This window comes from Pantoea dispersa, assembly GCF_019890955.1.
In the GTDB taxonomy this organism is placed as follows: domain Bacteria; phylum Pseudomonadota; class Gammaproteobacteria; order Enterobacterales; family Enterobacteriaceae; genus Pantoea; species Pantoea dispersa.
The window spans coordinates 3,884,111-3,940,828 of the sequence record NZ_CP082346.1; the positions used below are offsets into that span (position 1 = coordinate 3,884,111).

Sequence of the window (56,718 nt, forward strand, 5' to 3'; positions counted from 1 at the left end):
ACCGGTGAAGGTATATTGATGATCGATTCCGATCTCAATTTATTAAAAACGCCGGATATTGCGATGCGTGAGCATCATCTGTACAGCAGCTTCCGTCAGGGCAAGATGATCGCCAAACTGGCCAGCGCACCAGAAGAACATATTCCGGCCTATTACCACCACACCGTTCGCCCTTATTTGCAGGATCACGTGAATGGCGCCTATCTGGCGGCCTCCCGTCGCACATGGCAGCGTATTTGTCCGCTGTGGCTGACGTTATTTAATGATACCTGGGAATTGATGAACGACGACCAGCCGCCAACCGATCAGCTACCGCTCGCGGCCCTGCTCGACCTGCTGGATGTCCGCACGGTCAATCTGGGCGAATGGGCTAACTGGCCGGTGTCGAAACGCATTGGTGGTCAGTCGGCCGTGATTCCACCGCAGGTGATTGGCGCGCATGGCGGTTTTCCCTTAAGTGAATGGCAAAAATATTTGCAGGATCCGCACCAGCCGCTGAGCTTTAAAGGTCAGGACTACACGCGAAAGGTGCGTTACCTGACCGATGCGGAAAAACAGCAATCCTGAGCGTCACCGGCCCGCAGGCCGGTGTGTCGTTTAATCCCAGCTCAGCACCACTTTGCCTGAACGACCGGAGCGCATCTCGTCGAAGCCCTGCTGGAAGTCATCAATGTGATAGCGATGCGTGATGATCGGCGTCAGATCGAGGCCGGACTGAATCAGCGCGGCCATTTTGTACCAGGTTTCAAACATCTCACGGCCGTAAATCCCCTTGATAAACAGCCCCTTGAAGATAACCTGATTCCAGTCAATCGACATCTCACCCGGCGGAATGCCCAGCAGCGCAATGCGTCCGCCGTGATTCATGGTCTCCAGCAGGGTACGAAACGCCGGCGGCGCGCCGGACATCTCCAGTCCGACATCAAAGCCTTCGGTCATGCCCAGTTCCGTCATCACCTCGCGCAGATTCTGCTGCGCCACGTTGACCGCACGCGTCACGCCCATTTCACGCGCCAGCCCGAGGCGGTACTCATTGATGTCAGTGATCACCACGTTTCGTGCGCCGACGTGCTTACACACCGCTGCCGCCATAATGCCAATCGGTCCGGCACCGGAGATCAGCACGTCTTCACCTACCAAATCAAACGAGAGCGCGGTATGCACCGCGTTACCGAACGGATCGAAAATCGCCGCCAGCTCGTCGGAAATATTGTCGGGAATTTTGAACGCGTTAAACGCCGGGATCACCAGATATTCAGCGAAGCAGCCCTGACGATTAACCCCGACACCCACGGTATTACGGCATAAATGGGTACGGCCGGCGCGACAGTTGCGGCAGTGGCCACAGGTGATGTGACCTTCACCCGATACGCGATCGCCAATGGCGAAACCCTTCACTTCCTGACCGATGCCGACCACTTCACCCACGTATTCGTGGCCGGTGATCATCGGCACCGGAATGGTTTTGCGCGACCAGTCGTCCCAGTTATAGATATGCACATCGGTGCCACAGATGGCGGTTTTGCGGATTTTAATCAGCAGATCGTTATGACCGGGCTCCGGCACCGGCGCGTCGTGCACCATCCAGATCCCCTCCTCCGCTTTCAGTTTAGCCAGTGCTTTCATCCGTTGGCTCCTGCAGTGATAACCCCTAACTGATGTCCGATGCGCGTGAAGGCCGCCACCGCGTGCTCCAGCTGCGCCTGAGTGTGGCCGGCAGAAATCTGCGTGCGAATGCGCGCCTGGCCCTGCGGCACCACCGGATAGAAGAAGCCGGTAACGTAGATGCCTTCCTGCTGGAGCAGGCTGGCAAACTGCTGCGCCACTTTGGCATCGCCCAGCATTACCGGAATGATGGCGTGATCGGCACCGGCCAGCGTAAAGCCCGCGGCGGTCATTTTTTCCCGGAAGAAGCGGGCGTTTTCCCACAGCCGCTGCCGCAGTCCATCGCCTTCGTTCAGCAGATCCAGCACGCGCAGCGACGCGGCCACAATCGCCGGTGCCAGCGAGTTGGAGAACAGATAAGGGCGCGAGCGCTGACGCAGCCATTCAACCACCTCGCGTTTTGCCGCCACGTAACCGCCGGACGCGCCACCCAGCGCTTTACCCAGCGTGCCGGTCAGAATATCCACGCGATCCATCACGCCGCAGTATTCATGCGTGCCGCGTCCGCTTGCGCCGACAAAGCCTACCGCGTGCGAGTCATCCACCATCACCAGCGCATTAAACTCATCGGCCAGGTCGCAAATGCCCTGCAGGTTAGCGATCACGCCATCCATGGAGAACACGCCGTCGGTGGCAATCAGCAGATGGCGCGCCCCCTTGTCGCGGGCCTCCTGCAGGCGCGCGCGCAGCTCAGCCATATCATTGTTGGCGTAACGATAGCGCTGGGCTTTGCACAGGCGGATGCCGTCGATGATCGACGCATGGTTGAGCGCATCCGAGATAATCGCGTCTTCCGCGCCCAGCAGGGTCTCAAACAGCCCGCCGTTGGCGTCGAAGCATGAGGAGAACAGGATGGCCTCTTCCATGCCGAGGAACTCCGCCAGCCGGCGCTCCAGCAGCTGATGGCTGTCCTGCGTGCCGCAGATAAAACGCACCGACGCCATGCCGAAACCATACGTATCCATACCGTCTTTGGCGGCCTGAATCAGCGCCGGATGGTTCGCAAGGCCGAGATAGTTATTGGCGCAGAAGTTGATCACCGGCGGGCTATTGGCGACGTTGATTTCCGCCTGCTGCGCCGAGGTCAGGGTGCGCTCCTGTTTGAACAATCCGTCCTGCCGCGTTGTCTCAAGCTGTTGCCGGATTTGTGAATAGAACTGATCGGACATGATTCTGCTCCTCAGATAGCAAAATTTTGGCACATATTACTGATCGAAAAGCGAATGGACGACAATTCAGCCAGGGAAATCTCCGTTTTGCAGCATAGTTCACGCGGCGCGCAGGATTTGTGCAGCGCGATCGGCGTCATCTGGCTGTCCGCATCGGGCTGAAATGTTATGATGTTAGGTATTCGTGCGTGAAACCTCCTGTTTCACCCCAACTGTTTAAAGGCAAAGCATATGATTATCGTAACCGGCGGCGCGGGCATGATTGGCAGCAACATTGTGAAAGCGCTCAACGATCGCGGTCATACCGATATCCTGGTGGTGGATAATCTGAAAGATGGCACCAAATTCGTGAATCTCGCGGATCTGGACATCGCGGATTACATGGATAAAGAGGAGTTCCTCACCTACATCATGTCGGGTGAAGATCTGGGTCCGATTGAAGCGGTGTTCCATGAAGGTGCCTGTTCAGCCACCACCGAGTGGGACGGTAAGTACATGATGGATAACAACTATCAGTACTCAAAAGATCTGCTGCACTTCTGCCTCGAACGTGAAATCCCGTTCCTGTATGCCTCATCGGCCGCCACCTATGGCGGGCGTAACGAGAACTTCATTGAAGAGCGCCAGTACGAGCAGCCGCTCAACGTGTACGGCTACTCAAAAATGCTGTTCGACCACTATGTCCGCCAGATTCTGCCGGAAGCAGATTCGCCAGTGTGCGGCTTCCGCTATTTCAACGTGTACGGGCCGCGTGAAGGCCATAAAGGCAGCATGGCGAGCGTCGCGTTCCACCTCAATACGCAAATCAGCAACGGTGAAAATCCTAAGCTGTTCGAGGGCAGCGACAGCTTCCGTCGTGACTTCATCCACGTTGATGATGTAGTGGCAGTCAATCTGTGGTGCTGGGAAAACGGCGTTTCCGGCATCTATAACTGTGGTACCGGCCGCGCCGAATCTTTCCAGGAAGTGGCGGATGCGGTGCTGAAGTTCCACCAGCAAGGCCAGATCGAATACATCCCGTTCCCGGACAAACTGAAAGGGCGCTACCAGGCCTTTACGCAGGCGGATCTCAGCAAACTGCGCGCCGCGGGCTATGACAAACCGTTTAAAACCGTTGCCCAGGGCGTGGGCGAATACATGGCCTGGCTGAACCGTCACGCATAAGGAAACCGGCACCGGCGATGAAAATTCTGGTTATTGGCCCCTCCTGGGTCGGCGATATGATGATGTCGCAAAGTCTCTATCGCACGCTGAAACAGGCGCACCCTGAGGCGGTAATTGATGTGATGGCGCCGGCCTGGTGCCGGCCGCTGCTGTCACGCATGCCGGAAGTGAATCAGGCGCTGGCGATGCCGCTTGGCCACGGTGCGCTGGCGCTGGGTGAGCGCCGTCGCCTGGGCAAAGCGCTGCGGGCCAGCGGTTACGATCGCGCCTATGTGCTGCCAAACTCGTTTAAATCGGCGCTGGTGCCGTTTTTTGCCGGCATCAAACGCCGCATCGGCTGGCGCGGTGAAATGCGCTATGGCGTGCTGAATGACGTGCGTGTGCTGGACAAAGCCGCGTTTCCCTTAATGGTGGAGCGCTATGTGGCGCTGGGCTATGACCAGCCGGTTGCGGCGGCAGCACAGTTGCCGCAGCCGCTGTTGTGGCCGCAGCTGCGCGTCGACGACGATGAAAAACGCATGACCGCGGCGCAGTTTGCGCTGTCGGCCGATCGCCCGGCCATCGGCTTCTGCCCCGGTGCCGAATTTGGTCCCGCGAAGCGCTGGCCACACTATCACTACGCCGCGCTGGCGGAACAGCTGATTGCTGAAGGCTATCAGGTGCTGCTGTTCGGCTCGGCTAAAGATCGGGAAACCGGCGAGGCGATCCTGCAGGCGCTGCCGGACACGGCACGCGCGCACTGCCGCAATCTGGCGGGCGAAACGCAGCTGGAGCAGGCGGTGATTCTGATCGCCCACTGTGCTGCGGTCGTCAGCAATGATTCCGGACTGATGCACATTGCCGCCGCGCTCAACCGGCCGCTGGTGGCGCTGTATGGCCCGAGCAGCCCGGACTTCACGCCGCCGCTGTCCCATCAGGCGCGCATCATTCGCCTGATTACCGGCTACCACAAAGTGCGCAAAGGCGATGCCGCAGAGGGCTATCACCAGAGCCTGATTGATATTCAACCGGCACGCGTGCATCAGGAACTCAATGAGTTACTGCATCCGGTGCAGGAGTAACCATGCACGTTTTGATTGTTAAAACCTCGTCGATGGGTGATGTGCTGCACACGTTGCCGGCGCTGACCGACGCGATGCAGGCGATTCCCGGCATTCGCTTCGACTGGGTGGTGGAAGAGAATTTTGCGCAAATTCCTGGCTGGCATCCGGCCGTCGACAAAGTTCTGCCGGTGGCGATTCGTCGCTGGCGCAAACACTGGTTTGGCAGCCAGCAGCGCGAAGAGCGCGTGCAATTCAAACGCGAGCTGCAGTCACGTCAGTACGACGTGGTGATTGATGCCCAGGGGCTGATTAAAAGCGCCGCGCTGGTGACGCGCCTGGCTAAAGGCATCAAACATGGTCAGGACAGCCGCAGCGCACGCGAACCGTTCGCCAGCTGGTGGTATGACAAGCGTCATGAGATTGGTAAGCAGCAGCACGCCGTGGAACGCACGCGCGAACTGTTCGCCAAAAGTCTGGGCTATGAAAAACCGGCCACGCAGGGCGACTATGCCATTGCCGGTCATTTTCTCGCGGCACAACCGCAGGATAGCCAACCGTATCTGGTGTTTCTGCACGCCACAACGCGCGATAACAAACACTGGCCGGAAGATCACTGGCGTCAGCTCATCGCGCGGGTTCAGCCCACTGGCCTGCGCGTCAGGCTGCCGTGGGGCGCCGAACACGAGCACCAGCGCGCGCAGCGGCTGGCAGCAGGGTTTGATCATGCAGAGGTGTTGCCGAAGCTGACGCTGGAGCAGGTGGCACAGCAGCTGGCGGGCGCCCGTGCGGTGGTCTCAGTAGATACCGGTTTGAGCCATCTGACCGCCGCGCTGGATCGCCCCAACATCACCCTGTTCGGCCCGACTGACCCGGGTCTGATTGGTGGCTACGGCAGGAATCAGCATGCGTTACGGCCCGCGCAGGGCAGCAGCAGCATGGCAGACATTCAGCCTGACGACGTGATGGCCATGCTGGCTGAGATCGCGCTGTAACGCGATTGGGCGGCTTAGCGCTGCTGTTGCTTCAGCCGGGCAAACTCCGTGAGCGTCATGCCCTGCGTCCTGGTCGCCAGCCAGCTGAACAGGCCTTCCAGATCGTCATACAGGCGTTCAATATCAGCCTCCGTTTTAAACGTGGGGCTGCCATCTGGCATAAACTCGGATGAATGCAGCATGAACTCCACATAGTCGTTGCCCTGTGCGAGCGTCTGTTCTGCCACCTGTTTCATCTGGGCCAGATTTCCCCCCACCGGACGCAGCCAGTTCACTGAAGGTCCACGCTGCCTGCCGCGGATGCCATTCCACACTTTTTTGAGCTGATTGGTGAACGCGCCATAGCGATACTGAATGCTCATTGGCAGTTCCAGCAGCGGACTGTCGCCCGGCCTGGAAATATCCTGTTCATCAAGGAAATAAGCGCGATCGGGGAAATGGCTGTAATCCGTTCCGCCCTGTCCCTGCGGTGCGCCCTGTGCATTACGCCAGCTCACGCGCGGCGTAACCGAGCAGTCAACCAGATAGCCCTGATCGATCAAGGCGCGGGCGTACACTTCATTAAATGCCCAGCGGCCGGCGCGGTGGCTGGTCATTTTACGCTGAAAAGCGTTCTCCAGCAGATCGGTCATAAAGGCGACTTTATCGCGCAGGACGTTTTCCGGATATTCGATCAGATAAGGTTGGTAACGCCACTCATCGTCGGTCAGCGCATATTCAGGTGGACTGTACCAGGCATGTAAATGCATACCGATTTCGCCCTGACCGCGCGCCAGCAGATCGCGCCCGAACTCAACATAAGCCGGGTCACTGGCCATCTCATAGTTGGTCAGCCAGGTCGGTTTAAAAGCGTATTTCTCACACAGCGCCTGGAAGCGCGGTAAAAACCGGACGTTATGGGTAGTGACCTTGCCGCTGCGATTGCGCCACAGGTTATCCCCTTCGGTATCAAGGGTAATTAAAAAGGCAGGTTTTTCCATAACTTATCCGGTGAATTACAGTGTTATAATCGCTATGGTACGCAACGCTCCTGACGGGCGCAAACTTTTCCCATGCGGGTTCAGGGGGAAGTCGATAGCGGTATAAGATTAGTTAAACTAGAATAATTTAAACTCTTCACTGGCCTGAATTTTAGCAATTAACCGAGCGCACGTTCGTGTAAAATTACCTGGCCATAAAAATAATTAATTGAATTTTCTTATATTAAGTCCTGATAGCACCGGGAATGATAGCAGCTAAGTCTTTACAGCAGACTGGCATGTAGGGGTAAAAAATTTTGTCGAAACGCATTTTAATGGTGATTGATGGCCTGCCTGGCGGCGGCGCCGAAAAAGTCGTACTGACTCTGGCGGGGGGCTTCCTCAGTCAGGGACACCAGGTTTCGATCTTCTCATTGCGGAAGGTATGTGATTACCCTATTCCGGCTGGCGTGGATTACCAGGTGATTCTTGATCGCTGTAACCACCCGTGGCGCAAGCTGACAGAAACATGGCGCCGCGCGCGCCTGCTGGATCGTGCGGTGCGCGACAGTGAAGCGCGGCACGGCAAATTTGATCTGATCCTCTCTCATCTGCATAAAACTGACCGCATTGTCAGGCAAACGCCTGCGCTCGATGGAGACAGAACCTGGTTTTGTCTGCACGGCGTGTTTTCTGCTTCGTATCTGGCACGTAAAACCGGCTTCTCGCTGTGGCTGAAGCGTCTGAAAATCCGTCACGTTTATCAGGATCGCCAAATCGTCGGGGTTTCGCAGTACGTCATCGACGATATGGTGCAAAACATTGGCGTACAGCCCCGCCAGGCCAAAGTGATCGCTAATCCTTTCGATTTTGACAGCCTCGCCCGACTGGCCGCTGAACCCTGCCCGTTAGCCGGCACCGATTTCCTGGTGCATGTGGGACGCTTCCATGAAACCAAACGCCATGACCGCCTGCTCGAAGCCTATGCCCTGAGTGGCATCACCGCGCCGCTGGTTTTGCTGGGACAGGGAAGCGAAAAAATAACGCAAAAATTGCGTGAGCAGGCGCAGAATTCAGACATTGCGGAGCGCGTGCGCTTCGAAGGTTTTCAGCGCAATCCTTATCCCTGGATACGGCACGCGCGCCTGCTGGTGGTCAGCTCCGACAGTGAAGGTTTTGGTAATGTGCTGGTCGAAGCCCTGAGCTGCGGCACCCCGGTGGTCAGTACGCGCTGTCCGGGCGGTCCTGTTTCGATCCTCACCGGCGAACTGTCACGCGGTCTGGCAGAGATGAATGCCACATCGCTGGCAGAAAAAATGCGAGAAATTTATACAACTCCCCCCAGGTTGCAACATCTGGACTTAAGCATTTATAGTTTGAGCGTTGTTTGCCAGCAATACCTGCAGCTTATTCAGGTGGCGGAGACGTCATTTTCAACCACGCAGCACGTTTCAGGTTAACAGGTCCCCCATGACGGTGTGACCGAATCATGGGGATGACTACTTGACGTACGTACTACTGTTTATTCTTTTTTCGCCGGTCAAATGGGTGATGAAGTTTGTTCATGGCCGCACCGGTAAAAACCTGGTGATACAGACCGCTAAAATTGGCGACTATATTAATATCACGCCGTTATTATCTCACCTGGGAAAAAGCGATGCCCTGCTGAGCTATAGTGTCGCCCCGCTGGCTGAACGTGACGCCACGCTGGAGCACATCTGGTATATCGAAGATCATCGCTCCGGTTTGATGAAAAAAATAAAACTGGTGTGGCAGCTGCTCAATCGCTACGACAATATTTATTTGCTGCATCCCACCAATCTCAATTTATTTATTGCCGCCTGCTGCAATGCCAGCAACAAACAATTTCTTTCCAGCTATCGGCGCAAAGGCTATCAGGGCCTGTTTTATTTAACGGCCAGCGGCGTGGTTTATCACGAGAAAAATACCTTAACGCTGGAAAATTACCTGAAACTGGCCGATCGCTCTTTTACCAAAGAGAGTTATCCCAAACATGCCACCCTGCCACTGTGGCAACCGGAAACCCTGCCCGCGGAAATTACGCAGGCGCCGGGCATCCGCATTGGTATTAGCGTAACGGCAGGGAATCAGGCCAAAACCATTCCGCCGTTAATCTGGTGTCGGCTTTTCGACCACCTGAGCGATCTCCCCTGCACTTTTTTTGCTTTCGGCGCACCGAATGAACAATCACGCGTTCAGGAGTTGTTTAAAGTTGCCGGTCAGCGAAACAATCTGGTGAGTCTGGTAGGTAAAATTCCGCTCGAGGCGCTGCCTGCCGCCATTAACGAGATGGATTTCTATATCGCCTCGGATTCCGGCAATGTGTATATTGCCGACGCGCAACAGGTACCGGTGATTTTAATTTATGGTCCCTGCTGCGTAGAGGAGCAAAGGCCGCTGGGTGACGTGCTCTTAATTGGCCCGAACCACATAGCGCCCTCTTCGTTTGTGTTCGCTGCGCAATACAAATTTGCCCATCCGGTTGAACAGCTGTTTGAGCTGGATGAACGCAAGCTAAATGATATCCATGATTTTATCCGCACCCGGCAGCAGCAGCGCCTGGCGCGACGGAACAACGAAGAACATGACAGCGCAGCCCGATAGCTCATCCCCGCTACTCAGTCTCATTATCCCGATGTTTAACGCTGGTGCTGATTTTACTGGCTGTATCAATGCATTGCTGGCGCAAACCCTGACGTCGCTGGAGATCATCATTGTTGACGATGGCTCCACCGACGGTTCCGGCGAGCGCGCCGACGCGCTGGCGCAGCAGTACCCGCATATTCAGGTGATTCATCAGCCGAACGGTGGCGTGTCGCGTGCGCGTAATGCCGGGCTGGCCGTGGCGCGGGGTAAATACGTCAGCTTTCCCGACGCCGACGACACCATGGACCCGGCGATGTACCAGACGCTGGTCGACATGGCGGAGCGCGATCGGCTGGACGCTGCGCAGTGCAACGCCGAGTGGTTTTTCAAGGCCAGCCAGACAATTAAGCCGATGATTCCGCGGGATCGTCTCACCAGCACCGATGTATTAAGCGGGCCGGAGTGGCTCAACAAGGCGCTGAAAACCCGGCGTTACCTGCACGTCGTGTGGCTCGGTATCTACCGCCGTGAGCTGATCGAACAGCTTAATCTGCAGTTTGAACCCGGTCTGCATCATCAGGACATCCCGTGGACCACCGAGTTCATGCTCAACGTTAAGCGCGTGCGCTACACCGATCGGGTGCTGTATCGCTACTACATGCACGATGCGTCGATCAGCAACCGCAAGCGCACCGGCCAGCACAACGTCGACTATCAGCGTCACTACCTGAAAATCGCGCGCATGCTGGAAGAGATCAACACGCGCTATCGTCACAAGGTGAAGATTTACCCGAGCTTCCACGCGCAGATTACCCGCGAAGCGCTCAGCGTGTGCCACGCTATCCGGCGCGAACCGGACGCCGCAGCGCGCCAGGCAATGATCGCCGATCTGTTTAGCAGTCAGACGCACAAACGCATGCTGCGCAATGCGCGCGGCGCGCGTCAGTGGTATCAGCTGCTGCTGTGGCTGAGCCGCATTTATCGCTGGCGCAATAAATAAGCGCCCGCCGCGGCTTTAACCCCTCCAGGGTTTGCCCTACAATCAGCTCACTGAATTTTGAGATGATTTGAGTATGGCAAGCCCGATTCCAGCCCACTTTGCACCGCAAAATATTTTGCTGATAAAGCTGCGTCATCATGGCGATATGCTGCTGACCACGCCTGCCATCAATGCGCTGCGCCAGCGCTATCCGCAGGCCAACATTGATGTGCTGCTGTATAAAGAGACGCGGCCGATGCTGGAAGCGCATCCGGCGATCCGTCAGCTGCATATCATCGATCGCAACTGGAAAAAGGAAGGCGGCTGGCAGAAGTTTCGCCATGAGGTCGCGCTGGTGCGGTCGGTGCGCGCCTGCCATTACGATATGGTGATTAATCTGGCCGACCAGTGGCGCAGCGCCATTATTACCGGCCTGTCCGGTGCCCCGGTGCGCATTGGCTTTGCGTACCGCAAGCGCGACAACGCGTTCTGGCGCTGGTGCCATAACCAGCTGGTTTCCACCGACCGTCACCATCAGCTGCACACCGTGGAACAAAACATGACGGCGCTGCAGCCGCTCGGCATTCCCACCGCCGGGGCGACAGCCTCCATGCATTTCAGCACCGCCGACCAGCAAAAAGTGCAGGATGTCCTCGCTCAGCAGTCGATTACCGGCCCGTTTGTGGTGCTGCAGCCCACCTCGCGCTGGGTTTTTAAGTGCTGGGAAGATGAAAAGGTGGCGCAGCTGATTGATGCGCTGGCCGCTGATGGTCGCAGCGTGGTGCTGACCGCCGCGCCCGATCAGAAAGAGCTGGCGATGATCGCCCATATCCAGTCGCTGTGCCGCACGCCGAACGTGGTGTCGCTGGCGGGCCAGCTCTCGCTGCCGCAGCTGGCGGCGCTGATCGACGCCGCACAGCTGTTTATTGGCGTCGATTCCGCACCGATGCACATGGCTGCGGCGCTGCAGACGCCGTGCCTGGCGCTGTTCGGCCCGACCAAGCTGCAGCACTGGCGCCCGTGGGGCGACAATAACCGCGTTATCTGGGCAGGCGACTATGCGCCGCTGCCGTCACCGGATTCGATCAATACCAATACCGAGCAGCGCTATCTGAATGCCATCCCGGTTGAGGATGTGCTTGCCGCCGCCAGGAGCCTTTTGCATGACTAAGTTACGGCTGGCGATTGTCCGGCAGAAATACCGGCCGGACGGCGGTGCCGAGCGCTTTATCTCACGTGCGCTGGAAGCGCTGGACGGCGAGCAGCTCGATCTCAACATTATTACCCGCAGCTGGCAGGGCACGCCGAACCCGGCCTGGCACCTGCACATCTGCAATCCGGCAAAATTCGGCCGCATTTCGCGTGAACGCGGCTTTGCCCGCGCGGCGCGCGCCTGCTGGGAGCGGGAAAAGTTCGATATCGTACAGAGCCACGAGCGCATCGCTGGCTGCGATATTTTCCGCGCCGGCGACGGTGTGCATCGCGTATGGCTGGAGCAGCGCGCGCGCATTGTTTCGCCGTGGCAGCGGCTGAGCGCCAGCCTGAGCCCGTACCATCGCTATGTGCTGCAGGCGGAAGCGGAGATGTTCAACGCGCCCTCGCTGAAAGCGGTAATCTGTAATTCACACATGGTGAAGCAGGATATTTTGCGTCACTTCGCGCTGGATGCCAGCAAAATCCATGTGATTCACAACGCCATTGATAGCCAGCGTTTTCAGCCTGCCAGCGATACGCTGCGTCACGCCGCGCGTCAGCGACTCAACCTGCCGCAGGACGCCACGGTGATGATCTACGTCGGCTCCGGCTTCGAACGCAAAGGGCTAAAGGCCGCTATTGAAGCGGTCGCTAATAGCGATCGCTACCTGGTGGTGGTCGGCCAGGACAAACAGCTGGCGCGCTATCAGCAGCTGGCGAACCAGCTTAACTGTCTTGACCGCCTGCGCTTTGCGGGCGTGCAGCAGGACGTTCAGCCGTTTTATCATGCTGCCGATGCGCTGCTGTTGCCAACGCTGTACGATCCGTTCCCCAATGTGGTGCTGGAAGCGATGGCCTGCGGGCTGGCAATCATTACCAGCACCGGCTGCGGCGGCGCAGAATTTATCACCAACGGTGAACAGGGTTTTGTCTGCGATGCGTTGGATATCAAAGCGTTAAACGAAGCGGTAATGGCAACGCCTGCACTTTCGCACAATCCGGCGCTGGGCGAAGCCGCACGTCGCAAAATTGAACCTTATGGTCCGCAAAGACTGGCGCAGGCGCTGACTTCGCTTTATCAGCACGTCCTGCAAACCCGTTGACGAAGTGGTATGAGCAGGCGGTCAGTTTCTGTTAACATGCCGCCTTTACTGTGTTTTTTGACGCGAACTGGTCGTAACCTTAACTATGACGACTCTCTATACAGCCCTGCTTTATCTGATTCAGCCACTGATCTGGCTGCGCCTGTGGCTGCGCGGTCGAAAAGCACCGGCCTATCGTAAACGCTGGGCGGAACGCTACGGCTACTGCAGCGGTAAAGTAGCGCCACACGGCATCGTGCTGCACTCGGTTTCGGTCGGTGAAACGCTCGCCGCCGTGCCGCTGGTGCGCGCGTTGCGTCATCGCTATCCGACGCTGCCCATTACCGTGACCACCATGACGCCCACCGGCTCCGAGCGCGCCCAGTCGGCGTTTGGCAAAGATGTGCACCATGTTTATCTGCCGTACGATTTGCCCGGTTCAATCAACCGTTTCCTCGATACCGTCGACCCGCGGCTGGTGATTATCATGGAAACCGAGCTGTGGCCGAACATCATTCGCATTCTGCATCAGCGCCAGATTCCGCTGGTGATTGCCAATGCGCGCCTGTCTGAACGCTCCGCCAGAGGTTATAAAAAGCTCGGCGGTTTCATGCGTGACCTGCTGCAGCGCATTACGCTGATCGCCGCGCAGAACGTTGAGGACGGCGATCGTTTCCTCAGCCTCGGCCTGAAGCGCTCGCACCTGGCCGTGACCGGCAGTCTCAAGTTTGATATCTCCGTCACGCCGGAACTGGCAGCACGCGCAGTGACGCTGCGCCGCCAGTGGGCATCGCGCCGGCCGGTGTGGATCGCCACCAGCACGCACGAAGGCGAAGAGGCCATCGTGCTCGACGCCCATCGTCGCCTGCTGCAACAGTTCCCGGATCTGCTGCTGATTCTGGTGCCGCGCCATCCGGAACGCTTTAAAGATGCCTGCAACCTGACGCAAAAACGCGGCTTCAGCTTTACCCTGCGCAGCAGCGGCGAGATCCCCTCCAGCGCCACGCAGGTGGTGATTGGCGATACCATGGGCGAACTGATGCTGCTGTACGGCATCGCCGATCTGGCCTTTGTCGGCGGCAGCCTGGTGGAGCGCGGCGGCCATAATCCGCTCGAGCCCGCTGCGCATGCCATTCCGGTGCTGATGGGCCCGCACATCTGGAACTTCAAAGATATCTGCGCCCGTCTGCAGCAGGCGGAAGGGCTGATTACCGTTACTGATGTGGTGTCGCTGGAAAAAGAAGTGGCGAACCTGCTGCAGGATGACGATTATCGCCGCTACTACGGCCGCCACGCGGTAGACGTGCTGCACCAGAATCAGGGCGCACTGCAGCGTCTGCTACAGTTACTCGAACCGCATCTGCCTCCACGAGCCCATTAACGCATGTCGCAACGCCAACGTCTCTCCGTAGTGATGATCGCCAAAAACGAAGCTGAACTCCTTCCGGAGGCGCTGGTTTCCGTCAGCTGGGCAGATGAAATCATTCTGCTGGATTCGGGCAGCAGCGATGCGACCATCGAGGTGGCACGCGCGCACGGTGCGCAGGTCTATCAGGCAGACGGCTGGGCCGGCTTTGGTAAGCAGCGTCAGCGCGCCCAGGCCTTTGCCAGCGGCGATATGATTCTGATGCTGGATGCCGATGAACGGGTTACGCCAGAACTGCGCCGTGCCATTGAGCAGGTGCTGACACAGCCGCCCAGCGATAAGGTTTACAGCCTCGGGCGCAGTAATCTGTTTCTCGGCCGCTTTATGCGCCACAGCGGCTGGTATCCCGACCGCGTGCTGCGCCTCTATCCTCGCCATCTGCGCTATAACGACAATCTGGTGCACGAATCGCTGGAGACGCAGGGCACGCCGTTGGTGGCGCTGCCGGGTGATTTGCAACACCTGACCTGCCGCGACCTGATTGCCTTCCAGCGCAAGCAGATGAACTATGCCGAAGCCTGGGCGCAGGAGCGCTTTCAGCGCGGCAAGCGCTGCAGTATTCTCTCTGTTTTCAGCCACACCGCAGGCGCGTTTATTAAGACGCTGCTGCTGCGCGCCGGCTTTCTCGATGGTAAACAGGGCTGGATTCTGGCGGTGGTCAACGCACAATACACCTTTAACAAATACTCGGCGCTCTGGGCGCTGCATCACACCTCAACACAGGGCCGCGTATGAGCACTAAAGCGATTTATCCCGGCACGTTTGACCCGATGACGCTGGGCCATCTGGATATCGTCACGCGCGCCGCGCAGATGTTTGATCGCATCGTGCTGGCGATTGCCGCCAGCCCGAGTAAGAAGCCGCTGTTTAGCCTTGATGAACGTGTCGATCTGGCGCGCCAGGTTACGGCCCATCTGCCAAATGTTGAGGTGGTTGGCTTTAGCGATTTGATGGCGAACTTTGCCCAGGCGCAGAACGCGAACGTGCTGGTGCGCGGTCTGCGTGCGGTATCGGACTTTGAGTATGAGCTGCAGCTGGCGCACATGAACCGTCATCTGCTGCCCACGCTGGAGAGCGTGTTTCTGATGCCGTCCGAAGGTTTCTCATTTGTTTCGTCGTCGCTGGTCAAGGAAGTGGCGCGCCATCAGGGCGATGTGCAGGCATTTCTGCCTGCCGTGGTGCATCAGGCGCTGCTGGCGAAGCTGGCGCAGCCGTAATCAGTGCTGGCAGCGTGGACACCAGAAGGTGCTGCGCTGGCCGTGTTTACCGCTGAGGATCGGCGTACCGCAGGCGCGACAGGGCTCGCCGGTACGGCCATACACCTGCAGCTGCTGCGCAAAATAGCCCGGCTTACCGTCGGTCTGCAGGAAATCACGCAGCGTGGTGCCGCCCTGCTCAATCGAACGCAGCAGTACGGCTTTGATGGTGTTCGCCAGCAGTTCCGCTTCCGCTTCACTCAGGCTCATCGCCGGACGATCGGGTAAGATCCCGGCGGTAAACAGCGATTCGCTGGCATAGATGTTCCCCACGCCCACCACCACTTTGTTATCCATCAGCCACTGCTTGATCACCGTGCGTTTGCCGCGCGACTTTTCATACAGATACCCGCCGCTGAAGGCATCACTCAGCGGTTCCGGCCCGAGGTGCGCCAGCACGCTGCTGCCTTCCGGATCGGTAGTCCACAGCCAGGCGCCAAAACGCCGCGGATCGGTATAGCGCAGCACTTTGCCATTGCTCATCACCAAATCAACGTGGTCGTGCTTCGCAGCCGGCATTTCGCCGGGCAGGACGCGCAGGCTGCCGGACATGCCAAGATGAATGATAATCCAGCCGTGCGGCAGCTCCAGCAGCAAATACTTGGCGCGGCGCTGTACGCTGAGCACCGGCTGGTCGCTCAGCGCGTGGATTTCATGGGAAACCGGCCAGCGCAGACGCGGATTGCGCACAATGGCATGCAGAATGGTTTCTCCCACCAGGTGAGGTTCTATACCGCGTCGGCTGGTTTCTACCTCAGGTAATTCAGGCATCTCATCTCCTCAACGTAGCGCAGAAACAAAAAACCCGGCCGGAGCCGGGTTTTTCGCAAGAACACCAAAATTACTTAATTTTGGCTTCTTTGTAGATCACGTGCTGACGTACAACCGGATCGAACTTTTTCAGTTCCAGTTTCTCAGGTTTAGTACGTTTGTTCTTCGTGGTGGTATAGAAGTGACCTGTACCAGCAGAGGAAACCAGCTTGATCTTCTCACGAATACCTTTAGCCATGATTCAGTTCCTTAGTACTTCTCACCACGGGCGCGGATTTCGGCCAGAACCGTATCGATGCCCTTTTTATCAATAACACGCATACCTTTAGCAGATACACGCAGAGTAACGAAGCGCTTCTCGCTCTCAACCCAGAAACGGTGAGAGTGCAGGTTCGGCAGGAAACGGCGTTTCGTCGCGTTCATTGCGTGGGAACGGTTGTTACCGGTCACCGGACGCTTTCCAGTTACCTGGCAGACTCGTGACATTTCTATTCTCCAAAAATCAAATCAGCTCGAGCTTTAAAAACTAGGTTTTGGCCGCCTCGTCAGGCCTTAGCCCGCCCAGGCGAGTTCCATGTGAACCCGCTAAGCTGGCCCAAACGCCAAACCCGAGATTCTCAAAGGTGGCGTAGTATACGCCGCTAAGCCGAAGTGCTCAAGTCCCGAACAGATAAAGATCCCTCCGGATCGCGCAAAAACGCCGGATTTCTGCCCAGTTGACGCCGCGAATTACAGCCAGCCGCGCTCAGCGAAAGAGGTAAACTCGCCGTGACCAATCACCAGATGATCTAATAAGCGGATATTCAGCAGCGCGCAGGCCTGCGCCACCTTGCTGGTAATCTCGCGATCGGCACGGCTCGGTTCCGCCATGCCGGACGGATGATTGTGCGCCAGTATCACCGCCGCCGCGTTGAGCTTTAGCGCCTCACGCACGATTTCACGCGGATGCACTTCCACGCTGGCAATGGAGCCGGAAAACATCTTCTGCGCCTGCAGAACGCGGTGCTGGTTATCCAGAAACAGCGCCATAAAGATTTCACGCTCCTGATGTGCCAGCACGCTTTGCAGGTAGTGGCGCGTGACCTGCGGATTCTCCATCACATTTTCGCGCGCCAGCTGGCTGGCAAAAAAGCGCCGCCCCAGTTCCGCAATGGCATGCAGTTGCGTCATTTTGGCGCTGCCGACGCCCTTTATCTGCCCGAGCTCCTCTTTACTGGCGGTCATGATGCGATACAGCGAACCGAATTCATTCAGCATCAGCCGCGCCAGCCCCATCACGCTGTTGCCGCGCGTGCCGGTACGTAAAAAGATCGCCAGCAGTTCGGCATCGCTTAGCGCCTCGGCGCCCAGCAGCGTCAGTTTTTCCCGTGGTGCCAGTTCCGTCATCGTTCCGCCCTCCCTGCAATGCCGCCATTCTGCGCCGGTGCATTGCAGGCCACCAGCGGCGCGTGACAAATTCCAGAGCCGGCTCGCAAAGGGCGCAGGCAGTGAAAAGGCGGGTCGCCGATTTTGTGATAAAGTTGCCTGCATCTGTCGCGCCAGGCGCGGCACTCTGCGTTGAAGTGAGGCAAACAACATGATGGGATTAGCCGGAAAAAAAATTCTGCTGGGCGTCAGTGGCGGCATCGCGGCCTATAAAGCACCGGAACTGGTGCGCCGTCTGCGCGATCGCGGCGCGGATGTCCGCGTGATGATGACCGATGCAGCCAAAGCCTTTATTATGCCGCTCAGTCTGCAGGCGGTTTCCGGCTATCCGGTATTTGATGACCTGCTCGACCCGGCGGCCGAAGCGGCGATGGGCCATATCGAACTGGCAAAATGGGCCGATTTGATTGTGCTTGCGCCCGCAACCGCCGATCTGATTGCACGCATTACCGCCGGCATGGCAAACGACCTGGTCACCACCGCCTGCCTGGCCAGCGCGGCACCGGTCGCCATCGTGCCGGCCATGAACCAGCAGATGTACCGCGCGGCAGTCACGCAGGAGAATCTGCAGCGTCTGGCGCAGCGCGGCGTGCTGGTCTGGGGACCGGACAGCGGCAGCCAGGCGTGCGGTGATATCGGCCCGGGTCGCATGCTGGACCCGCTGGCCATCGTTGCGCATGCGCTGGAATGGGCCGCGCCCGTCAACGATCTGCAACATCTCAACATTATGATCACCGCCGGTCCGACGCGTGAAGCGCTGGATCCGGTGCGCTATATCAGTAATCACAGCTCCGGCAAGATGGGCTATGCGGTTGCTGCGGCGGCGGCAAAGCGCGGCGCAAACGTGACGCTGGTTTCCGGTCCGGTGAACTTAGCCACGCCCGCCGGCGTGACGCGCATTGATGTCAACAGCGCACTGGAGATGGAAGCGGCGGTGATGGCGCAAATCAGCCAACAAGATATTTTCATTGCCAGCGCAGCCGTGGCAGACTACCGGGCGGCAAACATTGCCGCAGAGAAAATTAAAAAACAGGGTGGCGATGATAACGTCACGCTGCAGCTGGTGAAGAACCCGGATATTGTCGCAGGCGTCGCGGCGCTCAAAGTGCAGCGCCCTTTCGTGGTGGGATTTGCTGCCGAAACCCAGAATGTGGAAGAATACGCGCGGCAAAAACGGGTGCGGAAAAACCTGGACCTGATTTGCGCCAATGATGTGGCGCAGGCCGGGCAGGGCTTCAATAGCGACACCAATGCTCTTCACCTTTTTTGGCAGGAGGGAGAGAAAGTCTTACCGCTCAGTGATAAGACGCTCCTTGGCCAACAATTAATAGACGAGATTGTCAGCCGTTATGATGAAAAAAATCGACGTAAAAATACTTGATGCGCGCGTAGGCAAGGAATTCCCACTACCCACCTATGCGACCTCTGGCTCCGCGGGTCTCGATCTGCGCGCCTGCCTTGATGACGCACTGGAAATCGCACCGGGCATGACCACGCTGGTGCCGACCGGCCTGGCGATTCACATTGCCGATCCGTCACTGGCTGCCGTCATCCTGCCGCGCTCCGGTCTCGGTCACAAACACGGCATCGTACTGGGTAACCTGGTGGGGCTGATTGACTCCGACTATCAGGGCCAGCTGATGGTTTCAGTGTGGAACCGTGGCCAGGATAGCTTCACGCTGCAGCCTGGCGATCGCCTGGCTCAGCTGGTGTTTGTACCGGTGGTGCAGGCCGAATTTAACCTGGTGGAAGATTTTGACGCCAGCGATCGCGGCGCAGGCGGTTTCGGTCACTCTGGCCGTCAGTAATACGCTCACTTTTCGCATAGCCATCTTTTTATTTCTTGTCGCCACAGGCCGCTTTATCTGTGGCAGATAAGGCAGTATTGCCTGTTTTTGGTGAATTTCAGGGGTGTTGAAGGTCATGGCAGAAAAAAAAGTCGCGAAACGGAATCGTCGCGAAGAGATTTTGCAGGCGCTGGCGCAAATGCTGGAGTCGGGCGATGGCAGTCAGCGTATCACCACCGCCAAGCTGGCCGCCAATGTCGGCGTTTCGGAAGCGGCGTTATATCGCCACTTTCCCAGCAAAACGCGCATGTTTGATAGCCTGATTGAGTTTATTGAAGACAGTCTGATTACCCGCATCAATCTGATCCTGAAAGATGAAAAAGAGACGATGGCGCGTCTGCGCCTGATCGTGCAATTACTGCTGGGATTTGGTGAGCGTAATCCAGGGCTGACGCGCATCCTGACCGGCCACGCGCTGATGTTTGAACAGGATCGCCTGCAGGGGCGTATTAATCAGCTGTTTGAGCGTATCGAAGTTCAGCTGCGCCAGGTGATGAAAGAGAAGAAGATGCGCGACGGCGAAGGTTTCCAGACCGATGAGACGCTGCTCGCCAGCCAGCTGCTGGCGTTCTGCGAAGGTTTGCTGTCACGCTATGTGCGCTCGGAGTTCCGTTATCGTCCGACCGCCGATTTCGACAGCCGCTGGCCGTTGATTGCCGCACAGCTGGTTTAATACGCACAGCGGATTTGTAGCGGCGCGATTCAGCGCGCAATAAATTGCGCCGCTACGCTATCGTGCGGCGCTGACTACCGCAGCAAACCTTAAATACCGTACTCTTTGCGATACGCCTTCACCTTCGCCAGATGGTCGGCCATCTCTGGCTTCTCCGCCAGGTAATCAATCAGCTCGCTCAGCGTAATGATCGCCGTGACCTTGCACTGATAATCGCGCTCCACTTCCTGAATCGCGGAAATCTCGCCACGGCCGCGCTCCTGGCGGTCGAGTGAGATCAGCACGCCGGCCAGCGTGGCGTTGTGGGCATTGATGATGTCCATCGATTCACGAATTGCCGTGCCGGCGGTGATCACATCATCAACCAGCATCACTTTGCCCTGCAGCGGACTGCCCACCAGTAAACCGCCTTCGCCGTGATCTTTGGCCTCTTTACGGTTAAAACAGTACGGCACATCGCGGTCATGATGATCGGCCAGCGCCACGGCAGTAGTGGTCGCAATCGGAATGCCTTTATAAGCCGGGCCAAACAGCAGGTCGAAATCGACGCCGCCATCCACCAGCGCCTGCGCATAGAAACGGCCCAGCAGCGCTAAATCGCGCCCGGTATTGAACAGACCGGCATTAAAGAAATAGGGACTTTTACGGCCGGACTTCAGGGTAAACTCACCAAACTTCAGCACCCCTTTGTTCAGGGCGAACTCAATAAACTGACGCTGCCAGGCTTTCATTTCTCACTCCTCAAATAAAGAAAAGGCGACTCTGTGGTCGCCTGTTACATCAATCAATTAACGCCGCTTTCTGCGCCTGAATCAGTTGCTCAATGCCGCCGCGCGCCAGCGCCAGCAGCTGCAACAATTCGTCATGGCTGAACGGCTCGCCTTCTGCGGTGCCCTGCACCTCAATCATGCGGCCATCTTCGGTCATCACCACATTCATATCCGTTTCAGCGGCGGAGTCTTCGACATACTCTAAATCGCACACCGCTTCACCGGCTACGATGCCGACCGAGATCGCCGCCACCATACCTTTCAGCGGGCTGGCTTTCAGTTTACCGGCTGCCACCAGCGCGTTCAGCGCATCCGCCAGCGCCACGCAGGCACCGGTGATCGCCGCGGTGCGCGTGCCGCCGTCGGCCTGAATCACGTCGCAGTCCAGCGTGATGGTGAATTCACCCAGCGCCTGCAGATCAACCGCCGCACGCAGCGAGCGGGCGATAAGGCGCTGAATTTCCAGCGTACGTCCGCCCTGCTTGCCTTTGGCGGCTTCACGCGCCATACGGCTGTGCGTCGAACGCGGCAGCATGCCATATTCAGCGGTTACCCAGCCCTGACCTTTGCCTTTGAGAAAACGCGGCACGCCCTCTTCAACGGTCGCGGTGCACAGGACTTTGGTTTCGCCGAACTCGACAAGAACCGAGCCTTCCGCATGTTTGGTAAAGTGACGAGTGAGGGTGACGGAACGTACTTCAGAAGTGCTACGGCCTGCTGGACGCATGGTTTCTCTCCGGCTTGCTTGGGTTTGGCTGCGCATTATACGGACTTCACAGGCGGCTGTCCTGCCCGCGTGCAGGCAGCGCGTGTTACAGCGCCGCGCACACCAGCGAGTCGATACGCGTTACCGGTTGTGTCGCAAAACGATTTTTAAACTTATCGCGCAGCGTGTTAATGCTTTCGGAGCTGGCCCGATCCGCCGGATGAAGCAATACCAGTACCTTGCGATTGCCCTGCGGGCCGCGGGCATCGAAAATCGTCAGCGGCGAGGGAAAGTGCGGCGTGATGTCGCGTTCAGCAAACTGCGACCAGGCCGCTGCGCCAGCGGAGGACGGCAGGTCAAACCACAGCGTGGTTTGCATCATCATCTCGCCGGCCCCGCACACGGCCACGGGCGCGGTGTGCGGCGGAATAACCTGCGGGGTGGGCGGAGAAGTCTGACATCCGCTTAACATCATGGCGAAGCCCAGCGGCCTCATCCATTTATTCAACATCTTAGCCTCAGAAGTTGCCTGTCTCATCTGTCACAGCATAGGCCGCCGATGACCATTCCGTCATCATTTTTGCCTTCAGCTGCAGCAGGCTTTCATCTGTTGGATAGAGAGTCAGCGCCTGACGCAGCAGCCTGCGCGAGCGCTGATAGTGACGCAGATGCCACTCAATCATCACCGCATTCCGGAACACGTTGAGATCGTTATGGCGCTCCAGCCACAGCGATGACTGCTGCACAAAGCGCGCCAGCAGGCGCTCATCCCGCGTCTGGTTGTAGCGCATCAGGCAATGCACCATTTCGCCGAACTCATAGCGCTCGCCCTGAATCCACGGATTCCACAGCTGATCGCGTGAAGGGTACGAGAGGAACTGACCGCGCTCCGCCTGGATGAGCAGCGCGTTGGTCTGCAGGCCGCTGAAGAAAAAAACGGAAACGCCCAGAGTCAATATGGCCAGTGTCAGCCGCAACGAAAAATGTCTCCGCTTTTCTTTACAAGCGGAAAGAGTGGCATCGTCTTCTGATGAGCGCAGCGCCAGATGACCTAATAATAATAGCAACCATAAATGTGGCAAAGATTGATAGAGGGGAAACTCAAGCATGGTATGCAAAACGACAGGAAGGGTAAGACTCCACAAAAGCTGTCGCTCAACATTATTTCTCAGCTTCCACAATGGCAAAAACCATGAAATTAAAATGGCCATCAGTCCTGTAAAGGCCAACACCCCACCTTCAATCCAGTAATAAAGAATCTCGTTATGAGGATGAACAACATCGAAAGAATTTTTATAGGCGTGCGCATCCATGCGTATTCTGGCAAAGTCATGCTCGAATGAACCAAAACCCCAACCACTAAATGGCTTTGCCATAATCATTTCTACAGAATGTAACCACAGCTCAAAGCGTGCCACATTTGAGCCAGTATACTCTCTGGTTCCCAAAGATATTTGATAGCGCACAATGCTTGCAATGACAGCACCTAACACGATGACAAATATGATTTTTATCAGTTTGATACGAACCTGCGGCGAGCTGATTATTAAAATAATCGACAATGCTAGCAAAAAGCCTAACATACCTGTCCGTGACTGAGTGAGAAACAATGCCACGCTAATAACTAATGCGGACATAGAAATTATTAATGGGAAATTTTTATCGTTTTTAATCCATAGCCAGACCGAACAAATAAGCCCGGTGGCGAGGAAACTTGCTAAAACGTTAACCTGCTGAAAAATACCGTAGGGCCTGATTGCTGAAGGTTCAAACCTGAACTCCAGCATAGAATGTAACAATGAGGGGAAAGTTATCTGAAGAATAGAAAGAACAGACTGTAAAACCGCGAATAAAACGATTCCGGTTAACAAAGTGATTTGTTGATTACGAAGCTGGGGAACCTGATTAAGCACCAGCCATAATATAAAAATAAAGCCGAGATTTAAAAAGCGAAAAACCCCAGAAATAAGCGCATGGTCACTTTCCTGCAAAAGAACGGCCAGAGCTATGCAAAATAACATGAATAACTGTGCATGCGTCATATTATTATCATCAAGTAGCGTCGCAAGGCGGAACTTTCGCGTTAACAAAATGCCCGTTACAAATAATGCCAGAAGCCCAGCCGTCATTAAGTTTAAAGGAAGAGCATATGATGATCCTCCATTGTTAGGTATGTAAATCAAGGTTGGAGCAAAAACCGCCAGGCAGGCTATTGACGCTACAGGAACATGGTTTGATGCAGCGCTAAAAATGTCATGGGTATATTTTTTTATATCGCTAAAAAAAGACATCAGACCAGCACCTCTACGCGCCTCAGATAAATACCAGGAGAGAAAGCAACAAAGCAACATCTTTACTCATTATCCGGACATCCTCCGGCATTAATAAATAACAGCTAAAATTTCGACTAAACAGACTATAACATCTGGGATATGTGAATTTTGTGAAAAAATCAAAAATTAATTGTCAAAGTCTGAATTTAATGTGATTAGTTCTGAATGGCCAACATTCAGGATTGCCTGTAAGTCAACGCATGCCTGAAAGATGGGGATAAATTTGTGAGATTCACCCATCATTTCATGCAGATGATTGTGGGATTGAAATTATTGCCCAGAACATACTTTTTATTCTGCAGTCGATATATCCATCCATAATTGATATGCCCTAACGACAAACCGGCGGAGGTATAGCGGGCAATACTTTCATCATCGGCACGATTACCAAGATTATAGGAAAGTGATGTCGTTTCACTACGCAAGACTGAACCTGTGAAACCATATTTTAATTCGAATGAAACATCCACAGGTTCACGTGAAAGAAGCTTATGATCCAGTCCATAATAGCTTATAATACCGTTGTAATTTCCTGTAGCATGTAAAAAACGATTCTGGACTTTCCAGACACCGCGTGACACAACGAGTCTCTCCGCCTCATGTGTAATAATCATGGAATCAGATTCACAATCAGGCAAACGTCTGTTGACGATTAACCATAGCGTTAAGGCCAGTACAAATAATAGCGTTAACAGTCCACCTAAAATAATGAACATCACTCTGCGACGTAGGACATAACTGAACGACATAGCGCATTCTCCTTTTCAATGGGACGCTGACAAATAAACCAGCTAAATCGATCAATCATCTTATCGCTATGAATATAAATATGATTTTCATTATCTTCAAGACTGATTAAGTGCAAAATCTCCTTTTTAATAACAGGCAAAGAATGCTCAATTTTATCCATATGAGCTTTCGTTAAGTCCTGCTGAATATACCAATGAAGAGAGTTTTCCACCCGATACTCTTGATATCGAACATCAACCACCCCTTTAACATCGAAAATCTTAATCCCCATTAACGAAAAGATAAGGAGAACGATACCGCTACTTATTACGCCGATAAAGGTAAACAAAACGTGTCTTATGGCGCTGTGGCTTCCTGGCTTTCTTCGTTTAAATAAATGCCAATAGCTTCTGGCCTTTACATTCGAAAGTTTATTAGCATCCAGAACGCCCAATGGTTTTTCATCATGAGGCTCAATGACAGGGATAAGTGATTTAACAATAATGTCATCATTTAGCCTGTAACCTTTCCTGTGCATCGTAACAAACAAATCACCTTCAATATTAAAATGTGAAAATTGTTTGCGTAATGTTGACAGAACCTGGCGCAGCGAATTATCCGTGACAAGTACCCCCTGATTTCCCCATCCTTCTCTCAACAGCGCTTCACGGCTAATAACATCTCCGGGATTATGCATGAATAATGACAAACAGCGCGATGCACTCGCGTTGAGTTGTAAAGTCACCTTTCCTTTATTTTCAAGCGTCCTGCTTTCCGGATTGAATAATATCTCATTATTAATCAGCCACATAATAACCTCAAAACAAATCGAACTGACTAAACACACTCAGTAACAGCGTAACAGGCGACACAAAAAACAATTATCTTAAATACATTATTCTTAATTATTAATCTATTCCTGCCTGGTGATAATTAATGAAGAGTAAATTAATCATTTATAAATTAAGTTTTTTTATTATTAATACAGCCCAAATATCCCCATGAATTTATCTACCATGCACAAGCCACCCTCGCTATAATTCGAAGAACATTTCCTGAATGAGTAGAAGCTTATGATCCGCAGTATGACCGCATACGCCCGCCGTGAAGCCAAAGGCAGCTGGGGCAGCGCCGCCTGGGAACTGCGTTCCGTCAACCAGCGTTACCTCGAAACCTATATCCGCCTGCCGGAGCAGTTTCGCAGCCTGGAGCCGGTGATCCGCGAACGCATCCGTAACCGCCTGACGCGCGGCAAAATCGAGTGCAACCTGCGATTCGACGCCGATGCCAGCGCCCAGGGTGAGTTGCAGCTGAATGAGTCGCTGGCTAAACAGCTGGTGCAGGCGGCGAACTGGGTGAAGATGCAGAGTGATGAAGGCGCGATTAACCCGCTGGATATTCTGCGCTGGCCGGGCGTGATGACCGCGCAGGAGCAGGATCTGGACGCCATCAACGCGGAACTGCTGGCAGCACTGGATGGTGCGCTGGACGATTTCATCATTGCGCGTGAAAGTGAGGGCAACGCGCTGAAAGCGCTGATCGAACAGCGGCTGCAGGGCGTGACCGAGCAGGTCAGCAAAGTGCGTGCACAGATGCCGGAAGTGCTGAAATGGCAGCGTGAGCGTCTGGTGAGCAAGCTGGAAGAAGCCGAGGTTCAGCTGGAGAACAATCGCCTTGAGCAGGAACTGGTGATGATGGCCCAGCGTATTGATGTAGCCGAAGAGCTGGATCGCCTCGATGCGCACGTGAAAGAGACTTACAACATTCTGAAGAAGAAAGAAGCCGTCGGCCGCCGCCTCGACTTTATGATGCAGGAGTTCAACCGCGAGTCGAACACGCTGGCATCGAAATCGATCAATGCGGACATCACCGCCTCAGCGATTGAGCTTAAGGTGTTGATCGAACAGATGCGCGAGCAGATTCAGAACATCGAGTAACGCTTATCTCTCTATAAAGCCCTGCTCAGGGCTTTATCTTTCCTTGCTAACAGCAGCCATCACGCCGGTTTGTATAGCGCCTGGTTGCTGGATCGCACGGTTTTACGGCCTGCCCACAGGTATGCGGCAACATTATGCTGCACATCGTAGCCATACGGTAAGCCTGTTTGATCTATAGCGCTTCCGCATAGACACAATAGTGTCTGATCATGGCTTTTTTAGCGCCAAATGGACATTACTGTGTCTGAAACTGGCTTACAGAAGCTGCCAGCCAACGCAGTAGACCAATATTTAATTTTCGCAATGTAAGGATTATTGCCTGAATGATGAACAACTGTGTCTGTTACTGACCGAAAATGACATATAAATCTGGCCAGCCAATCCAACAACCTGTTGTTTTTACGCAGTTTAAACCCAATCCGATTTCATTCTCACGCCAGTTAGTGCACGATCTATCAATCATCTGAATCCTGAAGATTGCAGAGTTTACATATCTTATACGGCACTATTTGCTAAAGTGCCGGTCGTAATAACTACAGTTGTACCGCACCGGGAACCATGGACCGACTTCTTCGCGCGTTACATTCACTCCTGACATGAAGGCGCTATGAAGAAAACCGGGCAGTTCTGTTCCAAACTTTTGCATCCCCGCTACTGGTTTACCTGGTTCGGGCTGGCAGTGCTCTGGCTGCTGGTGCAGCTCCCCTATCCTTTATTAATCCGGCTGGGTGTGACGGCGGGCCGGCTATCACGCCACTTCCTGAAGCGGCGCGAACGCATCACGCGGCGTAACATCGAACTCTGCTTCCCGCACATTAATGAAGACGAGAAAGAGGTGATGATTGCCGGCAATTTTGAGTCGCTGGGCATGGCACTGGCGGAAACCGGCATCGCCTGGTTCTGGTCCGATGCGCGCGTGCGACAGCTGTTTCAGGTGCACGGCATCGCCAATCTTCAGCTGGCGCAGAGCCAGCAGCGCGGCGTAATGGTAATTGGCGTGCACTTTATGTCGCTGGAGCTGGGTGGCCGTATCACCGGACTGTGCCAGCCGATGATGGCCATGTATCGCCCGCACAATAATCAGGCGATGGAGTGGGCGCAGACCAAAGGGCGCATGCGATCCAATAAAGCAATGATTGATCGACGCGATCTGCGCGGCATGGTTCAGGCGCTGAAACAGGGCGAAGCCGTCTGGTTCGCGCCGGATCAGGACTACGGCCCGAAAGGCAGCGTGTTTGCTCCGCTGTTCGCAGTCGAGAAAGCGGCCACCACCAATGGCACCTTTGTGCTGTCGCGGCTGGCGAAACCGGCGATGCTGACCATCGTGCTGATTCGTAATGCGCGCAAAGACGGCTATCAGCTGATCATTCAGCCGCAGCTGGAAAACTACCCGCATGATGATGAAGCGGCCGCCGCGGCGTACATGAATCGGGTGATTGAGAAAGAAATTCTGCGCGCGCCTGAGCAATATCTGTGGCTGCATCGCCGCTTTAAAACCCGTCCGCCAGGCGAAGCTTCACTTTACGTCTAACCGGCGCTCGTGAATGATAGTCCGCACCAAGACATAACCTGCGGACTATTATAATGGAACACTCTGAGACAGCAGGCTGGCTGCGACCGCTGCACGCCGACCGGCTTACGCCCTACCTGGAAGTTGATGCTGCGCGCCTGCAGCGTAACCTGCAACGGATGCAACAGAAAGCCGATGCCGCCGGCGTCGCGCTGCGTCCCCACATCAAAACCCATAAAAGCGTCTGGATCGCTGAACAGCAGCGCCAGCTAGGTGCGCGCGGCATTACCGTGTCGAAACCGAGCGAAGGCGTGGCTTTTGTGCACGGCGGGGCACGCGATGTACTGCTGGCTTATCCCGTGGTGCACGCCGCCGCGCTGACCGAACTGCTGCAGCTGGCGGCACAGCATCAGGCACGCATTACCTGCATCGCAGACTGCGCGGCGGGCGTGAGCGCCATTGTCGCCGCCCATCAGCAGCAGCCGGACTGCGCGCTGGCGATCGCCATTAAAGTGGATGTGGGTTTGCATCGCGTTGGCGTCGATCCGCATAGCGATAGCGCGCTGACGCTGGCGCAGCAGATTGTCGCCAGCGGATTGCCCTTCGCCGGGCTGATCTCGCATGCGGGTCATGCGTACGCTGCGGGTCATGCCACGGCGATAGCTGAGGTGGCGCAGCAGGAGATCGCGCTGATGCGTGACCTGCAACGGCGACTGCTGGATGCCGGTTTTGCCCCTTGTCCCATCTCGGTTGGCTCCACGCCCACGGCGCTGGCGGCACCGGTAGCCGCCGGCAGCGATGAAATTCGTCCCGGCAATTATGCCCTGCTGGATCTCACTGCCTGGCGTCTGGGCTTGTGTGAGGCGGATGCGCTGGCGTTAACGGTCGTGACGCGCGTGGTGGCCGTTAATCCTTATTACGCCATCATTGATGCCGGCTCCAAAATGCTGAGCTCGGACAAAGGCCCGCACGGCACCAATGCCAGCGGTTTCGGCATCGCGGTGGACGAGCATGGCCATCAGTATGAAGTGCAGAAGTTGTCGGAAGAGCACGGCTTTTTAACCTATGGCGAACATGCGCCTGCGGTTGGTGCCCTGCTGCGCATCTTCCCTAATCACAGCTGCGCGGTGGTGGCGCAATCCGATCGCTTCGTGCTGCGTCAGGCCGACGGCAGCGCCGGACTGCATGACATTCAGGGGCGTGGCCGTTTTATCTGACAAAAAACGCTGTTGCAGCACACTTCCGTCACCGGGCCGTTTGCAGTCCGGTGCCCTTCAGTTAAGGTGACAGGCAATGTTTCAGGTTTAATTTGTCGTTTACCTGCCCCGCGGAGGCTCCATGCTGCCATCTCAGACAGTGACGCTCACCATTCCCCGTAACTGGTTAGATCTGTACGAAACCATCTGGAAACCCGAATGTTTTGCGAAGTGGGCCAGCGGCCTGAGCAGCAGCACGCTGACGCAGGAAGGCCAGTACTGGAAAGCGAAAGGCCCGGAAGGCACAGTGAAGATTCGTTTCACTCCCTATAACCCGTTTGGCGTGATGGATCACTGGATTGACACCGGCAGCGGTAAAGAGATTTATATGCCGATGCGGGTCATTGCCAACGAGCAGGGTGCCGAAGTCGTCATGGTGGTTTATCGCCAGCCGCTGATGTCTGACGAGAAGTTCGCCGGGGATGTTGCCTGGGTAAAACGCGATCTTGAGCGCCTCCTTCATCTGTTAACCCATTAGAATCAATGCATTATCCCACCAGCCACCCTTTATCCTCCGCTGGACGCAATCGCTAAAAAGCGGCATTTTTTTCGCGCAGCGGTGTTTAACTGTTTCACCGCGCGCAAAGCGCATTTTCGCACCATTCACCAGTCTGGCTAAAGCGTCGTAACCGGGAAAATTCCTGGACGTGCCGGACTGGCGAGAGCTGAGTGCTTCTGATTTAACTCTGTTTTTTCCTGTGCGCTGACTTGTTCAACTTTGCAGCGCCATAAAAGGTGGAAAAGGACTAATAAATTGTAAAGACCAGAACTTATATATTCACATCCATATTCTGAAACCATTTATTCCTGCAGTCGATTTATAGGAGTTTTCTTATGGTGTTAATTTAAATAAAACAAGGTATAACTCGTTCACACACAGCAGTACTTAATAATAAAAACAGCAGGGACATAACATGGATCGCTCAACCTATCCTTTGTTATCTGAAAAAGAATTTGTTGAGATTGCCAGACGGATACTGGCCGGGAAATATAATAATGCAAAAGGATTTTATAACGATCTCGCGGATTTCCTCCTGACCGGAGGAGATACCGCGCAGACGCCACAACAATTACGCGCCAGGGGCATCATTTTATCATCAGAGCATCACTTAATTAACAGCATCGCGACGTGGCCGGCACTGAAAGGTATCTCAGGACTGCGACAGGAAGCGCTGCATTGATGTGATCTGTACTCTGGGCCGCCGCCCGGGTGAACCCTTAATTGCACTGGTACATGTACCATAATGAGCAGAGTATGGCGATACGCGAAAGAAATCTGGCCAGCGCCAAATGGTCAGTGTTGTCATCAATAAAAATCGTTGGCATTGGGGTATTACAGCTTTCACTGCTGGCGCAAATCCTGCAGGCAAATGAGCTCAATTTGCTCGCGATTGCCGTAGTGATCTTATTAGTGATTGATACACTAGCCGATCGCGGCTTCGGTAACGCACTTATTCGCTATCAAAGTTTAAATAACAGCGAACTCTCGACGCTTTACTGGGGTAATGTATTAAGCGGTCTATTTATTTTTGCCGCGCTGTTTATCGGCAGTGACATTTACAGCCGAGTAATGGGACAGCCGGAACTGGCAATTATGCTGGAGATGATTTCCGTCATCTTTATTATTATTCCGCAGGGGCAGCACTATCGCGCCATCCTGCAACGGGAAAAACAATTTACGCGCATTGCCTTTACGGAAACGTCTTCCGTGCTGGCAGGGCTGGCGGTCACGCTGTTTACCGTGTGGCTGACGCCGTCAGTGCTGTGCGCCATCTGGGGTTACCTGGCGATGGTTTCCATCAGAATGCTGATCTACTGCTACTACGGACGTCCCTGGTTCCAGCCGGAGTACCGTTTTAGCCTGAAAACTTTCGCCGCAGTGCGAGCAAGAAACGGATAATAACAACAAGTCTGTATGGTGGGCTCTGGGCATCTGCAAGATGCGTTCGCGTGCTGGTTACCAGCACGCTTTTTTCTTTTTATGCTTCCAGTAACTCTTCCAGCGAATGATAAGCCAGCTCGCTCAGCTTGCCATTGCGGTGCAGGCGCAGCCATCCCACCAGCATGCGCAGCTCATCAATCACCATAAACAGATCGGCCATGTCGTTTTTGCTTTTCACCTGCAGGCGGGTTAGCGCATTCAGCTTGTGTGCATTCACCGTTTTATGGCTGATACCGAGCCGGTTACCAATCTGCTCCGTGTTGTAGCCCCACGCCATCATCAGCAGCACCCGCAGCTGCCGGTCCGGTAGCAGAATGTCAGCCCCCTCCTGCAACTGCGGTATCCCGCCAGCGATACAGGCCAGCAGGCAACGACACAGCGCGGTGTGTGAGGACTTTAAATCGAGGACGCTGAGTCCGGGCAGATAACGACTGAGAGCGTGCATCATCGGCAACAGGCGTCGCGTCAGTACCAGCACCTGCATAGCCGGAAACTGCTGCTGCAGCGCATACAGCACTTTGAAGGTGCCACTCAGCGGCATATTCTCGTGAAAGATAAACACCAGCAAGCGGGGTCGCAGCTTTTCACACTGCGAGATGACGGTACTGAGCGACCAGAGCTCATGCACCCGGCAGCCTACCGGTAATGCCGTCAGCAGGCTTTCCAGCCCGAGTGCCGCCAGCTTATCGGAGGAGTAATAGAGGATGTCTTCGCTGTGTTTTTTCATGCCTGTCCAGAGTTGCTGCACGTCGCGCCCGTAAATGATGAGCCTGAATGAGCAGGCATTAATCAGGTACGACACATCATCGGCGAAACTTAAATCAGGGCCGATCCGCCGTCTCGCATCATTTTTATTGATGCGAAAACACCGGCCGATAACCGCGCTTCCTCTGTAACAAGCTCATTAGCAGGCTCGCCATTAAGATGGCTAATCCGAAAACATTTTTTTAGAAAATCTCAGTGGTCTACACTCTGGGAAATCTTTAGCCTTGCCGCCAGTTTACTGGAGTGCTCTATGTTATTAACCGTCCTGTACATCATTGGTATTACCGCCGAAGCAATGACCGGTGCGCTGGCGGCAGGCCGACGCAAAATGGATCTGTTCGGCGTCATTATTATTGCGTCAGTCACGGCGATTGGCGGCGGCTCGGTGCGCGATATTCTGCTGGGCCACTATCCGCTCGGCTGGGTGAAACACCCGGAATACATCATGATCGTCGCGGCGGCGGCCGTGGTCACCACCTTTGTCGCGCCGCTGATGAATCATCTGCGTAAAGTGTTTCTGGTGCTGGATGCGCTCGGTCTGGTGGTGTTCTCGATTATCGGCGCACAGGTTGCGCTGGATTCCGGCCATGCGGCGATCATCGCCGCCATCGCCGCAGTCATCACCGGCGTTTTTGGCGGCGTGCTGCGCGATATGTTCTGCAACCGCATTCCGCTGGTGTTCCAGAAAGAGCTGTACGCCGGTATCGCTTTTGCCTCCGGCTGGATGTATATCCTGCTGCTGAAAACGCCGCTGGCACATGAAGTGGTGGTGATCATCACGCTACTGTTCGGCTTCTTCGCCCGCCTGCTGGCGCTGCGCTTCCGCCTCGGTCTGCCGATTTTCAACTACCCCCACCCCGAGCACTGACGGCTGCGCCGGGATATTCTGCTGCTGCAGAAAGTGAATCAGCGACTGCAGGCGCGCATCCTGCAGCATCGTCACCAGCCGCTGTGCCAGGGCGTTGCCGATACCCGGCAGCTGCTGCCAGCTGTCGGCTGAACGCGCCAGCAGCTGCGACCACTGCGTATCGGGCAACGCCTGGAGCGCCGTGCGCGGCAGCGGTAAGCCCAGCGCGCTGATCCAGCGGCGCAGCGGCTGCTGGCGCGTCAGGTTAAAGCGATGCCAGATCTGCCGGGCGCGTACGGTCGAGATGCCCTGCGCCTGCGCAATCTGCTCTGGCGTGAGCGTCAGCCAGGAGAACAGGTGGCTGATGCTGCCACCGTCCAGCAGGCGCTGCCAGCTACTGCGCTGCATGCCAGCAATATCCAGCACCGACTTATGACTCAGCCAGCTGAGGCGCGACAGAAACTGCGCGCGACACCCTGTGCTGAAGTGCAGGCAGCTCAGCGGATTGAATACGTCGTCCTGTGGCGGCTGGGGATAGTCGCGCTGCGCCACGCGCCAGATCACCCGTTCCAGCCGCGGAATACCCAGCCCGGCCAGCGACAGCGTGACCTGATCGCCGGCGATCACATCCCACTGCTTCCAGCGACGCAACGAGCCCAGATTGACCCGCCGGACGGTTTTATCCTCCAGCTGCACCGGCTGCAGGTTCAGCACCACGGCAATTTTGCCGGTGCGTCCGACGTTGAAATCCACCGACAGCACCTCGCTGCTGACTTCGGCAGGCTGATATTTCCACGCGGCCGACCAGCTGCCCTGCCCGGGCTGCCAGTCGCGCCCGACGCGCTGCGGTGACTGATGAATCACCACACCATCGGTGACAAAAGGCAGCGGCTGGCGATACCAGCGCTCACGCCAGGCTGCGACCTCCTCTTCATTGCTGACCTGGCGACTCCACTGCTGCGTCAGGGCGAAGCCCCACTTCGTAAGCTGCGCCAGCCGCGCCTGCATCATCGGCGGCCCATCCGGCCATGCCCAGATAAACACGCCAATGCGCGACAGCAGCGGACTGGCTTCGCGCCGCATCATGGCGCCCGCCACCTGGGCGCGCGCATTCTGACCGCCATCGCGCGCCTGCTGGTGATCGGTCATCGTCAGGAACAGTTCACCCTGCAACACCACTTCCGCACGGTCGGTCGCGATATGCTGCGGGATCGCCGCAATGTGCGGTGCTTTCGCCAGCCACTGTTCACCGCGCAGTCCGTCGCCCCGGCTGATCAGGCCAGCCAGTTCGCCGTGGCGATACACCAGCGTCACCGCCACGCCATCGACTTTCGGCTGCACCCACAGTGCCGGTTTATCCTGCATCCAGTAGGCCACCGCCAGCTTGTCGCGCAGCTTGCGCACGCCAGTATGCGCCACCGGGTGCAGCGTGCTGCCGTCGGTGCTGAGCTGTGCCGCATAGCCGGGCAACGCCGGCGTGAAGCAGCGCTGCCACTGCTGTAAGCGCTGCTGCAGGCTGTCGTAGTCGGCATCGCTTACCGGGCTTTGCCCCTGACGGTAGTAGGCATCATCCCAGTGGCGCAGCTGGTTGTGCAGCACGCCCATCTCCTGTTCAGCGCGCACCGGTGACCAGTTGGGACAGACCGCCATCCCATTCGCACATCCCGCCAGCAACATCGCACCCAGCCATCTCCATCCTTTCATCGTCACCTCCTTTTTTGCTGATTGCAGCGTGCCGCAGCGAGTGACACCAGCGTTAAAAAGCCGATTGTGGAGCGAGGCTGACGGGTTTTTGTGCGAATTGCAGAAAGTTGCGCTGCCGCTGGAGGGCGCGCACAGAAAAAGAATTGCCGCGTGCGGGCGGCAAACGCTGCGTGCTGCGCTTAAGCCGTGTATACTGTGCAGGAAATCGACTCCGCTCTTTACTCAATTCAAGATAACCATGGCTCAAGGCACGCTCTATATAGTTTCCGCCCCCAGCGGCGCAGGTAAATCCAGCCTGATTCAGGCGCTGTTAAAGACACAACCGCTGTACGATACGCAGGTGTCTGTTTCTCATACCACCCGCGGCGTGCGCCCCGGCGAAGCGCATGGTGAACACTACTTTTTCGTCTCAAAGCCTGAATTCGAACGCATGATCGCCGAGGATGCTTTCCTTGAGCATGCGGAAGTGTTTGGCAATTATTACGGCACCTCACGCGCGGCGATTGAGCAGGTGCTGGCGACCGGCGTTGACGTGTTTCTCGACATTGACTGGCAGGGCGCGCAGCAGATTCGCCAGAGAATGCCGGCCGCCCGCAGCATCTTTGTTCTGCCGCCGTCCACCGAAGAGCTGGATCGCCGCCTGCGCGGCCGCGGTCAGGACAGCGAAGAGGTGATTGCCCGCCGCATGGCGCAGGCAGTGGCAGAAATGAGCCACTATGCCGAATACGATTATTTGATTGTTAATGATGATTTCGATCTGGCGCTGTCGGATCTGAAAACCATTATTCGCGCAGAACGTCTGCGTATGGGTCGCCAGAAAGCGCGACATGATGCTTTAATCAGCAAACTATTGGCAGTCTGAAGTCACTTTCAGTATTATGCCCAGTCATTTCTTCATCATCTGTGGAGTAGCACACCTATGGCACGCGTAACCGTTCAGGACGCAGTAGAGAAAGTTGGTAACCGTTTTGACCTGGTGTTGGTCGCTGCACGTCGTGCACGTCAGATGCAGGTAGGCGGCAAAGATCCGCTGGTTCCGGAAGAGAACGATAAAGCCACCGTTATCGCCCTGCGCGAAATCGAAGAAGGCCTGATCACCAACCAGATTCTGGATGTCCGTGATCGTCAGGAACAGCAAGAGCAGGAAGCCGCTGAGTTACAAGCCGTTACCGCTATCGCTGAAGGTCGTCGTTAACAGCACTCTGCAGGTCAACCTTGTATCTGTTTGAAAGCCTCAATCAGCTGATTGAAAAATACTTGCCTGAGGAGCAAATCAAGCGCCTCAAGCAAGCTTACCTTGTCGCACGTGATGCCCACGAGGGCCAGACACGCTCCAGCGGCGAACCCTATATCACCCATCCCGTTGCGGTTGCCTGCATTCTGGCCGAGATGAAGCTCGACCACGAAACGCTGATGGCGGCGCTGCTGCATGATGTGATTGAGGATACGCCCGCCACCTATCAGGACATGGAACAGCTGTTCGGAAAAAGCGTGGCCGAGCTGGTGGAAGGCGTTTCCAAGCTCGATAAGCTGAAATTCCGCGACAAGAAAGAAGCGCAGGCTGAAAACTTCCGCAAAATGATCATGGCGATGGTGCAGGACATTCGCGTCATCCTGATCAAACTGGCTGACCGCACGCACAACATGCGCACGCTGGGCGCGCTGCGTCCGGATAAAAAACGGCGCATCGCGCTGGAAACGCTGGAGATTTACAGTCCTCTGGCGCACCGCCTCGGTATTCATCACCTGAAAACGGAACTGGAAGAGCTCGGCTTTGAAGCGCTCTATCCAAACCGTTTCCGCGTGATTAAAGAGGTGGTGAAAGCGGCGCGCGGTAACCGTAAAGAGATGATTCAGAAGATCCTGTCGGAAATCGACGGGCGTCTGCAGGAAGCCGGCATTCCCTGCCGCGTCAGCGGACGTGAAAAGCATCTCTATTCGATCTACCGCAAAATGCACCTGAAAGAGCAGCGATTTCACTCGATCATGGATATTTATGCCTTTCGCGTCATCGTGAAAGACCTCGATACCTGCTATCGCGTGCTTGGTCAGATGCACAGCCTGTACAAACCGCGTCCCGGACGCGTGAAAGATTACATCGCCATTCCCAAAGCCAACGGCTATCAGTCACTGCACACTTCGATGATCGGCCCGCACGGCGTGCCGGTTGAGGTGCAAATCCGTACCGAAGATATGGATCAGATGGCGGAGATGGGGGTGGCGGCCCACTGGGCTTATAAAGAAGCTGGCGAAAGCGGTACCACCGCGCAGATTCGCGCCCAGCGCTGGCTGCAAAGCCTGCTGGAGCTGCAGCAGAGCGCTGGCAGCTCGTTTGAATTCATCGAAAGCGTAAAATCCGATCTGTTCCCGGATGAGATCTACGTGTTTACGCCGGAAGGCCGCATCGTCGAACTGCCCGCTGGCGCCACGCCGGTGGATTTCGCCTATGCGGTGCACACCGATATCGGCCACGCCTGCGTCGGTGCGCGCGTCGATCGCCAGCCGTATCCGCTGTCGCAGGCGCTGACCAGCGGCCAGACGATTGAAATCATTACCGCACCTGGCGCCCGGCCAAATGCCGCGTGGCTCAACTTTGTGGTGAGCTCAAAAGCGCGTGCCAAAATTCGCCAGCTGCTGAAAAACCTCAAGCGCGAAGATTCCGTTAACCTCGGCCGTCGTCTGCTGAGCCACGCGCTCGGCGGCAGCAAAAAGCTGGCCGAGATTCCGGCGGAGAATATTCAGCAGGAGCTGGAGCGTATGAAGCTCTCCAGCATCGACGATCTGCTGGCGGAGATTGGCCTCGGCAATGCCATGAGCGTGGTGGTGGCGAAGAACCTGCTGCAATCCGGTAGCGAACCGTCATCTGGCAGCAGCAAGCGCAGTAAAAAGCTGCCGATCAAGGGCGCTGATGGCGTGCTGATTACCTTCGCCAAGTGCTGCCGTCCAATCCCTGGCGACCCGATTGTCGCGCACATCAGCCCTGGTAAAGGGCTGGTGGTGCATCACGAATCCTGCCGTAACATTCGCGGCTACCAGAAAGAACCGGAAAAATTCATGCCGGTTGAATGGGATAAAGTGACCGATCAGGAGTTTGTCGCCGAGATTAAGGTGGATATGTTTAATCACCAGGGCGCGCTGGCCAACCTGACCGCGGCAATCAATACCGCAGGTTCGAATATTCAAAGCCTCAATACCGAAGAGCGTGACGGTCGCGTTTACAGCGCCTTCATCCGCCTCACCGCGAACGATCGCGTCCATCTGGCCAATATCATGCGTAAAATCCGCGTGATGCCGGACGTGATTAAAGTTCACCGTAACCGTAATTAGTGCATGAACGCTCAACGTTTTGCTCGTATCCAGGAGATGCTGGCCATGCGCCAGCACGATCTCACCGTCTGCATGGAGCAGGTGCATAAGCCGCACAATGTCTCTGCGGTGATCCGCACCGCCGACGCCGTCGGCATCCACGAAGTGCACGCGGTATGGCCCAGCGTGCGTATGCGCACCATGGTGTCCGCGTCGGCGGGCAGTAACAGTTGGGTGAAGGTGAAAACCCATCGCCACATTGCTGATGCGGTGCGCCATCTGAAAGATCGCGGCATGCAGGTGCTGGCGACCCATCTGTCAGACAAAGCGGTCGATTTCCGCGAGATTGATTACACCAAACCGACCTGTATTTTGATGGGCCAGGAGAAAACCGGCATCACCGCTGAAGCGCTGGCGCTGGCCGACCGCGATATCATCATTCCGATGGTCGGTATGGTGCAGTCGCTGAATGTCTCCGTGGCCTCCGCGCTGATTCTGTATGAAGCCCAGCGCCAGCGGCAAAACGCCGGCATGTATCGCCGCCAGCATAGCCTGCTGGACGAGGATGAGCAGCAGCGCCTGCTGTTTGAGGGCGGTTATCCGGTGCTGGCGCGCGTAGCGAAGCAGAAAGGCCTGCCCTATCCGCACATCAACGCGCAGGGCGAAGTCGAAGCCGATGCCGCCTGGTGGGCCACCATGCAAGCGACGGGTAAAAAATGAAAGGCCGTCTGCTGGATGCCATTCCGCTCAGTACCCTGACCGGCGTCGGCGCCAGCCAGGCGGGTAAGCTGGCGAAACTCGGCCTGTTTACTATTCAGGATCTGCTGCTGCATCTGCCGCTGCGCTACGAAGACCGCACCCAGCTGTACAAAATTAACGATCTGCTGCCCGGCATCTGGGCGACAGTGGAAGGTGAAGTGCTGCACAGCGAAATCACCTTTGGCCGCCGCCGCATGCTGGTATGCCAGATCAGCGACGGCAGCGGCGTGCTGACCATGCGCTTCTTCAATTTCAACGCCGGCATGAAAAACAGCCTGGCTCCGGGCCGTCGCGTCACCGCTTATGGCGAGATCAAACGCGGTCAGCGCGGCGCCGAAATCATTCATCCGGAGTATCGCGTCCAGGGCGAGCTGGGTGGCGTTGAGCTGCAGGAAACCCTGACGCCGGTCTATCCCACCACCGAAGGTATTCGCCAGGCCACGCTGCGCAATCTCACCGATCAGGCACTGACGCTGCTGGAGAGCTGCCCGATTGCCGAGCTGCTGCCGCCGGAATTGAGCGGCGGTCTGATCAGCCTGCCGGAGGCGCTGCGCACCCTGCACCGGCCGCCGCCGGACCTGCGCCTGAGCGAGCTGGAAACCGGCCGTCATCCGGCGCAGAAGCGTCTGATCCTCGAAGAGCTGCTGGCGCACAATCTCAGCATGCTGGCGGTACGCGCCGGCGCGCAGCGCCATCACGCCCTGCCCATGCCGGCACGCCACGAACTGGTGGATAAACTGCTGGCCGCGCTGCCATTCTCCCCCACCGCGGCGCAGCGGCGCGTGGTTGCAGAGATTGAGCGCGATCTGGCGCACGACTTCCCGATGATGCGCCTGGTGCAGGGTGATGTCGGCTCCGGTAAAACGCTGGTGGCTGCGCTGGCGGCGCTGAATGTGATCGCCCACGGCAAGCAGGTAGCGCTGATGGCGCCGACCGAACTGCTGGCAGAACAGCACGCCAGTAATTTCCGCCAGTGGTTTGCGCCGCTTGGCGTGGAAGTTGGCTGGCTGGCAGGAAAGCAGAAAGGGAAAGCGCGCGAAGCGCAACAGGAGGCGATTGCCAGCGGTCAGGTGGCGATGGTGGTGGGCACGCACGCGCTGTTCCAGGAACAGGTGAAATTCAACGGTATGGCGCTGGTGATCATTGATGAGCAGCACCGTTTCGGCGTGCATCAGCGGCTGGCGCTGTGGGAAAAAGGCGAAGAGCAGGGTTTCCATCCGCATCAGCTGATCATGACCGCCACCCCGATTCCGCGCACCCTGGCGATGACGGCCTACGCCGATCTCGATACCTCAACCATTGACGAGCTGCCGCCGGGCCGTACGCCGGTGACCACGGTGGCAATTCCCGATACCCGCCGCAGCGACATCATCACCCGGGTGCAAAGCGCCTGCCACGAGGGCCGTCAGGCCTATTGGGTGTGTACGCTGATCGATGAATCCGACGTGCTGGAAGCGCAGGCGGCGGAAGCCACCTGGCAGGAGCTGAAAGTGGCGCTGCCGGACCTGCAGGTTGGTCTGGTACACGGGCGTATGAAGCCAGCGGAGAAACAGGCGGTAATGGCGGCATTCAAGGCCAACGAAATCCAGCTGCTGGTGGCCACCACGGTGATTGAGGTTGGCGTGGATGTGCCCAACGCCAGCCTGATGATCATCGAAAACCCGGAACGACTTGGTCTGGCGCAGCTGCATCAGCTGCGCGGACGCGTTGGCCGCGGTGCCGTCGCCTCACACTGCGTGCTGCTGTACAAAGCGCCGCTGAGTAAAACCGCGCAGAAACGCCTGCAGGTGCTGCGCGACAGTAACGACGGTTTTGTCATCGCCCAGCACGATCTGGAAATTCGCGGTCCGGGTGAATTGCTCGGCACGCGCCAGACCGGCAACGCCGAGTTTAAAGTTGCCGATTTACTGCGCGATCAAAGCATGATTCCGGAAGTTCAGCGCGTGGCGCGCCATATCCACCAGCATTATCCTGAACAGGCTCAGGCGCTGATCGAGCGCTGGCTGCCGGAAACCGAGCGCTACAGCCACGCTTAATCCAGCTGCGGCTGTCGATCCACCGCCATAAAATCGCCGACGAAGCGCTGTAACAGGCGCGTTAACTCAGCGCGCTCTTCAATTGGCCAGTCAGCGAACAGCTGCTGATAGATCTGGGTGCGCGCCGCGTCGATTTTGTCCGTCATCGCTTTTCCCGCTGCCGTGATCACCGCCTCATTGACCCGCTTGTCTCTGGCATTTTTCTGCCGCTGCGCCAGCCCCAGCTCTTCCAGCTTCGCCACCTGGCGGCTGACGGTGGTGTAATCGCGCCCGGCGCGATCGGCCAGCTCGACCACGCCGAGGGGACCAAAGCGGCCAATCTGGATCAGCAACGGAAACAGGGCGCGATCCAGCTGGATACCGGACTCTTTTATCAGTAATTCATCACGTTGCGGACGATTAAAGGTGCCGACGATCATCAGCAGCGCATTGTGCAAATCATCGAAGCTGGCATTATTATGTGTATTTTGCACACTTTTCATTGACGTCATCCCAGAGCAGGCCTAATGTGTGCATATTACACATATTATCCGATGAACTGAAGGTGAAACATGAAAGCAGCCATTGTCAGTGCCGCAGGTGAGAAACCGGTATGGGGCGATTTCCCGCCACCGCAGGCCGATGAACAGCATGTGGTGGTGACGGTGAAGGCCGCCGCCATCAGCCAGCTGGCGAAAGCGCGGGCCGCCGGCGCCCATTACAGCGCCGGTAGCCACTATCCGTTTATCGCCGGTATTGATGGCACCGGCACGCTGAGCAACGGCGATCCGGTCTATTTTCTCGCCTTTAGCGCACCGTGGGGCAGTATGGCGCAGCAGACCCGGGTGCCGGCTGCAGCGGTGGTTGCGCTGCCGCCGACGCTTGATCCGCTGCTGGCTGCGGCAATCGCCAATCCCGGCATGTCCTCGTGGGCCGCACTGACGCGTCGCGCGCAGTTTCAGGCGGGTGAAACCGTGCTGATCAACGGCGCAACCGGCACCTCCGGCGGGCTGGCGGTGCGTATTGCGCGTCACCTCGGTGCCGGGAAAATCATCGCCACCGGCCGTAACCGCGCGGTGCTGGAGCAGCTGCGCACGCAGGGCGCGGATATCATCCTGACGCTGGATGAACTGCCCGGCGCGCTGCCAGCGCTGATGCAGCAGGGCATTGATGTGGTGCTGGATTATCTGTGGGGCCAGAGTGCGCTCGACATCATGCATGCGGCCGTGGCCGGCGGTGAGAAAACGGTGCGCTTCGTGCAGATTGGGTCGCTCAGCGGGCAGGAGATCGCACTGCACAGTAAACTGCTGCGCTCATCCGGGCTGACGCTGATGGGCAGCGGACTGGGCAGCGTATCTGACAGCGAACTGATCGCCTGTATTGGTGAGATGCTGAACGCCGCCGCTGAAAGTGACTTCTCCATCGCTTTTCAGCAGCGTCCGCTGAGTGAGGTAGAGCAGGCGTGGCAGCAGGATGACAGCCGCTGCCGCACCGTGTTTACGCTCTAGATCAATCACAACCAAAAGGGGTACTGCAAACGATTGCTTTCACAACGCAACCGTTTAAAATCGCCCCTTTGTTGTTATTGAGAAGCCACCATGTCCGTCAATACTGCTGAATCCCGCCAGCCTGCCACTGCGCCAGGCGAGAGCAAAAGTGAACTGATTTACCGTCTTGAAGATCGTCCGCCGCTGCCGCAAACGCTGTTTGCTGCCTGCCAGCATCTGCTGGCGATGTTTGTGGCGGTGATTACCCCGGCACTGCTGATATGCCAGGCGCTCGGCTTACCGGCGCAGGATACGCAGCACATCATCAGCATGTCGCTGTTTGCTTCGGGCGTGGCGTCCATTCTGCAAATTAAAACCTGGGGACCGGTGGGTTCTGGCCTGCTGTCGATTCAGGGCACCAGCTTTAACTTTGTCACGCCACTGATCATGGGCGGTATGGCGCTGAAAAACGGCGGCGCCGATGTGCCGACCATGATGGCAGCGCTGTTTGGTACCCTGATGGTGGCTTCCTGTACCGAGATGTTGCTGTCACGCGTGCTGCACCTCGCGCGCCGCATCATCACGCCGCTGGTGTCCGGCATTGTGGTGATGATTATCGGTCTGTCGCTGATTCAGGTCGGCCTGACCTCGATTGGCGGAGGCTTCGCCGCCATGAACGATCACAGCTTTGGTGCGCCGAAAAATCTGCTGCTGGCCGGTGCCGTGCTGCTGGTCATCATCCTGCTCAACCGTCAGCGCAACCCTTATCTGCGCGTCGCGTCGCTGGTGATCGCCATGGCGGTGGGTTATGCGCTGGCCTGGGCGCTGGATATGCTGCCCGCTACCTCTGCACCCACCAACCAGGCGCTGCTGGCCGTGCCGTCGCCGCTCTATTACGGCCTGGGTTTTGACTGGAATCTGCTAATTCCGCTAATGCTGGTGTTTATGGTGACCTCGCTGGAAACCATCGGCGATATTACCGCCACCTCCGATGTCTCCGAACAGCCGGTCAGCGGTCCGCTGTATATGAAGCGTCTGAAAGGCGGCGTACTGGCCAATGGTCTCAACTCGTTTGTGTCGGCGCTGTTCAACACCTTCCCTAACTCCTGCTTTGGTCAGAACAACGGGGTGATTCAGCTGACCGGCGTGGCCAGCCGCTACGTGGGCTTTGTGGTGGCGCTGATGCTGATCGTACTCGGCCTGTTCCCGGCGGTGAGCGGCTTTGTGCAGCATATTCCGGAACCGGTACTGGGCGGTGCCACCATCGTGATGTTTGGTACCATTGCCGCTTCCGGCGTGCGCATCGTGTCGCGCGAACCGCTCAATCGCCGCGCCATTATGATCATCGCGCTGTCGCTGGCGGTGGGCCTTGGCGTATCGCAACAGCCGCTGATCCTGCAATTTGCCCCGGACTGGCTGAAAACCCTGCTGTCATCCGGCATCGCCGCCGGGGGTATCACCGCTATCGTGCTTAACCTCGTCTTTCCACAGGAAAAGTAATGCTGCTGGCAGGCTACGGCCTGCCTGTTATTTATCCGCTTTTTCATCCAGGCTGTTGAGCTGTAACGGTAATTCAGGCATAACAACCACTCACCGGATAAATATCGGGATGGATGGATGCGATGAAATTTTTAGGCAAGTTTTTCCTTACCTTGTTACTGCTGATTCTGCTGGCGCTGGTGGTTCTCTATGTGCTGCTGCAAACCCAGTGGGGCGCAGGCTGGTTTAGCCGTTGGGTAAGCGATAAAACCGCCTGGCATTTGTCGCTGAGTAAGATTGAGCACAACTTCTCCTCGCCTTCCCACATCATCCTGGATGACTTCAGCTTCGGCCACGACGGCCAGCCGGCGGTACTGGTGGCGAAGCGCGTCGATCTCGGTCTGGCACTGGTGCAGTTCAGCGATCCGCTGCATTTCGACAGCATTGAAGTGCGCGACGGCGACATCAACCTCGCTAACCAGTCACCACAAACCACGCTGCCGATTCAGGCCAACCGGCTGCAGCTCAATAATGTGCAGATCGAAAGCCCGCACAGCGCCCTGCCGCTGGCGGCGCAGCGGGTCAACGGCGGCATTGTGCCGTGGAAGCCCACGCCTGACGATATGCTGGGCAGCGATGCGCAGTTCCAGATGAGCGCAGGTGCCATGACGCTGGACGGCGTCGCCGGTAACAACGTGCTGCTGCAGGGCAATATCGCCAAACGCCGGCTGGTGCTGAGCAATATCGGCGCCGATCTGGCGCGCGGCTCAATGACCGGACGTGCCGAGCGCGACGCGCAGGGTAACTGGCAAATCAACCAGCTGCGTCTTAACGATATCCGCCTGCAAACTCAGCAGAGCCTGAGCGAGTTCCTCAGTCCGCTGCGTGACGTGCCTTCGGTGAGCATCAACCGGCTGGATATGACCGATGCGCGCCTGCAGGGCCCGGACTGGGCGGTGACCGATCTCGATCTGACCCTGAAGAACATTACACTGCGCGGCGATGACTGGCAGAGCGACGACGGTTCGCTGGCCATGAACGCCGGCAACTTTATTAACGGCAGCTTTGAACTCAACGATCCGATCGTCAACGCCGAATTCTCACCGCAGGGCATTCAGCTGACGCAGTTCAGCTCACGCTGGGTCAACGGCGTGATTCGCGCCAGCGGCAGCTGGACGCGCAGCGATAAGCGCCTGACGCTTGACGATTTAGCCATTGCCGGCCTGGAATACACGCTGCCGCAAAACTGGCGCGATCGCTGGCAGCAGACGCTGCCGGGCTGGCTGGATAGCGTGCTGGTGAAGCGTGCGACGGCTAACCGTAACCTGGTGATTGATATCAATCCGGCCTTCCCGTTCCAGATGACCGCGCTCGACGGTAATGCAGAAAATCTGCTGCTGGCGCGCCAGCATCAATGGGGCATCTGGGCGGGCAAAGCCAGCTTTAACGCGGCGGAAGCCACCTTTAACCGCACCGATTTGCGCCATCCGTCGATTAGCCTGAACGCCAGCGATCGGCAGATTGAGGTCAGCGAGATGAGCGCCTTTAACGGTAGCGGATTACTGGAAGGCACGGCAACCGCAGGACAGGAAGCACAGCGTCCGTTTACGCTGAACCTGAAAGGCCAGGCGGTACCGGCAAACGTGCTGCAAAACTGGGGCTGGCCTGCGCTGCCGCTGAGCGGTAGCAGTAATTTGCAGCTGCAGCTGAAGGGTTCGCTCAGCGCGGACGCCCCGCTGCGTACCAGCGCAGAAGGCAGTTTGTCGGTGACGACGGATACGCAGTCGCTGCAGCAGACGATGCGTGGCGGGCAGGTGCAGTGATTGCATGATCGATCGCGCTAAAAAGCGCGATGCGGGCGAGTCAGGCCATCGCCAATCGCACAATTCTTGTAGCGGCGCGATTTATCGCGCAATAAATTGCGCCGCTACCAAAAATGCAACTGTTGTTGAATGCATTTGAATCTTAGCTGGCAAGCATTACGCCATGCAGAGTGACCCTGTGGTTTTGTTGCGCGCTGCGTGGTTAATTAATGCGCGCGCCTGAACCGCCCTCTTCCAGCGGTCCGTCGGGATCGGCGGGTAACACGATGTAGACACCTTCAAACACCGCGCCCAGCTCATCATCCCCAAACAGCTCCACCTCCATTTGTACGCGTGCTTTTCGTCCGCGCGCCAGCCGGTCGAGATCGCCGCTCAGCGAGCCGAGATCGGCGATGGCGCCGGGCCGTCCGCTGATGGGTTTGCTGTAGCGAATATGTGCATCGGCCAGAATGATGGTGCCACCGAGATGGCGTTCGCGCAGCAGCAGCCAGATCAATCCCCAGCCGGTGAGCGTGGCGAGTGAAAACAGGCTGCCGGCAAACAGCGTGTGGTGCGGGTTCTGGTTGCCGGCTTCCGGCATGGTGGTAACAAACTTCTGCCCGGTATACTGCAGAATGCGCACGCCCATCTTTTCGCTCAGCGGGATGTGTTCGTACCACGCCTGCTGCAGCTGTCCACACCAGTCGGCGCGATGCAGAATATCATCCAGCGTCACCACCGGTTTAATCATCAGGAAGTGACGCACCGGCGTGGTTTGCGGTGCGGTAATTTCGCCCTGATTGACAAAGCCGAGCTTGGCAAAGAACTCCACCGCATCCTCGCGCGCGCTACAGGTGACGCGTTTGGCCCCTTCCTGGCGCGCCACCGACTCCAGCGTCATCGCCACCAGCGTACCCAGCCCTTTGCCCTGCACCGACGGATGCACCGCCAGAAAGCGGATCGCCGCTTCATTTTCCGCATTGATATACAGCCGGCCTACCGCTACCGGTTTGCCGTGCTCATCCACCACCATCTGGTGATGCGCCAGCGCATCCCAGGCATCACGTTCTGAGCCCTGCGGCTGGCGCAGCGGCTTCCGTAACATTTCCCAGCGGAACTGGTAATACATATCCAGCTCTTCCGCCGTTTGCGGTACGCGAAGATGATACATAAAGTGATTCTCTCGTTCGGAGCTTGCGTGGCTGATCCCTTGCCGCTCGGCTAAAAATCTCACACCTGTAACCAGAAGGTCACCGGACCATCGTTAATCAGCGAAACCTGCATATTGGCGGCGAAGCGCCCGTTGGCGGTGGTGACGCCCAGCGCCCGGCAGCGATCGCTGAAGTCGTGATAGAGGCGCTCGGCTTCCGCTGGATGCGCGCCGCCAGAAAAAGAGGGACGCATGCCTTTTTGCGTGTCGGCCGCCAGGGTGAATTGCGAAACCACCAGCACGCTACCGCCTGTCTGCTGTACGCTGAGGTTCATTTTGTCGTTCTCATCGCCAAAAATGCGGTAGCCCAGCACTTTCTCCGCCAGGCGCTGTGATTTCTGCTCATCATCGCCCTTTTCCACCCCCAGCAGCACCAGCAGACCGGCGCCAATTTCGCCCACCGTGGCGTTATCCACGCTGACGCTGGCGCGCGTCACACGCTGAATCAAAGCAATCATGTTTCCTCTCGTTCTTTATCGCGTTCCTGCTGTTTTAACTGGCGATAGTCATCCAGCGTGACGGTCACTTCCGCGCCTAACAACACAATACACCAGGTCCAGTAAACCCACAGAAACAGGATGGGGATCACCGCTAGCACGCCGTAAATTAACTGATACGAAGGAAACATCGTAACATAGAGCGCGAAGCCTTTTTTGCCCAGCTCGAACAGCAGACCCGCGACCACCGCACCTATCAACGCATCGCGTCCCGGCACGCGCCGCGTCGGCACAATGCTGTACAGCAGCCAGAAGGCGAGAATCGACAAAACCAGCGGGAAGATGCGCAGCGCCTGATCGATCAGGCTGGTGACGCCGGTCACGTTCACCCAGCGCAGCGACAGCAGATAGGAGCTGATAGCCAGACTGGCACCGGCCAGCAGCGGTCCCAGCGTCAGAATCATCCAGTAGACCGCAAAGGAGTAAACCATCGGGCGCGGCTTGTCGCTGCGCCAGATGGCGTTGAGTGCGCTGTCGACCGAGTGCATCAGCAGCAGCGCAGTGACAATCAGCCCGACCGCCCCCACCGCCGTCATTTTGTTGACGTTGGCGACAAACTGATCGAGATAGCGCTGAATCACATCCCCGGCGGCCGGCATGAAGTTAGTGAAGATGAAGTTCTTCAGTTGCACGCTGATGTCGGAGAACACCGGGAAGGCGGCAAACAGCGCGAATACCACGGCAATCAGCGGCACCAGCGCCAGCAGCGACACGTAGGCCAGATTACCGGCCTGCATGGTCATGTTGTCTTCATCGATGCGGCGCCACAGCAGTTTGATCCACAGGAAAAACGCATGCGCCGAGTGGCGCAGATGAGTTCGCATGGTCACTCAGCGACGGCTCGCAAACCAGTCAGGCACAGTTTTCGCATCTTCGACCAGCACGCTCTCAATGCCCAGCGCGCGCGCCGCATCAACATTGGCCTGGTTGTCATCAAAGAATACCGCCTGATCGGCGGTGAAGCCTTCATGCTCCAGTACGTAGTGCCAGATGCGCGCTTCTGGTTTGCGCATGCCGATATCCTGCGACATATAGATGTGGTCGGCAGCCTGCTGCACTTCCGGATACTGCGTTGGCCAGAACTCGAAATGCAGCTGGTTGGTGTTAGACATAATCACCACGCGCTCGCCGCTGGCGCGCAGCTGGTTCATGATCGCCAGCGTTTCCGGACGCACGCCGACAAACACCGCCTGCCAGCCAGCGGTAAACTGCGGATAGCTCAGGGCAATATCGAGCTGGTCACACAGCCGCGCGGCAAACTCCGGGTCGCTGATTTCGCCCCGCTCGTGCTGCTCGAAGGTCTCGTCCATGCGAAAACGGCTCTGCAGCGTGGCAAGCGGCACGCGTCCCAGATCGCTCCAGACGCCGAGTACCCGATTGAAATCGATATCAACAATCACATTGCCTAAATCAAAGATGTACAGCATGACACCTCTCCTCTACGTTCCCTGGATCATTCACTCTAGCGGTAAAAGGCAAGCCTGAACAGGTACGCTTAGGGGAAATCCGCATTCCGCAAGCGGGGTCTGATTTCGTGCGGGTCGCGCTGCCTCAGACGGCAGGCAAAAAAAAGCCCCGCGGGTGCGGGGCTCATTATCAGACGATTTCGCTTACTCTTTGCTGCCGCGAGACGCGCGTTTGCGATCGTTCTCGGTCAGGTGGCGTTTACGAATACGTACTGACTGCGGCGTCACTTCTACCAGTTCGTCGTCATCGATGAACTCGATAGCCTGCTCCAGCGTCATTTTCTGCGGTGGTACCAGGGTGGTCGCTTCGTCAGTACCTGACGCACGCATGTTGGTCAGTTTCTTACCGGTCAGGCAGTTTACGGTCAGGTCGTTAGAACGGCTGTGAATACCGATGATCTGGCCTTCATACACTTCCGCACCGTGACCGAGGAACAGCTTACCGCGATCCTGCAGGCCGAACAGGGCGAAGGCAACCGCTTTACCCTGACCGTTGGAGATCAGCACGCCGTTCTGACGCTGGCCCACTTCGCCCGGACGCACGTCGTCGTAGTGGCTGAAGGTGGAGTACAGCAGACCGGTACCGGAAGTCATGGTCATGAATTCGTTACGGAAGCCGATCAGACCACGGCTTGGGATCACGTAGTCGAGACGTACGCGGCCTTTACCATCCGGATCCATGTTTTTCAGGTCGCCTTTACGCTCACCCATCGCCTGCATCACTGAACCCTGATGGGTTTCTTCGATGTCGAGGGTAACGTTTTCGAATGGCTCCTGCTTGCGGCCTTCGAATTCACGGTAGATAACTTTCGGACGGGATACCGCCAGCTCGTAGCCTTCACGACGCATATTCTCGATCAGAACTGACAGATGCAGCTCACCACGACCGGATACGCGGAATGCATCAGCATCTTCAGTTTCTTCTACGCGCAGCGCTACGTTGTGCACCAGCTCTTTGTTCAGACGCTCAAGGATCTGACGCGACGTCACAAACTTACCTTCTTTACCACAGAACGGTGAGGTGTTGACGTTGAAGAACATGGTTACGGTTGGCTCATCCACGCTCAGCGCCGGCAGCGCTTCCACATTCTGCGTGTCGCAGATGGTGTCGGAGATGTTCAGCTCGCCCAGACCGGTGATAGCGATGATGTCGCCCGCTTCAGCCAGGTCGGATTCAATACGCTCCAGACCCAGATGGCCCAGCACTTTACCGACTTTCGCGTTACGGGTTTTCCCTTCGCTGTCGATTACAGTAACCTGCTGGTTTGGCTTCACTTTACCGCGCTTGATGCGGCCGATACCGATTACGCCGAGGTAGTTGTTGTAGTCCAGCTGCGAGATCTGCATCTGCAGTGGGGCTTCAACTTCAACCTGCGGTGGAGAAACGTGGTCGACGATGGCCTGATACAGCGGGGTCATGTCGTCAGCCATGTCGGTGTGATCCAGACCGGCGATACCATTCAGCGCAGACGCATAAATGATCGGGAAATCGAGCTGCTCGTCAGTCGCGTCGAGGTTGACGAACAGGTCAAATACCTGGTCAACAACCCAATCCGGACGCGCGCCAGGACGGTCAACTTTGTTGATGACTACAATCGGCTTCAAACCGTGGGCAAAGGCTTTCTTGGTTACGAAGCGGGTTTGCGGCATAGGGCCATCCATCGCGTCTACAACCAGCAGCACCGAATCCACCATGGACATGACGCGCTCAACTTCACCACCGAAGTCGGCGTGTCCCGGGGTATCAACGATGTTGATACGGTAGTCGTTCCATTTGATGGCGGTGTTTTTCGCGAGGATGGTAATCCCACGCTCTTTCTCCAAATCGTTGGAGTCCATCACGCGCTCAGTCGCTTCGGTACGGGCATCAAAAGTACCGGACTGTTGCAGCAGTTTGTCAACCAGGGTGGTCTTACCATGGTCAACGTGCGCGATGATGGCGATGTTACGCAAATTTTCGATCACAGCTTTGCCTCAGGCATTATAGAAATAACGCGGTATTGTACACGGATTAAGCGAAAGACTGAACATGATCACAGTTTTCGCCGAAAGATTCTCGCAGTGCGCGTTTTTAGCACCAATAACGGTGCATTAAGCTGCACTTTGATGGCGCTTTGCACCATTTAAGTGCTTACCCCTAAACTGACGGCACTATTTTGGTGCATTCCATCCACGCTGGTGCAGCCGTCGTCTCACCGCAGGGCGCATCACAGCGCCATTTTCACCATTGTAATAAAGTTGGCACAGAATTCGCTTTATATCTTTTAAGCGAAAACGACAGTTGCACAACGGTTGAAGAGCTTGCCGAGATCTTGGTCAGGGGTGGTCAGTAGTCGTGACACATTCCCGGCAACAGAAGTTCTCTCACCACGACGACAAAATGACCATTTCCAGGAGAGTTGAGTATGTCCGCTGAACACGTTCTCTCGATGATGAACGAGCACGAAGTTAAGTTTGTTGACCTGCGTTTTACCGATACTAAAGGTAAAGAACAGCACGTTACTATCCCTGCTCACCAGGTTAACGCTGACTTCTTCGAAGAAGGCAAAATGTTCGATGGCTCTTCCATCGGCGGCTGGAAAGGCATTAACGAATCAGACATGGTGCTGATGCCGGATGCAACAACTGCCGTAATGGATCCGTTCTTCGAAGATCCGACGCTCATCATCCGCTGTGACATTCTCGAGCCAGGCACGCTGCAGGGCTACGATCGCGACCCGCGCTCCATTGCCAAGCGCGCAGAAGAGTTCCTGCGTTCTTCCGGCATCGCCGACACCGTACTGTTCGGACCTGAGCCAGAGTTCTTCCTGTTTGACGACATCCGTTTCGGCTCTTCAACTTCCGGCTCACACGTGGCTATCGACGACATCGAAGCAGCCTGGAACACCGGTAAAGAGTACGAAGGCGGTAACAAAGGTCACCGTCCAGGTCTGAAAGGCGGCTACTTCCCGGTGCCACCGGTTGACTCTTCACAGGACATCCGTTCTGCCATGTGTCTGACCATGGAGCAGATGGGTCTGGTGGTTGAAGCGCATCACCACGAAGTGGCAACCGCGGGTCAGAACGAAGTGGCTACCCGCTTCAACACCATGACCAAGAAAGCTGACGAAATTCAGATCTACAAATATGTCGTGCACAACGTCGCGCACGCCTACGGCAAAACGGCGACCTTTATGCCGAAGCCGATGTTTGGCGACAACGGTTCCGGTATGCACTGCCACATGTCACTGTCTAAAGGCGGCGTAAACCTGTTCTCTGGCGACAAATACGGCGGCCTGTCTGAAACTGCCCTGTTCTACATCGGCGGTATCATCAAGCACGCTAAAGCCATCAACGCCCTGGCAAACCCGACCACCAACTCATACAAGCGTCTGGTCCCAGGCTACGAAGCACCGGTAATGCTGGCTTACTCAGCACGTAACCGTTCTGCCTCTATCCGTATCCCGGTGGTGGCCAGCCCGAAAGCACGTCGTATCGAAGCGCGCTTCCCGGATCCAGCGGCTAACCCATACCTGGCGTTCACCGCACTGCTGATGGCCGGCCTCGACGGCGTGATCAACAAGATCCACCCTGGCGATGCGATGGACAAAAACCTGTACGACCTGCCGCCGGAAGAAGAAGCTGAGATTCCAAAAGTGGCCGGTTCACTGGAAGAAGCGCTGAATGCACTGAACGAAGACCGCGAGTTCCTGACCCGTGGCGGCGTGTTCACCGACGACGCTATCGATGCTTACATCGAACTGCGTAAAGCTGACAACGACCGCGTACGCATGACGCCGCACCCGGTTGAGTTCGAACTGTACTACAGCGTTTAATCCTTAAAAGATTCGCGCAGATGCACCGTAGCCGCCATCGCCGCGACGGTGCTAATCATGGCGCTGAAGATTTTTTGTTGCCGTGGAAACTTTAGCCCATCTCCGGATGGGCTTTTTTCACCGCGAATTCATCGTTCGACGGATAGATTTGCGTCCCCAAAGGCTATAATGCACTAATTTAGTGCAGAGGAACGCTGTATGGCAACTGGCACGCTGCCCGACGCGGGGCAGATTCTCAACTCCCTGATCAACAGTATTTTGCTGGTCGATAACGATCTGGTTATCCACTACGCCAACCCGGCGGCCCAGCAGTTACTGGCGCAAAGCTCACGAAAATTGTTCGGCACGCCCTTACCGGAACTTACCGGCTATTTTTCGCTGAACATTGAGGTAATGAGCGAGAGTTTAGGGGCAGGCCAGGGCTTTACCGATAGCGAAGTCACGTTAGTGGTGGATGGCCGCGCACACATTATGTCGCTCACGGCACAGCGTCTACCCGACGGATTTATTCTGCTGGAAATGGCGCCGATGGATAATCAGCGCCGTCTCAGCCAGGAGCAGATTCAGCACGCCCAGCAGGTTGCCGCGCGCGATCTGGTACGCGGCCTGGCGCACGAAATTAAAAACCCGCTCGGCGGATTGCGCGGCGCGGCACAGCTGTTATCGCGCGCCCTGCCCGATCCGGCGCTGAATGAATATACCAAAGTGATTATTGAGCAGGCCGACCGGCTGCGTAACCTGGTCGACCGCCTGCTGGGTCCGCAGCAGCCCGGACTGCACGTGACCCAGAGCATCCATCAGGTGGCTGAACGTGTGGTTAACCTGGTGTCGATGGAGCTGCCGGAAAACGTCTCGCTGGTGCGTGATTATGACCCCAGCCTGCCGGAGCTGCCGCACGACCCGGACCAGATTGAGCAGGTGCTGCTCAACGTGGTGCGTAACGCGCTGCAGGCGCTGGGCGAAGCGGGCGGCACCATTGTCATCCGCACCCGTACCGCGTTTCAGCTGACGTTACACGGCACGCGTTACCGGCTGGTGGCGCGTATCGACATTGAAGATGATGGCCCGGGCATTCCGGCCCAGCTGCAGGATACGCTGTTCTATCCGATGGTCAGCGGACGCGAAGGCGGCACCGGTTTAGGTCTCTCTATCGCCCGCAGCCTGATCGATCAGCATTCGGGAAAAATTGAATTTAACAGTTGGCCAGGCCACACCGAATTCTCGGTTTACCTGCCTATTCGCCAGTGAGGTTTCTATGCAACGAGGGATAGTCTGGATCGTCGATGACGATAGCTCCATCCGCTGGGTGCTTGAACGTGCGCTCACTGGAGCCGGTTTAAGCTGCGCCACCTTTGACAGCGGCAACGAGGTGCTGGATGCGCTCTCGACCAAAACCCCGGACGTATTATTGTCGGATATTCGTATGCCAGGCATGGATGGTCTGGCGCTGCTGAAGCAGATCAAACAGCGTCATCCGATGTTGCCGGTCATCATTATGACCGCGCATTCGGACCTCGACGCGGCGGTCAGCGCTTATCAGCAGGGCGCGTTTGATTACCTGCCTAAGCCGTTTGATATTGATGAAGCGGTCGCACTGGTAGAGCGCGCCATCAGTCACTATCAGGAGCAGCAGCAGCCGCGCAATCAGCCGGTAAGCGGCCCGACCACCGACATCATCGGCGAAGCGCCGGCGATGCAGGATGTCTTCCGCATCATCGGCCGTCTGTCGCGTTCGTCGATCAGCGTGCTGATCAACGGCGAGTCCGGTACCGGTAAAGAGCTGGTCGCGCATGCGCTGCATCGCCACAGCCCGCGCGCCAAATCCCCGTTTATCGCGCTGAATATGGCGGCGATCCCGAAGGATTTGATCGAATCGGAGCTGTTTGGCCACGAGAAAGGCGCGTTTACCGGCGCGAACCAGATTCGTCAGGGCCGCTTTGAGCAGGCCGATGGCGGCACGCTGTTTCTCGACGAAATCGGCGATATGCCGCTTGATGTACAGACGCGCCTGCTGCGCGTGCTGGCCGATGGCCAGTTCTATCGTGTTGGCGGCTATGCGCCGGTCAAAGTGGATGTGCGCATCATCGCCGCTACCCACCAGAATCTGGAGCTGCGCGTGCAGGAGGGCAAATTCCGTGAGGACCTGTTCCACCGCCTCAACGTGATTCGCGTGCATCTGCCGCCGCTGCGTGAACGTCGCGAGGATATTCCGCGTCTGGCGCGGTACTTCCTGCAGGTCGCAGCGCGTGAGCTGGGCGTGGAAGCGAAAATTCTGCACCCAGAGACCGAAGCCGCGCTGACGCGACTGCACTGGTCGGGTAACGTGCGTCAGCTGGAGAACACCTGCCGCTGGCTGACGGTGATGGCCGCGGGCCAGGAAGTGCTGATTCAGGATCTGCCGCCGGAGCTGTTTGAGTCGAGTACGCCGGAAAATCCGGTGCAGTCGCTGCCGGACAGCTGGGCAACGCTGCTGGCGCAGTGGGCAGACCGCGCGCTGCGTTCCGGTCATCAAAACCTGCTGTCAGAAGCACAGCCGGAGATGGAGCGTACGCTGCTGACCACTGCGCTGCGTCATACGCAGGGCCACAAGCAGGAAGCGGCACGTTTACTGGGCTGGGGCCGCAATACGCTCACGCGTAAACTGAAAGAACTGGGCATGGAATAACGCGGAAAAGTGTAAAAGGGTTATTTATTGCACACTTTCTGCGCGTAACATCTGTACAGACCGGTGCCGTTCAGTATCATACGGGCGGCAATCGGGAGAGGCTAACATGTTGCAATCTGTCATCCAGCTGATCGCGCATAACGTGGCGGCAATCGGTAATGCTGTGACTCACTCACCGCAAACCGCGCTGGCCGCCGTGGTTTGCGCCATCAGCGTCAGTCTGTTCAGTTAACATAAAGGGAGCGCTGGCTCCCTTTATGCTTAAATTACCCGCGAAAATTGCTGCATGCGCGCTTTCTGCCGCAGATAGCGGTCAAAGCACATGCAGATGTTGCGAATCAGCAGACGGCCAATGCCGGTGACCTGCAGCCGGCGCTCACCTATCTCAAGCAAGCCGTCGGCCACCAGCGGCGCCAGCAGCGCTAAATCCTCAGAAAAATAGCGTTCAAACACCACTGGCCACCGGGCTTCGATGTCGGCAAAATCCAGCGCAAAGTTACAGATCAGCGCTTTAATTACATCCCGCCGCAGACAATCATCCTCGCTCAGGGTTAAACCGCGCCACAGCGCATGGCCCTGCTGCTCAACGCTGGCATACCAGGCTTTTAACTCTTTCTGATTCTGCGCATAGCTGTCGCCCAGCATGCTGATGGCCGAAACCCCCAGTCCGAGCAGTTCGGTTTCGCCCTGCGTGGTATAACCCTGGAAATTGCGATGCAGTACGCCGGCGCGCTGCGCCACCGCCAGTTCATCATCCGGTTTGGCAAAATGGTCCATGCCAATAAACTGGTATCCCGCATCGGTCAGCGTCGCGATGGTTTGCTGCAGGATTTGCAGCTTCTGCGCCGCCGTCGGCAGCTCCTCATCTTTGATTTTGCGCTGAGCGGCAAACAGCGCAGGCATGTGCGCATAGTTGAAGACGCTAAGGCGATCCGGATTGAGCGCAATCACCCGCTGCAGCGTAAAGGCAAAGCTCTCTGGCGTCTGCAGCGGCAGGCCGTAGATTAAATCCAGACTGACTGAGCGGAATCCCTGCGCGCGGGCACGCTGCACCAGGGCGAAAATGGTCTCTTCATCCTGAACGCGGTTGACCCGCTCCTGCACCGCCTTGTTGAAATCCTGCACGCCCATGCTCAGGCGATTGAAGCCCTCTGCGCGCAGATGATCGATCATCTCCAGCTCAATTTCACGCGGATCGACTTCGATCGACATCTCAACGTCGTCAGCGATGTCGAAATGGCTGCGCAGCAGCGCCACCAGCCGGCTGACCTGCTGCTGATTAAGGAAGGTGGGCGTGCCGCCGCCCCAATGCAGCTGCGTAACGCGACGGCCGGCAAACAGCGGTGCGCGCTGACGAATCTCCTGCGCCAGAACCTCCAGATAGCGATCGGCCTTGTGCAGCTGGCGCGTCACGATTTTATTGCAGCCGCAGAAGTAACACAGACGATGGCAGAACGGGATATGCA

At 56.7% G+C, this 56,718-nt stretch carries 56 protein-coding genes (2 of these 56 only partly in view); 34 read left to right on the plus strand and 22 right to left on the minus strand.

Translation table 11 applies throughout. The features are described from left to right. Positions 1-567, plus strand: the 3' portion of a protein-coding gene (locus K7H94_RS18105; RefSeq protein WP_222951431.1) for a hypothetical protein. Its footprint begins 345 nt before the window's first position; only the last 567 of its 912 coding nucleotides appear in the window; the start codon falls outside the window, past its left edge; its stop codon occupies positions 565-567. 30 nt (positions 568-597) lie between these two features. Here the strand turns inward: K7H94_RS18105 and tdh are convergent, their stop codons facing one another. Continuing rightward, on the minus strand, positions 598-1,626 hold the full coding sequence (gene tdh / locus K7H94_RS18110) for an L-threonine 3-dehydrogenase (RefSeq protein ID WP_058759416.1): 1,029 nt from the start codon (positions 1,624-1,626) through the stop codon (positions 598-600). Further along, complete coding sequence (locus tag K7H94_RS18115) at positions 1,623-2,834, minus strand: glycine C-acetyltransferase (protein WP_222951432.1); 1,212 nt, start codon at positions 2,832-2,834, stop codon at positions 1,623-1,625. Before K7H94_RS18115 ends, tdh begins: the two co-directional genes overlap by 4 nt. Positions 2,835-3,065: 231 nt before the next feature. On the opposite strand from K7H94_RS18115, the gene rfaD reads away from it, so the two are divergent. From rfaD to rfaC, 3 genes are read left to right on the plus strand one after another with little or no spacing between them, the layout of a single operon-like run. Then, positions 3,066-3,998 (plus strand): ADP-glyceromanno-heptose 6-epimerase, encoded by a 933-nt coding sequence (rfaD, locus tag K7H94_RS18120; RefSeq protein ID WP_021507062.1) that lies wholly within the window; start codon positions 3,066-3,068, stop codon positions 3,996-3,998. A 17-nt stretch (positions 3,999-4,015) separates the two neighbouring features. Then, the gene (gene rfaF, locus K7H94_RS18125; protein WP_058781669.1) at positions 4,016-5,059 is read left to right on the plus strand and encodes an ADP-heptose--LPS heptosyltransferase RfaF; all 1,044 of its coding nucleotides are present in this window, start codon (positions 4,016-4,018) and stop codon (positions 5,057-5,059) included. A 2-nt stretch (positions 5,060-5,061) separates the two neighbouring features. After that, on the plus strand, positions 5,062-6,033 hold the full coding sequence (rfaC, locus tag K7H94_RS18130; RefSeq protein WP_088516667.1) for a lipopolysaccharide heptosyltransferase RfaC: 972 nt from the start codon (positions 5,062-5,064) through the stop codon (positions 6,031-6,033). 14 nt (positions 6,034-6,047) lie between these two features. On the opposite strand, the gene K7H94_RS18135 is transcribed toward rfaC, so the two are convergent. Further along, positions 6,048-7,013, minus strand: coding sequence for a polysaccharide deacetylase family protein (locus K7H94_RS18135; RefSeq protein WP_166720242.1), 966 nt, complete (start codon positions 7,011-7,013; stop codon positions 6,048-6,050). A 314-nt stretch (positions 7,014-7,327) separates the two neighbouring features. Here K7H94_RS18135 and K7H94_RS18140 point away from each other — a divergent pair, with 314 nt between their 5' ends. The 8 genes from K7H94_RS18140 to coaD all read left to right on the plus strand — a co-directional run bounded on the left by K7H94_RS18140 (position 7,328) and on the right by coaD (position 15,497). Further along, on the plus strand, positions 7,328-8,452 hold the full coding sequence (locus K7H94_RS18140; protein WP_222952066.1) for a glycosyltransferase: 1,125 nt from the start codon (positions 7,328-7,330) through the stop codon (positions 8,450-8,452). Between the two features lie 43 nt (positions 8,453-8,495). Continuing rightward, the gene (locus tag K7H94_RS18145) at positions 8,496-9,617 is read left to right on the plus strand and encodes a glycosyltransferase family 9 protein (RefSeq protein ID WP_058759423.1); all 1,122 of its coding nucleotides are present in this window, start codon (positions 8,496-8,498) and stop codon (positions 9,615-9,617) included. Between the two features lie 31 nt (positions 9,618-9,648). Further along, complete coding sequence (locus tag K7H94_RS18150; protein ID WP_058781685.1) at positions 9,649-10,599, plus strand: glycosyltransferase; 951 nt, start codon at positions 9,649-9,651, stop codon at positions 10,597-10,599. Positions 10,600-10,672: 73 nt separating this feature from the next. Continuing rightward, complete coding sequence (rfaQ, locus tag K7H94_RS18155) at positions 10,673-11,749, plus strand: putative lipopolysaccharide heptosyltransferase III (protein WP_222951433.1); 1,077 nt, start codon at positions 10,673-10,675, stop codon at positions 11,747-11,749. Next, complete coding sequence (locus K7H94_RS18160; RefSeq protein ID WP_222951434.1) at positions 11,742-12,875, plus strand: glycosyltransferase family 4 protein; 1,134 nt, start codon at positions 11,742-11,744, stop codon at positions 12,873-12,875. The genes rfaQ and K7H94_RS18160 overlap by 8 nt, the downstream gene beginning before the upstream one ends. A gap of 85 nt (positions 12,876-12,960) precedes the next feature. Further along, complete coding sequence (gene waaA / locus K7H94_RS18165; RefSeq protein ID WP_021507071.1) at positions 12,961-14,235, plus strand: lipid IV(A) 3-deoxy-D-manno-octulosonic acid transferase; 1,275 nt, start codon at positions 12,961-12,963, stop codon at positions 14,233-14,235. 3 nt (positions 14,236-14,238) lie between these two features. Next, positions 14,239-15,015, plus strand: coding sequence for a glycosyltransferase family 2 protein (locus tag K7H94_RS18170; RefSeq protein WP_222951435.1), 777 nt, complete (start codon positions 14,239-14,241; stop codon positions 15,013-15,015). Next, complete coding sequence (gene coaD / locus K7H94_RS18175) at positions 15,012-15,497, plus strand: pantetheine-phosphate adenylyltransferase (protein WP_021507073.1); 486 nt, start codon at positions 15,012-15,014, stop codon at positions 15,495-15,497. Before K7H94_RS18170 ends, coaD begins: the two co-directional genes overlap by 4 nt. On the opposite strand, the gene mutM is transcribed toward coaD, so the two are convergent. From mutM to radC, 4 genes are all read right to left on the minus strand, one after another. Continuing rightward, on the minus strand, positions 15,498-16,307 hold the full coding sequence (gene mutM, locus K7H94_RS18180; protein ID WP_058759427.1) for a bifunctional DNA-formamidopyrimidine glycosylase/DNA-(apurinic or apyrimidinic site) lyase: 810 nt from the start codon (positions 16,305-16,307) through the stop codon (positions 15,498-15,500). A gap of 70 nt (positions 16,308-16,377) precedes the next feature. Continuing rightward, entirely contained in the window at positions 16,378-16,545 is a 168-nt protein-coding gene (gene rpmG, locus K7H94_RS18185; RefSeq protein ID WP_001051798.1) for a 50S ribosomal protein L33, read from the minus strand. 11 nt (positions 16,546-16,556) lie between these two features. Further along, positions 16,557-16,793, minus strand: a complete 237-nt coding sequence (gene rpmB, locus K7H94_RS18190; protein WP_010616494.1) for a 50S ribosomal protein L28 — start codon at positions 16,791-16,793, stop codon at positions 16,557-16,559. 243 nt (positions 16,794-17,036) lie between these two features. Next, positions 17,037-17,693, minus strand: a complete 657-nt coding sequence (radC, locus tag K7H94_RS18195; RefSeq protein ID WP_021507076.1) for a RadC family protein — start codon at positions 17,691-17,693, stop codon at positions 17,037-17,039. 190 nt (positions 17,694-17,883) lie between these two features. On the opposite strand from radC, the gene coaBC reads away from it, so the two are divergent. The 3 genes from coaBC to slmA all read left to right on the plus strand — a co-directional run bounded on the left by coaBC (position 17,884) and on the right by slmA (position 20,252). Next, a complete protein-coding gene (gene coaBC / locus K7H94_RS18200) occupies positions 17,884-19,113 on the plus strand; it encodes a bifunctional phosphopantothenoylcysteine decarboxylase/phosphopantothenate--cysteine ligase CoaBC (RefSeq protein WP_222951436.1) in 1,230 nt (409 codons plus the stop codon). After that, on the plus strand, positions 19,082-19,540 hold the full coding sequence (gene dut / locus K7H94_RS18205; protein ID WP_031279631.1) for a dUTP diphosphatase: 459 nt from the start codon (positions 19,082-19,084) through the stop codon (positions 19,538-19,540). Before coaBC ends, dut begins: the two co-directional genes overlap by 32 nt. A 115-nt stretch (positions 19,541-19,655) precedes the next feature. Beyond that, a complete protein-coding gene (slmA, locus tag K7H94_RS18210; protein WP_021507079.1) occupies positions 19,656-20,252 on the plus strand; it encodes a nucleoid occlusion factor SlmA in 597 nt (198 codons plus the stop codon). Positions 20,253-20,341: 89 nt separating this feature from the next. Here slmA and pyrE read toward each other — a convergent pair whose 3' ends face one another. The 6 genes from pyrE to K7H94_RS18240 all read right to left on the minus strand — a co-directional run bounded on the left by pyrE (position 20,342) and on the right by K7H94_RS18240 (position 25,601). Beyond that, positions 20,342-20,983 (minus strand): orotate phosphoribosyltransferase, encoded by a 642-nt coding sequence (gene pyrE, locus K7H94_RS18215; protein ID WP_021507081.1) that lies wholly within the window; start codon positions 20,981-20,983, stop codon positions 20,342-20,344. A gap of 49 nt (positions 20,984-21,032) precedes the next feature. Then, positions 21,033-21,749 carry a ribonuclease PH gene (rph, locus tag K7H94_RS18220; protein WP_222951437.1) on the minus strand — a complete coding sequence of 239 codons (717 nt, stop codon included), beginning with the start codon at positions 21,747-21,749 and terminating at the stop codon, positions 21,033-21,035. Positions 21,750-21,834: 85 nt separating this feature from the next. Next, complete coding sequence (locus tag K7H94_RS18225) at positions 21,835-22,239, minus strand: DUF3574 domain-containing protein (protein WP_222951438.1); 405 nt, start codon at positions 22,237-22,239, stop codon at positions 21,835-21,837. Positions 22,240-22,246: 7 nt separating this feature from the next. Further along, a complete protein-coding gene (locus K7H94_RS18230) occupies positions 22,247-24,019 on the minus strand; it encodes a PglL family O-oligosaccharyltransferase (protein ID WP_222951439.1) in 1,773 nt (590 codons plus the stop codon). Positions 24,020-24,300: 281 nt separating this feature from the next. Then, positions 24,301-24,810, minus strand: coding sequence for a hypothetical protein (locus K7H94_RS18235; RefSeq protein ID WP_141497145.1), 510 nt, complete (start codon positions 24,808-24,810; stop codon positions 24,301-24,303). Continuing rightward, on the minus strand, positions 24,777-25,601 hold the full coding sequence (locus K7H94_RS18240; protein WP_222951440.1) for a winged helix-turn-helix domain-containing protein: 825 nt from the start codon (positions 25,599-25,601) through the stop codon (positions 24,777-24,779). The genes K7H94_RS18235 and K7H94_RS18240 overlap by 34 nt, the downstream gene beginning before the upstream one ends. A gap of 262 nt (positions 25,602-25,863) precedes the next feature. Between K7H94_RS18240 and K7H94_RS18245 the strand changes: the two genes are divergently transcribed. The 6 genes from K7H94_RS18245 to K7H94_RS18270 all read left to right on the plus strand — a co-directional run bounded on the left by K7H94_RS18245 (position 25,864) and on the right by K7H94_RS18270 (position 31,393). Then, positions 25,864-26,727, plus strand: a complete 864-nt coding sequence (locus tag K7H94_RS18245; RefSeq protein WP_021507096.1) for a YicC/YloC family endoribonuclease — start codon at positions 25,864-25,866, stop codon at positions 26,725-26,727. Positions 26,728-27,334: 607 nt separating this feature from the next. Beyond that, positions 27,335-28,258 carry a kdo(2)-lipid IV(A) palmitoleoyltransferase gene (lpxP, locus tag K7H94_RS18250; RefSeq protein WP_215800502.1) on the plus strand — a complete coding sequence of 308 codons (924 nt, stop codon included), beginning with the start codon at positions 27,335-27,337 and terminating at the stop codon, positions 28,256-28,258. A gap of 53 nt (positions 28,259-28,311) precedes the next feature. Continuing rightward, positions 28,312-29,454, plus strand: coding sequence for an alanine racemase (locus K7H94_RS18255; RefSeq protein WP_222951441.1), 1,143 nt, complete (start codon positions 28,312-28,314; stop codon positions 29,452-29,454). A gap of 121 nt (positions 29,455-29,575) precedes the next feature. Continuing rightward, the gene (locus K7H94_RS18260; RefSeq protein ID WP_021507099.1) at positions 29,576-29,971 is read left to right on the plus strand and encodes a hypothetical protein; all 396 of its coding nucleotides are present in this window, start codon (positions 29,576-29,578) and stop codon (positions 29,969-29,971) included. Between the two features lie 436 nt (positions 29,972-30,407). Further along, on the plus strand, positions 30,408-30,674 hold the full coding sequence (locus K7H94_RS18265) for a hypothetical protein (protein ID WP_222951442.1): 267 nt from the start codon (positions 30,408-30,410) through the stop codon (positions 30,672-30,674). Between the two features lie 74 nt (positions 30,675-30,748). Then, complete coding sequence (locus K7H94_RS18270; protein ID WP_222951443.1) at positions 30,749-31,393, plus strand: oligosaccharide flippase family protein; 645 nt, start codon at positions 30,749-30,751, stop codon at positions 31,391-31,393. Positions 31,394-31,472: 79 nt separating this feature from the next. Here K7H94_RS18270 and K7H94_RS18275 read toward each other — a convergent pair whose 3' ends face one another. After that, positions 31,473-32,162 carry a response regulator transcription factor gene (locus K7H94_RS18275; protein ID WP_058759435.1) on the minus strand — a complete coding sequence of 230 codons (690 nt, stop codon included), beginning with the start codon at positions 32,160-32,162 and terminating at the stop codon, positions 31,473-31,475. 288 nt (positions 32,163-32,450) lie between these two features. On the opposite strand from K7H94_RS18275, the gene K7H94_RS18280 reads away from it, so the two are divergent. After that, positions 32,451-33,068, plus strand: a complete 618-nt coding sequence (locus K7H94_RS18280) for a trimeric intracellular cation channel family protein (RefSeq protein ID WP_031279636.1) — start codon at positions 32,451-32,453, stop codon at positions 33,066-33,068. On the opposite strand, the gene ligB is transcribed toward K7H94_RS18280, so the two are convergent. Continuing rightward, a complete protein-coding gene (gene ligB / locus K7H94_RS18285; RefSeq protein WP_222951444.1) occupies positions 32,982-34,751 on the minus strand; it encodes an NAD-dependent DNA ligase LigB in 1,770 nt (589 codons plus the stop codon). The genes K7H94_RS18280 and ligB overlap by 87 nt on opposite strands. A gap of 238 nt (positions 34,752-34,989) precedes the next feature. Between ligB and gmk the strand changes: the two genes are divergently transcribed. Genes gmk through recG form a run of 5 tightly spaced genes read left to right on the plus strand, consistent with a single transcriptional unit; the run spans position 34,990 to position 40,852 of the window. Continuing rightward, entirely contained in the window at positions 34,990-35,613 is a 624-nt protein-coding gene (gmk, locus tag K7H94_RS18290) for a guanylate kinase (protein ID WP_021507104.1), read from the plus strand. 57 nt (positions 35,614-35,670) lie between these two features. Continuing rightward, positions 35,671-35,946 carry a DNA-directed RNA polymerase subunit omega gene (gene rpoZ, locus K7H94_RS18295; protein WP_021314198.1) on the plus strand — a complete coding sequence of 92 codons (276 nt, stop codon included), beginning with the start codon at positions 35,671-35,673 and terminating at the stop codon, positions 35,944-35,946. A gap of 20 nt (positions 35,947-35,966) precedes the next feature. Further along, complete coding sequence (spoT, locus tag K7H94_RS18300) at positions 35,967-38,078, plus strand: bifunctional GTP diphosphokinase/guanosine-3',5'-bis pyrophosphate 3'-pyrophosphohydrolase (RefSeq protein ID WP_222951445.1); 2,112 nt, start codon at positions 35,967-35,969, stop codon at positions 38,076-38,078. 3 nt (positions 38,079-38,081) lie between these two features. Further along, entirely contained in the window at positions 38,082-38,777 is a 696-nt protein-coding gene (trmH, locus tag K7H94_RS18305; protein ID WP_058759437.1) for a tRNA (guanosine(18)-2'-O)-methyltransferase TrmH, read from the plus strand. After that, a complete protein-coding gene (gene recG, locus K7H94_RS18310; RefSeq protein ID WP_059011671.1) occupies positions 38,774-40,852 on the plus strand; it encodes an ATP-dependent DNA helicase RecG in 2,079 nt (692 codons plus the stop codon). The genes trmH and recG overlap by 4 nt, the downstream gene beginning before the upstream one ends. On the opposite strand, the gene K7H94_RS18315 is transcribed toward recG, so the two are convergent. Further along, positions 40,849-41,334, minus strand: coding sequence for a MarR family winged helix-turn-helix transcriptional regulator (locus tag K7H94_RS18315; RefSeq protein ID WP_222951446.1), 486 nt, complete (start codon positions 41,332-41,334; stop codon positions 40,849-40,851). The two genes, recG and K7H94_RS18315, sit on opposite strands and share 4 nt — an antisense overlap. A 69-nt stretch (positions 41,335-41,403) precedes the next feature. Here K7H94_RS18315 and K7H94_RS18320 point away from each other — a divergent pair, with 69 nt between their 5' ends. The 3 genes from K7H94_RS18320 to K7H94_RS18330 all read left to right on the plus strand — a co-directional run bounded on the left by K7H94_RS18320 (position 41,404) and on the right by K7H94_RS18330 (position 45,620). Beyond that, a complete protein-coding gene (locus K7H94_RS18320; RefSeq protein WP_215800506.1) occupies positions 41,404-42,339 on the plus strand; it encodes a quinone oxidoreductase family protein in 936 nt (311 codons plus the stop codon). Between the two features lie 90 nt (positions 42,340-42,429). After that, on the plus strand, positions 42,430-43,818 hold the full coding sequence (locus tag K7H94_RS18325; protein WP_104094268.1) for a nucleobase:cation symporter-2 family protein: 1,389 nt from the start codon (positions 42,430-42,432) through the stop codon (positions 43,816-43,818). A 122-nt stretch (positions 43,819-43,940) separates the two neighbouring features. After that, on the plus strand, positions 43,941-45,620 hold the full coding sequence (locus K7H94_RS18330) for an AsmA family protein (protein ID WP_058775530.1): 1,680 nt from the start codon (positions 43,941-43,943) through the stop codon (positions 45,618-45,620). A gap of 202 nt (positions 45,621-45,822) precedes the next feature. Here the strand turns inward: K7H94_RS18330 and fabY are convergent, their stop codons facing one another. From fabY to typA, 5 genes are all read right to left on the minus strand, one after another. Beyond that, on the minus strand, positions 45,823-46,770 hold the full coding sequence (gene fabY / locus K7H94_RS18335; protein WP_021507112.1) for a fatty acid biosynthesis protein FabY: 948 nt from the start codon (positions 46,768-46,770) through the stop codon (positions 45,823-45,825). 59 nt (positions 46,771-46,829) lie between these two features. Then, positions 46,830-47,267 carry a D-aminoacyl-tRNA deacylase gene (dtd, locus tag K7H94_RS18340; RefSeq protein ID WP_021507113.1) on the minus strand — a complete coding sequence of 146 codons (438 nt, stop codon included), beginning with the start codon at positions 47,265-47,267 and terminating at the stop codon, positions 46,830-46,832. Next, positions 47,264-48,130 (minus strand): virulence factor BrkB family protein, encoded by an 867-nt coding sequence (locus tag K7H94_RS18345; protein WP_222951447.1) that lies wholly within the window; start codon positions 48,128-48,130, stop codon positions 47,264-47,266. Before K7H94_RS18345 ends, dtd begins: the two co-directional genes overlap by 4 nt. A 6-nt stretch (positions 48,131-48,136) precedes the next feature. Beyond that, positions 48,137-48,733, minus strand: coding sequence for a glucose-1-phosphatase (gene yihX / locus K7H94_RS18350; RefSeq protein ID WP_215800508.1), 597 nt, complete (start codon positions 48,731-48,733; stop codon positions 48,137-48,139). Positions 48,734-48,916: 183 nt separating this feature from the next. Beyond that, positions 48,917-50,737: a ribosome-dependent GTPase TypA gene (gene typA, locus K7H94_RS18355; RefSeq protein ID WP_058771001.1), complete on the minus strand. Its 1,821-nt coding sequence runs from the start codon at positions 50,735-50,737 to the stop codon at positions 48,917-48,919. Positions 50,738-51,177: 440 nt separating this feature from the next. On the opposite strand from typA, the gene glnA reads away from it, so the two are divergent. The 4 genes from glnA to K7H94_RS18375 all read left to right on the plus strand — a co-directional run bounded on the left by glnA (position 51,178) and on the right by K7H94_RS18375 (position 55,484). Beyond that, on the plus strand, positions 51,178-52,587 hold the full coding sequence (glnA, locus tag K7H94_RS18360; RefSeq protein ID WP_031279641.1) for a glutamate--ammonia ligase: 1,410 nt from the start codon (positions 51,178-51,180) through the stop codon (positions 52,585-52,587). Positions 52,588-52,785: 198 nt separating this feature from the next. Then, complete coding sequence (gene glnL, locus K7H94_RS18365) at positions 52,786-53,835, plus strand: nitrogen regulation protein NR(II) (protein WP_021507118.1); 1,050 nt, start codon at positions 52,786-52,788, stop codon at positions 53,833-53,835. A 7-nt stretch (positions 53,836-53,842) separates the two neighbouring features. Beyond that, positions 53,843-55,252 carry a nitrogen regulation protein NR(I) gene (glnG, locus tag K7H94_RS18370; RefSeq protein WP_031279642.1) on the plus strand — a complete coding sequence of 470 codons (1,410 nt, stop codon included), beginning with the start codon at positions 53,843-53,845 and terminating at the stop codon, positions 55,250-55,252. Positions 55,253-55,358: 106 nt separating this feature from the next. Then, the gene (locus tag K7H94_RS18375) at positions 55,359-55,484 is read left to right on the plus strand and encodes a YshB family small membrane protein (protein WP_021507120.1); all 126 of its coding nucleotides are present in this window, start codon (positions 55,359-55,361) and stop codon (positions 55,482-55,484) included. A 29-nt stretch (positions 55,485-55,513) separates the two neighbouring features. On the opposite strand, the gene hemN is transcribed toward K7H94_RS18375, so the two are convergent. Continuing rightward, a protein-coding gene (gene hemN, locus K7H94_RS18380) for an oxygen-independent coproporphyrinogen III oxidase (RefSeq protein ID WP_222951448.1) crosses the window boundary here: on the minus strand, positions 55,514-56,718 show its 3' portion. Its footprint extends 169 nt past the window's final position; only the last 1,205 of its 1,374 coding nucleotides appear in the window; its start codon lies beyond the right edge, outside the window — the gene reads right to left on this strand; it ends in the stop codon at positions 55,514-55,516.

Excerpts from the sequence above, each read along its gene's own strand:
- K7H94_RS18235 (WP_141497145.1), bottom strand. The coding sequence starts at position 24,810 with ATGTCGTTCAGTTATGTCCTACGTCGCAGAGTGATGTTCATTATTTTA.
- fabY (WP_021507112.1), bottom strand. The coding sequence starts at position 46,770 with ATGTATCATCTTCGCGTACCGCAAACGGCGGAAGAGCTGGATATGTAT.
- K7H94_RS18160 (WP_222951434.1), top strand. The coding sequence starts at position 11,742 with ATGACTAAGTTACGGCTGGCGATTGTCCGGCAGAAATACCGGCCGGAC.
- coaBC (WP_222951436.1), top strand. The coding sequence starts at position 17,884 with ATGATGGGATTAGCCGGAAAAAAAATTCTGCTGGGCGTCAGTGGCGGC.
- yihX (WP_215800508.1), bottom strand. The coding sequence starts at position 48,733 with ATGCTGTACATCTTTGATTTAGGCAATGTGATTGTTGATATCGATTTC.
- K7H94_RS18115 (WP_222951432.1), bottom strand. The coding sequence starts at position 2,834 with ATGTCCGATCAGTTCTATTCACAAATCCGGCAACAGCTTGAGACAACG.
- rfaD (WP_021507062.1), top strand. The coding sequence starts at position 3,066 with ATGATTATCGTAACCGGCGGCGCGGGCATGATTGGCAGCAACATTGTG.
- ligB (WP_222951444.1), bottom strand. The coding sequence starts at position 34,751 with ATGAAAGGATGGAGATGGCTGGGTGCGATGTTGCTGGCGGGATGTGCG.
- rfaF (WP_058781669.1), top strand. The coding sequence starts at position 4,016 with ATGAAAATTCTGGTTATTGGCCCCTCCTGGGTCGGCGATATGATGATG.
- K7H94_RS18225 (WP_222951438.1), bottom strand. The coding sequence starts at position 22,239 with ATGTTGAATAAATGGATGAGGCCGCTGGGCTTCGCCATGATGTTAAGC.
- K7H94_RS18325 (WP_104094268.1), top strand. The coding sequence starts at position 42,430 with ATGTCCGTCAATACTGCTGAATCCCGCCAGCCTGCCACTGCGCCAGGC.
- K7H94_RS18280 (WP_031279636.1), top strand. The coding sequence starts at position 32,451 with ATGTTATTAACCGTCCTGTACATCATTGGTATTACCGCCGAAGCAATG.
- pyrE (WP_021507081.1), bottom strand. The coding sequence starts at position 20,983 with ATGAAAGCCTGGCAGCGTCAGTTTATTGAGTTCGCCCTGAACAAAGGG.
- radC (WP_021507076.1), bottom strand. The coding sequence starts at position 17,693 with ATGACGGAACTGGCACCACGGGAAAAACTGACGCTGCTGGGCGCCGAG.
- trmH (WP_058759437.1), top strand. The coding sequence starts at position 38,082 with ATGAACGCTCAACGTTTTGCTCGTATCCAGGAGATGCTGGCCATGCGC.
- K7H94_RS18275 (WP_058759435.1), bottom strand. The coding sequence starts at position 32,162 with ATGAAAAAACACAGCGAAGACATCCTCTATTACTCCTCCGATAAGCTG.
- glnA (WP_031279641.1), top strand. The coding sequence starts at position 51,178 with ATGTCCGCTGAACACGTTCTCTCGATGATGAACGAGCACGAAGTTAAG.
- K7H94_RS18170 (WP_222951435.1), top strand. The coding sequence starts at position 14,239 with ATGTCGCAACGCCAACGTCTCTCCGTAGTGATGATCGCCAAAAACGAA.
- glnG (WP_031279642.1), top strand. The coding sequence starts at position 53,843 with ATGCAACGAGGGATAGTCTGGATCGTCGATGACGATAGCTCCATCCGC.
- K7H94_RS18240 (WP_222951440.1), bottom strand. The coding sequence starts at position 25,601 with ATGTGGCTGATTAATAATGAGATATTATTCAATCCGGAAAGCAGGACG.
- K7H94_RS18135 (WP_166720242.1), bottom strand. The coding sequence starts at position 7,013 with ATGGAAAAACCTGCCTTTTTAATTACCCTTGATACCGAAGGGGATAAC.
- rph (WP_222951437.1), bottom strand. The coding sequence starts at position 21,749 with ATGCGTCCAGCAGGCCGTAGCACTTCTGAAGTACGTTCCGTCACCCTC.
- K7H94_RS18270 (WP_222951443.1), top strand. The coding sequence starts at position 30,749 with ATGGCGATACGCGAAAGAAATCTGGCCAGCGCCAAATGGTCAGTGTTG.
- rpmG (WP_001051798.1), bottom strand. The coding sequence starts at position 16,545 with ATGGCTAAAGGTATTCGTGAGAAGATCAAGCTGGTTTCCTCTGCTGGT.
- K7H94_RS18330 (WP_058775530.1), top strand. The coding sequence starts at position 43,941 with ATGAAATTTTTAGGCAAGTTTTTCCTTACCTTGTTACTGCTGATTCTG.
- K7H94_RS18150 (WP_058781685.1), top strand. The coding sequence starts at position 9,649 with ATGTTTAACGCTGGTGCTGATTTTACTGGCTGTATCAATGCATTGCTG.
- K7H94_RS18315 (WP_222951446.1), bottom strand. The coding sequence starts at position 41,334 with ATGAAAAGTGTGCAAAATACACATAATAATGCCAGCTTCGATGATTTG.
- K7H94_RS18320 (WP_215800506.1), top strand. The coding sequence starts at position 41,404 with ATGAAAGCAGCCATTGTCAGTGCCGCAGGTGAGAAACCGGTATGGGGC.
- coaD (WP_021507073.1), top strand. The coding sequence starts at position 15,012 with ATGAGCACTAAAGCGATTTATCCCGGCACGTTTGACCCGATGACGCTG.
- gmk (WP_021507104.1), top strand. The coding sequence starts at position 34,990 with ATGGCTCAAGGCACGCTCTATATAGTTTCCGCCCCCAGCGGCGCAGGT.
- lpxP (WP_215800502.1), top strand. The coding sequence starts at position 27,335 with ATGAAGAAAACCGGGCAGTTCTGTTCCAAACTTTTGCATCCCCGCTAC.
- recG (WP_059011671.1), top strand. The coding sequence starts at position 38,774 with ATGAAAGGCCGTCTGCTGGATGCCATTCCGCTCAGTACCCTGACCGGC.
- rfaQ (WP_222951433.1), top strand. The coding sequence starts at position 10,673 with ATGGCAAGCCCGATTCCAGCCCACTTTGCACCGCAAAATATTTTGCTG.
- K7H94_RS18230 (WP_222951439.1), bottom strand. The coding sequence starts at position 24,019 with ATGTCTTTTTTTAGCGATATAAAAAAATATACCCATGACATTTTTAGC.
- K7H94_RS18345 (WP_222951447.1), bottom strand. The coding sequence starts at position 48,130 with ATGCGAACTCATCTGCGCCACTCGGCGCATGCGTTTTTCCTGTGGATC.
- K7H94_RS18260 (WP_021507099.1), top strand. The coding sequence starts at position 29,576 with ATGCTGCCATCTCAGACAGTGACGCTCACCATTCCCCGTAACTGGTTA.
- K7H94_RS18375 (WP_021507120.1), top strand. The coding sequence starts at position 55,359 with ATGTTGCAATCTGTCATCCAGCTGATCGCGCATAACGTGGCGGCAATC.
- K7H94_RS18245 (WP_021507096.1), top strand. The coding sequence starts at position 25,864 with ATGATCCGCAGTATGACCGCATACGCCCGCCGTGAAGCCAAAGGCAGC.
- glnL (WP_021507118.1), top strand. The coding sequence starts at position 52,786 with ATGGCAACTGGCACGCTGCCCGACGCGGGGCAGATTCTCAACTCCCTG.
- slmA (WP_021507079.1), top strand. The coding sequence starts at position 19,656 with ATGGCAGAAAAAAAAGTCGCGAAACGGAATCGTCGCGAAGAGATTTTG.
- waaA (WP_021507071.1), top strand. The coding sequence starts at position 12,961 with ATGACGACTCTCTATACAGCCCTGCTTTATCTGATTCAGCCACTGATC.
- dut (WP_031279631.1), top strand. The coding sequence starts at position 19,082 with ATGATGAAAAAAATCGACGTAAAAATACTTGATGCGCGCGTAGGCAAG.
- rfaC (WP_088516667.1), top strand. The coding sequence starts at position 5,062 with ATGCACGTTTTGATTGTTAAAACCTCGTCGATGGGTGATGTGCTGCAC.
- K7H94_RS18255 (WP_222951441.1), top strand. The coding sequence starts at position 28,312 with ATGGAACACTCTGAGACAGCAGGCTGGCTGCGACCGCTGCACGCCGAC.
- K7H94_RS18265 (WP_222951442.1), top strand. The coding sequence starts at position 30,408 with ATGGATCGCTCAACCTATCCTTTGTTATCTGAAAAAGAATTTGTTGAG.
- tdh (WP_058759416.1), bottom strand. The coding sequence starts at position 1,626 with ATGAAAGCACTGGCTAAACTGAAAGCGGAGGAGGGGATCTGGATGGTG.
- rpmB (WP_010616494.1), bottom strand. The coding sequence starts at position 16,793 with ATGTCACGAGTCTGCCAGGTAACTGGAAAGCGTCCGGTGACCGGTAAC.
- dtd (WP_021507113.1), bottom strand. The coding sequence starts at position 47,267 with ATGATTGCTTTGATTCAGCGTGTGACGCGCGCCAGCGTCAGCGTGGAT.
- K7H94_RS18140 (WP_222952066.1), top strand. The coding sequence starts at position 7,328 with ATGGTGATTGATGGCCTGCCTGGCGGCGGCGCCGAAAAAGTCGTACTG.
- rpoZ (WP_021314198.1), top strand. The coding sequence starts at position 35,671 with ATGGCACGCGTAACCGTTCAGGACGCAGTAGAGAAAGTTGGTAACCGT.
- mutM (WP_058759427.1), bottom strand. The coding sequence starts at position 16,307 with ATGCCTGAATTACCTGAGGTAGAAACCAGCCGACGCGGTATAGAACCT.